This is a genomic window from Streptomyces sp. NPDC002324 (genome assembly GCF_053593335.1).
Map to the genome: position 1 here is coordinate 112,563 of NZ_JBSFCF010000012.1, position 56,545 is coordinate 169,107.

The 56,545-nt window shown below is 71.3% G+C and carries 49 protein-coding genes, 1 tRNA gene and 1 pseudogene (2 of these 51 only partly in view); 24 read left to right on the top strand and 27 right to left on the bottom strand.

Annotation, left to right across the window (positions count from 1 at the left end; translation table 11 throughout):
* Window positions 1-1,509, bottom strand: the 5' portion of a protein-coding gene (locus ACWCRJ_RS18415) for an FUSC family protein (RefSeq protein ID WP_450940240.1). 564 nt of this gene lie to the left of the window's left edge; the window shows 1,509 of its 2,073 coding nt (coding positions 1-1,509); its start codon is at window positions 1,507-1,509; the stop codon falls past the left edge of the window.
* 671 nt (window positions 1,510-2,180) lie between these two features.
* The gene (locus ACWCRJ_RS18420; RefSeq protein ID WP_450940241.1) at window positions 2,181-2,912 is read right to left on the bottom strand and encodes a DUF7873 family protein; all 732 of its coding nucleotides are present in this window, start codon (window positions 2,910-2,912) and stop codon (window positions 2,181-2,183) included.
* Window positions 2,913-3,304: 392 nt separating this feature from the next.
* Between ACWCRJ_RS18420 and ACWCRJ_RS18425 the strand changes: the two genes are divergently transcribed.
* A complete protein-coding gene (locus tag ACWCRJ_RS18425; RefSeq protein WP_450940242.1) occupies window positions 3,305-3,718 on the top strand; it encodes a RidA family protein in 414 nt (137 codons plus the stop codon).
* Between the two features lie 37 nt (window positions 3,719-3,755).
* On the opposite strand, the gene ACWCRJ_RS18430 is transcribed toward ACWCRJ_RS18425, so the two are convergent.
* Together ACWCRJ_RS18430 and ACWCRJ_RS18435 are read right to left on the bottom strand one after the other, a co-directional pair.
* A complete protein-coding gene (locus ACWCRJ_RS18430) occupies window positions 3,756-4,493 on the bottom strand; it encodes an aspartate/glutamate racemase family protein (protein ID WP_450940243.1) in 738 nt (245 codons plus the stop codon).
* A 2-nt stretch (window positions 4,494-4,495) separates the two neighbouring features.
* The gene (locus tag ACWCRJ_RS18435; protein ID WP_450940244.1) at window positions 4,496-5,974 is read right to left on the bottom strand and encodes an NCS1 family nucleobase:cation symporter-1; all 1,479 of its coding nucleotides are present in this window, start codon (window positions 5,972-5,974) and stop codon (window positions 4,496-4,498) included.
* 193 nt (window positions 5,975-6,167) lie between these two features.
* Between ACWCRJ_RS18435 and ACWCRJ_RS18440 the strand changes: the two genes are divergently transcribed.
* Window positions 6,168-6,884 carry a GntR family transcriptional regulator gene (locus ACWCRJ_RS18440; protein WP_450940245.1) on the top strand — a complete coding sequence of 239 codons (717 nt, stop codon included), beginning with the start codon at window positions 6,168-6,170 and terminating at the stop codon, window positions 6,882-6,884.
* Window positions 6,885-6,893: 9 nt separating this feature from the next.
* Here ACWCRJ_RS18440 and pip read toward each other — a convergent pair whose 3' ends face one another.
* Both pip and ACWCRJ_RS18450 read right to left on the bottom strand, forming a co-directional pair.
* On the bottom strand, window positions 6,894-7,853 hold the full coding sequence (pip, locus tag ACWCRJ_RS18445) for a prolyl aminopeptidase (RefSeq protein ID WP_450940246.1): 960 nt from the start codon (window positions 7,851-7,853) through the stop codon (window positions 6,894-6,896).
* Window positions 7,854-7,919: 66 nt separating this feature from the next.
* Complete coding sequence (locus ACWCRJ_RS18450; protein ID WP_450940247.1) at window positions 7,920-8,663, bottom strand: uracil-DNA glycosylase; 744 nt, start codon at window positions 8,661-8,663, stop codon at window positions 7,920-7,922.
* Window positions 8,664-8,739: 76 nt separating this feature from the next.
* On the opposite strand from ACWCRJ_RS18450, the gene ACWCRJ_RS18455 reads away from it, so the two are divergent.
* The gene (locus ACWCRJ_RS18455; protein ID WP_450940248.1) at window positions 8,740-9,264 is read left to right on the top strand and encodes an RNA-binding S4 domain-containing protein; all 525 of its coding nucleotides are present in this window, start codon (window positions 8,740-8,742) and stop codon (window positions 9,262-9,264) included.
* Window positions 9,265-9,482: 218 nt separating this feature from the next.
* Here the strand turns inward: ACWCRJ_RS18455 and ACWCRJ_RS18460 are convergent, their stop codons facing one another.
* From ACWCRJ_RS18460 to ACWCRJ_RS18470, 3 genes are all read right to left on the bottom strand, one after another.
* Window positions 9,483-9,923 carry a DoxX family protein gene (locus ACWCRJ_RS18460; RefSeq protein WP_450940249.1) on the bottom strand — a complete coding sequence of 147 codons (441 nt, stop codon included), beginning with the start codon at window positions 9,921-9,923 and terminating at the stop codon, window positions 9,483-9,485.
* 109 nt (window positions 9,924-10,032) lie between these two features.
* Complete coding sequence (locus tag ACWCRJ_RS18465; RefSeq protein WP_450940250.1) at window positions 10,033-10,722, bottom strand: class I SAM-dependent methyltransferase; 690 nt, start codon at window positions 10,720-10,722, stop codon at window positions 10,033-10,035.
* Window positions 10,723-10,842: 120 nt separating this feature from the next.
* Window positions 10,843-11,832: an acyltransferase domain-containing protein gene (locus ACWCRJ_RS18470; protein ID WP_450940251.1), complete on the bottom strand. Its 990-nt coding sequence runs from the start codon at window positions 11,830-11,832 to the stop codon at window positions 10,843-10,845.
* 110 nt (window positions 11,833-11,942) lie between these two features.
* Between ACWCRJ_RS18470 and ACWCRJ_RS18475 the strand changes: the two genes are divergently transcribed.
* Complete coding sequence (locus ACWCRJ_RS18475; RefSeq protein ID WP_450940252.1) at window positions 11,943-12,209, top strand: DUF6343 family protein; 267 nt, start codon at window positions 11,943-11,945, stop codon at window positions 12,207-12,209.
* A 46-nt stretch (window positions 12,210-12,255) separates the two neighbouring features.
* Here ACWCRJ_RS18475 and ACWCRJ_RS18480 read toward each other — a convergent pair whose 3' ends face one another.
* The 4 genes from ACWCRJ_RS18480 to rpsA all read right to left on the bottom strand — a co-directional run bounded on the left by ACWCRJ_RS18480 (window position 12,256) and on the right by rpsA (window position 16,134).
* Window positions 12,256-12,636 (bottom strand): tetratricopeptide repeat protein, encoded by a 381-nt coding sequence (locus tag ACWCRJ_RS18480; RefSeq protein WP_450940253.1) that lies wholly within the window; start codon window positions 12,634-12,636, stop codon window positions 12,256-12,258.
* 49 nt (window positions 12,637-12,685) lie between these two features.
* Window positions 12,686-13,315 (bottom strand): dephospho-CoA kinase, encoded by a 630-nt coding sequence (gene coaE, locus ACWCRJ_RS18485; RefSeq protein ID WP_450940254.1) that lies wholly within the window; start codon window positions 13,313-13,315, stop codon window positions 12,686-12,688.
* Window positions 13,316-13,360: 45 nt separating this feature from the next.
* Complete coding sequence (locus tag ACWCRJ_RS18490; RefSeq protein WP_450940255.1) at window positions 13,361-14,299, bottom strand: PAC2 family protein; 939 nt, start codon at window positions 14,297-14,299, stop codon at window positions 13,361-13,363.
* A 335-nt stretch (window positions 14,300-14,634) separates the two neighbouring features.
* Entirely contained in the window at window positions 14,635-16,134 is a 1,500-nt protein-coding gene (gene rpsA / locus ACWCRJ_RS18495) for a 30S ribosomal protein S1 (RefSeq protein ID WP_450940256.1), read from the bottom strand.
* Window positions 16,135-16,448: 314 nt separating this feature from the next.
* On the opposite strand from rpsA, the gene ACWCRJ_RS18500 reads away from it, so the two are divergent.
* Together ACWCRJ_RS18500 and hrpB are read left to right on the top strand one after the other, a co-directional pair.
* Complete coding sequence (locus ACWCRJ_RS18500; protein WP_450940257.1) at window positions 16,449-17,375, top strand: class I SAM-dependent methyltransferase; 927 nt, start codon at window positions 16,449-16,451, stop codon at window positions 17,373-17,375.
* A 106-nt stretch (window positions 17,376-17,481) separates the two neighbouring features.
* A complete protein-coding gene (gene hrpB, locus ACWCRJ_RS18505; protein WP_450940258.1) occupies window positions 17,482-20,010 on the top strand; it encodes an ATP-dependent helicase HrpB in 2,529 nt (842 codons plus the stop codon).
* Here the strand turns inward: hrpB and ACWCRJ_RS18510 are convergent.
* From ACWCRJ_RS18510 to ACWCRJ_RS18520, 3 genes are all read right to left on the bottom strand, one after another.
* Window positions 20,000-20,992: a DUF3068 domain-containing protein gene (locus ACWCRJ_RS18510; RefSeq protein WP_450940259.1), complete on the bottom strand. Its 993-nt coding sequence runs from the start codon at window positions 20,990-20,992 to the stop codon at window positions 20,000-20,002. The genes hrpB and ACWCRJ_RS18510 overlap by 11 nt on opposite strands.
* 54 nt (window positions 20,993-21,046) lie before the next feature.
* Entirely contained in the window at window positions 21,047-21,181 is a 135-nt protein-coding gene (locus ACWCRJ_RS18515; RefSeq protein WP_005478043.1) for an SPW_0924 family protein, read from the bottom strand.
* Between the two features lie 162 nt (window positions 21,182-21,343).
* The gene (locus ACWCRJ_RS18520; protein WP_450940260.1) at window positions 21,344-23,122 is read right to left on the bottom strand and encodes a lytic transglycosylase domain-containing protein; all 1,779 of its coding nucleotides are present in this window, start codon (window positions 23,120-23,122) and stop codon (window positions 21,344-21,346) included.
* 398 nt (window positions 23,123-23,520) lie between these two features.
* On the opposite strand from ACWCRJ_RS18520, the gene ACWCRJ_RS18525 reads away from it, so the two are divergent.
* Window positions 23,521-24,372: a DUF4184 family protein gene (locus tag ACWCRJ_RS18525; RefSeq protein ID WP_450940261.1), complete on the top strand. Its 852-nt coding sequence runs from the start codon at window positions 23,521-23,523 to the stop codon at window positions 24,370-24,372.
* 584 nt (window positions 24,373-24,956) lie between these two features.
* Here ACWCRJ_RS18525 and polA read toward each other — a convergent pair.
* The gene (gene polA, locus ACWCRJ_RS18530; RefSeq protein ID WP_450940262.1) at window positions 24,957-27,683 is read right to left on the bottom strand and encodes a DNA polymerase I; all 2,727 of its coding nucleotides are present in this window, start codon (window positions 27,681-27,683) and stop codon (window positions 24,957-24,959) included.
* Window positions 27,684-28,045: 362 nt separating this feature from the next.
* On the opposite strand from polA, the gene ACWCRJ_RS18535 reads away from it, so the two are divergent.
* The 9 genes from ACWCRJ_RS18535 (at window position 28,046) to ACWCRJ_RS18575 (ending at window position 38,041) form a co-directional block, all read left to right on the top strand.
* Entirely contained in the window at window positions 28,046-30,349 is a 2,304-nt protein-coding gene (locus ACWCRJ_RS18535) for an FdhF/YdeP family oxidoreductase (protein ID WP_450940263.1), read from the top strand.
* Between the two features lie 65 nt (window positions 30,350-30,414).
* Window positions 30,415-30,903: a PaaI family thioesterase gene (locus ACWCRJ_RS18540; protein ID WP_450940264.1), complete on the top strand. Its 489-nt coding sequence runs from the start codon at window positions 30,415-30,417 to the stop codon at window positions 30,901-30,903.
* Between the two features lie 81 nt (window positions 30,904-30,984).
* The gene (locus ACWCRJ_RS18545; RefSeq protein ID WP_450940265.1) at window positions 30,985-31,389 is read left to right on the top strand and encodes a hypothetical protein; all 405 of its coding nucleotides are present in this window, start codon (window positions 30,985-30,987) and stop codon (window positions 31,387-31,389) included.
* Complete coding sequence (locus tag ACWCRJ_RS18550; RefSeq protein ID WP_450940266.1) at window positions 31,386-32,021, top strand: Tat pathway signal sequence domain protein; 636 nt, start codon at window positions 31,386-31,388, stop codon at window positions 32,019-32,021. The genes ACWCRJ_RS18545 and ACWCRJ_RS18550 overlap by 4 nt, the downstream gene beginning before the upstream one ends.
* A 280-nt stretch (window positions 32,022-32,301) precedes the next feature.
* Entirely contained in the window at window positions 32,302-33,531 is a 1,230-nt protein-coding gene (locus tag ACWCRJ_RS18555; protein ID WP_450940267.1) for a branched-chain amino acid ABC transporter substrate-binding protein, read from the top strand.
* Window positions 33,532-33,643: 112 nt separating this feature from the next.
* Window positions 33,644-34,576 carry a branched-chain amino acid ABC transporter permease gene (locus tag ACWCRJ_RS18560; protein WP_450940268.1) on the top strand — a complete coding sequence of 311 codons (933 nt, stop codon included), beginning with the start codon at window positions 33,644-33,646 and terminating at the stop codon, window positions 34,574-34,576.
* Between the two features lie 5 nt (window positions 34,577-34,581).
* A complete protein-coding gene (locus ACWCRJ_RS18565; protein WP_450940269.1) occupies window positions 34,582-36,411 on the top strand; it encodes a branched-chain amino acid ABC transporter permease in 1,830 nt (609 codons plus the stop codon).
* Window positions 36,412-36,416: 5 nt separating this feature from the next.
* Window positions 36,417-37,328 carry an ABC transporter ATP-binding protein gene (locus tag ACWCRJ_RS18570; RefSeq protein WP_005478064.1) on the top strand — a complete coding sequence of 304 codons (912 nt, stop codon included), beginning with the start codon at window positions 36,417-36,419 and terminating at the stop codon, window positions 37,326-37,328.
* Window positions 37,325-38,041, top strand: coding sequence for an ABC transporter ATP-binding protein (locus tag ACWCRJ_RS18575; RefSeq protein WP_450940270.1), 717 nt, complete (start codon window positions 37,325-37,327; stop codon window positions 38,039-38,041). The genes ACWCRJ_RS18570 and ACWCRJ_RS18575 overlap by 4 nt, the downstream gene beginning before the upstream one ends.
* Window positions 38,042-38,122: 81 nt before the next feature.
* Here the strand turns inward: ACWCRJ_RS18575 and ACWCRJ_RS18580 are convergent, their stop codons facing one another.
* Window positions 38,123-38,776 (bottom strand): ANTAR domain-containing response regulator, encoded by a 654-nt coding sequence (locus ACWCRJ_RS18580; RefSeq protein WP_450940271.1) that lies wholly within the window; start codon window positions 38,774-38,776, stop codon window positions 38,123-38,125.
* A 102-nt stretch (window positions 38,777-38,878) separates the two neighbouring features.
* Here ACWCRJ_RS18580 and ACWCRJ_RS18585 point away from each other — a divergent pair.
* Together ACWCRJ_RS18585 and ACWCRJ_RS18590 are read left to right on the top strand one after the other, a co-directional pair.
* Window positions 38,879-38,951 (top strand) — tRNA-Leu (locus ACWCRJ_RS18585).
* Between the two features lie 104 nt (window positions 38,952-39,055).
* On the top strand, window positions 39,056-39,802 hold the full coding sequence (locus ACWCRJ_RS18590; protein WP_450940272.1) for a helix-turn-helix domain-containing protein: 747 nt from the start codon (window positions 39,056-39,058) through the stop codon (window positions 39,800-39,802).
* A gap of 6 nt (window positions 39,803-39,808) precedes the next feature.
* Here the strand turns inward: ACWCRJ_RS18590 and pyk are convergent, their stop codons facing one another.
* Window positions 39,809-41,245, bottom strand: a complete 1,437-nt coding sequence (gene pyk / locus ACWCRJ_RS18595; RefSeq protein WP_450940273.1) for a pyruvate kinase — start codon at window positions 41,243-41,245, stop codon at window positions 39,809-39,811.
* 146 nt (window positions 41,246-41,391) lie between these two features.
* On the bottom strand, window positions 41,392-42,111 hold the full coding sequence (locus tag ACWCRJ_RS18600) for an SIMPL domain-containing protein (RefSeq protein WP_450940274.1): 720 nt from the start codon (window positions 42,109-42,111) through the stop codon (window positions 41,392-41,394).
* 188 nt (window positions 42,112-42,299) lie between these two features.
* On the opposite strand from ACWCRJ_RS18600, the gene ACWCRJ_RS18605 reads away from it, so the two are divergent.
* Window positions 42,300-44,111 carry a 5'-nucleotidase C-terminal domain-containing protein gene (locus ACWCRJ_RS18605; protein ID WP_450940275.1) on the top strand — a complete coding sequence of 604 codons (1,812 nt, stop codon included), beginning with the start codon at window positions 42,300-42,302 and terminating at the stop codon, window positions 44,109-44,111.
* Between the two features lie 115 nt (window positions 44,112-44,226).
* Here the strand turns inward: ACWCRJ_RS18605 and ACWCRJ_RS18610 are convergent, their stop codons facing one another.
* The 5 genes from ACWCRJ_RS18610 to ACWCRJ_RS18630 all read right to left on the bottom strand — a co-directional run bounded on the left by ACWCRJ_RS18610 (window position 44,227) and on the right by ACWCRJ_RS18630 (window position 50,945).
* The gene (locus ACWCRJ_RS18610) at window positions 44,227-45,663 is read right to left on the bottom strand and encodes a lysine N(6)-hydroxylase/L-ornithine N(5)-oxygenase family protein (protein WP_450940276.1); all 1,437 of its coding nucleotides are present in this window, start codon (window positions 45,661-45,663) and stop codon (window positions 44,227-44,229) included.
* On the bottom strand, window positions 45,660-47,114 hold the full coding sequence (locus tag ACWCRJ_RS18615; protein WP_450940277.1) for a pyridoxal phosphate-dependent decarboxylase family protein: 1,455 nt from the start codon (window positions 47,112-47,114) through the stop codon (window positions 45,660-45,662). The genes ACWCRJ_RS18610 and ACWCRJ_RS18615 overlap by 4 nt, the downstream gene beginning before the upstream one ends.
* A gap of 207 nt (window positions 47,115-47,321) precedes the next feature.
* Window positions 47,322-49,826, bottom strand: coding sequence for an aminopeptidase N (gene pepN / locus ACWCRJ_RS18620; RefSeq protein ID WP_450940278.1), 2,505 nt, complete (start codon window positions 49,824-49,826; stop codon window positions 47,322-47,324).
* A gap of 90 nt (window positions 49,827-49,916) precedes the next feature.
* Entirely contained in the window at window positions 49,917-50,438 is a 522-nt protein-coding gene (locus ACWCRJ_RS18625) for a response regulator (protein ID WP_450940279.1), read from the bottom strand.
* 72 nt (window positions 50,439-50,510) lie between these two features.
* Complete coding sequence (locus tag ACWCRJ_RS18630; protein ID WP_450940280.1) at window positions 50,511-50,945, bottom strand: chorismate mutase; 435 nt, start codon at window positions 50,943-50,945, stop codon at window positions 50,511-50,513.
* Between the two features lie 81 nt (window positions 50,946-51,026).
* On the opposite strand from ACWCRJ_RS18630, the gene ACWCRJ_RS18635 reads away from it, so the two are divergent.
* Window positions 51,027-51,923, top strand: a complete 897-nt coding sequence (locus tag ACWCRJ_RS18635) for a hypothetical protein (RefSeq protein ID WP_450940281.1) — start codon at window positions 51,027-51,029, stop codon at window positions 51,921-51,923.
* A 35-nt stretch (window positions 51,924-51,958) separates the two neighbouring features.
* On the opposite strand, the gene ACWCRJ_RS18640 is transcribed toward ACWCRJ_RS18635, so the two are convergent.
* Window positions 51,959-52,885: an SDR family oxidoreductase gene (locus ACWCRJ_RS18640; protein WP_450940282.1), complete on the bottom strand. Its 927-nt coding sequence runs from the start codon at window positions 52,883-52,885 to the stop codon at window positions 51,959-51,961.
* On the bottom strand, window positions 52,885-53,712 hold the full coding sequence (locus ACWCRJ_RS18645; RefSeq protein ID WP_450940283.1) for an SDR family oxidoreductase: 828 nt from the start codon (window positions 53,710-53,712) through the stop codon (window positions 52,885-52,887). Before ACWCRJ_RS18645 ends, ACWCRJ_RS18640 begins: the two co-directional genes overlap by 1 nt.
* 66 nt (window positions 53,713-53,778) lie before the next feature.
* Here ACWCRJ_RS18645 and ACWCRJ_RS18650 point away from each other — a divergent pair.
* From ACWCRJ_RS18650 to ACWCRJ_RS18665, 4 genes and pseudogenes are all read left to right on the top strand, one after another.
* Window positions 53,779-54,516, top strand: a pseudogene (locus tag ACWCRJ_RS18650) (enoyl-CoA hydratase family protein); the annotation flags it as partial.
* 187 nt (window positions 54,517-54,703) lie between these two features.
* Window positions 54,704-55,552 (top strand): CoA transferase subunit A, encoded by an 849-nt coding sequence (locus ACWCRJ_RS18655; RefSeq protein ID WP_450940284.1) that lies wholly within the window; start codon window positions 54,704-54,706, stop codon window positions 55,550-55,552.
* Entirely contained in the window at window positions 55,549-56,295 is a 747-nt protein-coding gene (locus tag ACWCRJ_RS18660; RefSeq protein ID WP_450940285.1) for a CoA-transferase subunit beta, read from the top strand. The genes ACWCRJ_RS18655 and ACWCRJ_RS18660 overlap by 4 nt, the downstream gene beginning before the upstream one ends.
* Window positions 56,295-56,545, top strand: the 5' portion of a protein-coding gene (locus tag ACWCRJ_RS18665) for an NAD(P)H-dependent flavin oxidoreductase (RefSeq protein ID WP_450940286.1). Its footprint extends 811 nt past the window's final position; the window shows 251 of its 1,062 coding nt (coding positions 1-251); its start codon is at window positions 56,295-56,297; its stop codon lies off the right edge, out of view. Before ACWCRJ_RS18660 ends, ACWCRJ_RS18665 begins: the two co-directional genes overlap by 1 nt.

Here is a 56,545-nt window from a genome sequence, read left to right on the forward strand (position 1 = left end):
TACGCCGCCGCCCCGCTGCCCCCTCGGCATCGGCAGGTGGCCGACGATCAGGACGATGGCGCAGGCCAGCAGTGTTTCGCCGATACGGCTCCAGGAGGCCTGGGGGTCGCCGCCGACCATGACGAGCGCGAGGACGAGGACGGTGACGACGGCTGTCTGGGCGGCGAAGTGCCGGGTGGCCACGGGTATCAGCGCCCCGCTGACCGCGACGAGCGCGATGAGCCCTTCCGGCCTCGGCAGTACCGCGGCGAAGGCGGCGAAGAGCACCGCGCCGAGCACGGTCCCCGCGGCCCGGCACAGCACACGGGACACCAGCGGCCCCAGGTCGGGCTTGACCAGGAAGACGGCGGTCGCGGGCAGCCAGTACCAGTGCTCGTGGTGCAGCGCCTGGGCGACGGCCGCGGCGGCCCCGAAGGACAGCGCGACCCGCAGCCCGTACTCGCGTCCGCCGGACCCGAGGCCGAGCCGGAGGAGGGAGCCGAGGGTACGGCGGCGGGTGTGCAGGGCGCGGGCGTCGCCGCCCCGGTCGAAGGTCTCGGCGGCGCGCAGGAGCGCGTCGTCGAGGGCACGCAGCGCGGGCGCGAAGGCGGCGCCCGCCGACGGGCGATGCCGGGCACCGGGGAGGACGGGCGCGGGCAGCGGCCCGGTCGCGGTGTTGCCGCGCACGGCCGCGGCGAGCCGCCGGGGCCCTTCGGAAGCCCGCCCGACGACGGCGTCCCCGTCCCAGGCCAGCGCGGTCGCCGCCTCCGCCAGGGGCAGCGCGGCGGCGTACTGGGCGTGCAGCCGCCGCTCGGCCGACGAGCTGGCGTACCGCCGCAGCCGGGGTCCGGCGAGCGCGTCCTGGGCGTGGTCGAGGGCGGCGGTCAGCGCGGAGCGCCGGGCGAGCGCGTCGGGGGTGCCGACGGCGTCCAGCAGCCCGGCGATCGCGTCGTAGACGGCGGCGACGGCGTCCCGTTCCCCGTCGAAGCGGTAGTCACCGGCGGTGAGGACCGCGGGCGTGGGCAGGGCGAGGCGCAGGACGAGCAGCCACCCGGCACCGGCCAGGTAGGCGAGCGCCCGCTCCCAGCCCGGTTCGGGCAGGGGCATGCCGGCTCCGATGGCGGCCGCGACCAGCAGCTGCGTGCCCGCTCCGGACGCCACGAGTCCGACCGCGCTCATCCCGCCGGCGAGGAGTCCGAGCGCGGTGAGCAGCAGGGTGAGGACGACCGCGCCGGCGTACTGCCCGGCATAGGTGCCGACGAGCAGCCCCACGGCTCCCGCGAGCGCGGGCACGCCGAGCCGCTGCACGGCCACGCGCCGGCTTCCGGGGCGGTCGTTGATCCCGGCGAGCATGGCGCCGAGCGCGGCGAGGACCCCGACGGAGGGCCGCCCCAGCCAGACGGCCAGCAGGAGCAACGGCCCACCGGCCAGCGCCCCGCGCACCACGGCGTTCCAGGGCACCGGTCCCCTCTGGGCGCGCAGGGCATGGGCGAGCCAGGGCGGCAGGGTCAGGGCGGCGGGGCGGGACACGGGGCTCCTGTCGTCGGGTGAGGGCGGGGTGTGCCTTCGGGCGACGGTGGCCGGGGCGTGGGTGGTCCGGCGGCGACAGGTGATGCGTCGCCGAGGGCTTCGGTGCTCGTGCTCTCCACCGTAAGTGCCCGGCCTGGAGGATATGGAACGCTCGTATTACCGCGATGTGACGATCCCTATAGATGCCATGTTCTTTATGAACGCAATCAGGGCGTGCACGCGTACGCCGAGGCGAAAGAGGCGTGAGCCGAGGCGGAAAGGGGTGTGAGTCGAGCGGAACGGTGACGCGGGTCATGACGGCGAAAAGATGGGCCCGAGGGCGTAGCCGGCCCCCGGGCCCTGTGATGCCGCCCATAGGGCACGCCGCCACGGTAGAGAACCCAGGTCAGTCGTCATGTCGCCGCGTCCTGCCTTTGGACCACCACGCATCGAGCTGCGCGGGCTGGACTTGAACCAGCATTTCGACGTCCCGGGGCCTGGGCCCGGTCGTTGCGACGATCGGCGGCGAATACTGAGTCTGGAGCAATAGTCTGAGATTGATGACGGCCCGTCCCTGAACTCTTCGGCGGGTACGGACCGCTCCTTCACGACAAGCCTCAGCTTCAGCTTGCGCTCCTCGCGCACCCCGTCCGGCCTCGGGGCCGGTCGGGGAATCCATGAGGCTACCCGAACTATCCGAACAGGTAGCCGAACACGGCATCACCGACGCGCTGGTCGACGACGTCCACGCCGTTCGCTTCCTCCCGTGCGAACTTCACGGCCTGCTGCAGCTTCTCGACGCGGTCGAGGATCTCGTTCACGCGCCGGGCGGGCAGGGCTCCGGAGAACTTCACGGTGGTCCAGTAACCGACCGGGATGTCCTCGTAGTACACCTCCACCTGAGCGGGGTGCTTGTCGGTCGCCTCGGCCTTCACATGGTTGCGCGGGACCTTCTTCGTCCGCACCGTGCGTACGGCCTCGGTCTTCCAGTCGTCGGTCGACGGATCCTGTGCCCACGCCTCGGAGGCGTCGAGCACGGGCAGCTTCCGCACCAGCGTGTTGATCTCCCCGAGCTGCTTTTCGAGAAAGAGCAGATAGGCCACGGGTACGTCGGCGACGAGCACACGCCCCTCGACCTTCACGTCCGCCCGTGCCGTGCAGTTGGCCCAGTCCTTGGTGGCGGTCACATCGAACAGCCGCGTGAGGATTCCCGCGGTCTCCCGCAGCACGGCCTCGGCCCGCACCTGCACCCGGGTCGACTCGGGCGGCAACTGCTCGCCCTCCTCGTCCTTCGGCTGATAGGTGCGCGCGATACCGGCGAGCAGGGCCGGCTTCTGCAGCCCATGGTGAGCGGCCGTCAGGTCCTGATGGGACTTCGACTTGACGCCCTTCTCCACTGCGATGATCTGATTGAGTTTCGCCACGCGAGAGACGGTAACAGCGGGAACGCGTTCCCTTCGAAGGATTATTCGCGGGCAGGAGTCCGCACGGCACGGGGAGGCGGGGGAGCGAATGCGGACCGCGGGGGAATGCGGCCCGCGGGGCATTTCCAGGGGACCGGCCCGCCGGCGGACGCCCGACGCGGAAGAAGGCCCGGCGGGCGAACGGGGCCACGGTTCGACGGCACCACAGCACCACAGCACCACAGCAGGGGGTACCGGCGCCGGGCGGACGGCGGGGTGGCTGCGCCCCGTTCACCGCGCTGGGGACGCACGGCGCGCGTCCGCCGAAATGGGGATGCGTCAGCGGCGAGGCGTCCGCATCATCGTCGGGTTGTCCACCACACCGACCCGGTTGACCACCACGAGGAGCCTTCATGATCCGGCGCACCACCGTCCCCGGCCTCTTCGCACCGCCCAGGTACGCGCACGCGTCCGTCGTCGAGGCCGGGACGAAGCTCGCCTTCCTCGCCGGTTCCGTTCCGTTGGACGCCGACGGGCAGCTGGTCGGGGAGGGTGACCCGGTACGGCAGGCCGAGCGGGTGCTGGCCAACCTGGGGGAGCAACTGCGGGCGGTGGGCAGCGACTTCGAGCACGTCGCCTACACCGACGTGTACGTGGTGAGCAACGAGCCCGCCGTCCTGTCCGCCGTCTGGGACGTCGTGGAGGCCTCCGGCCTCAGCACCGGCCCCCACTCGTCGACCCTCCTCGGCGTGGCCTGCCTCGGCTACACGGGCCAGCTGGTGGAGATCACGGCGACGGCGGTGGTCCCGGAGCCCCCGGCCGAGTGAGGGCTCCGGACGCATGAGGAGGCACGCCGCCGCGCCCTCACCCCCCGCTCTCCGACGCGGCCGGTCCGGCGGCCCCCCAGCTCCTCCTCTTCGGCAGCGGCTTCGCGTACCCGCCCACTCGGCTGGTGGTCAGCCCCAGCGCCACCAGCGACTCGGCGAGCTTGACGGCCGCGCCCACCCCGTCGACGACCGGCACCCCCAGCTTCTCCCCCACCGTCCGCTGCAGTCCGGTCATCCCGGCGCACCCGAGGACCAGCACCTCGGCCCCGGCGTCCCGGGCCCGCTGCCCGGCCGCGAGGAAGGCCCGGGTGGTGCGGTCGGCGTCGGCGAGGTCGAGGACGCCCAGCCCGGTGCCGACGATCGCCGCGCAGTTGCGGCCCACGCCGGCGGCGTCGAGGCTGTCCTCGATCTGCCCGCGGGAGCGTTCGAGCGTGGTGACGACGCCGTAGCGACGGCCGAGCAGACAGGCGAGGTGGGCGGCGGCCTCGGTGATGTCGACGACGGGGACGTCCACCAGTTCACGGGCGCCCTCGCGCCCGTGCTCCCCGAACCCGGCCATCACGACGGCGTCGTACGGCTCCTCGTAGGTGCGCAGGGTGTCGAGGACGGCGGCGGCGGAGAGGTAGCTGTCGAGCCAGCCCTCCGCGGACTCGGTACCCCAGGCGGGGGTCAGTCCGGTCACGGTGGTGCCCGGGCCTGCGGCGGCCCGGGCACCTCGCACGATCTCCTCGGTCATCCCCTGCGTGGTGTTGCAGTTCGTGACGACGATGCGCACGCTCAGCCCTCCACGGCTGCCGGTTCGGCGATGGCCGGCTCCGAGGCCCGCTCGTCCCGGCACAGCACCGCGTACAGGCCCGCGGCCAGCGCCGTGCCGATGAACCAGGAGTACGGGGCGACCTCGCCGAAGGTCGGCACCAGGGCGAGGACCGCGGAGACGGCCGCGGCCGGCAGGAACGCCCACAGGGCCTTGGGGTTGACGCCCTTGCGGTAGTAGTAGCGGGAACCGGGCTCGGCGTCGAAGAGTGCGTCGACGTCGATGCGGCCGCGCTTGACCCAGAAGTAGTCGAGCATGATCACGCCGAACAGCGGGCCGAGGAAGGCGCCCAGGCCGCCGAGGAAGTACTGGACGACGGTGGGGTTGGAGAAGAGGTTCCACGGGGTCACGACCAGTGCCGCGACCGTGCTGATCATGCCGCCGACCTTGAAGGTGATCTTCTGCGGCCAGACGTTGGCGAGGTCGTACGCCGGTGAGACGAAGTTGGCGACGATGTTGACGCCCATGGTGGCGACGGCGAAGGTCAGGGCGCCCAGCACGAGGACCCAGGTGTTGCCGACCTTGGCGACGAGTTCCGCCGGGTCGGTGATGGCCTCGCCGAACACCTCCAGCGAGCCGGCGGTGACGATGACCGACACGACCACGAAGGCGGTCGAGTTGATGGGCAGGCCCCAGAAGTTGCCCCGCTTGACCGTCCGGTAGTCGGGCGCGAAGCGGGAGAAGTCGCAGAAGTTGAGCATCAGCGTGCCGTAGGTGGCGAGGACCAGCCCGATCGCGCCGAACCACTGCCGCCACTGCTCGCCCACGGAGACCGGGTGGGGGGTAGAGGTCAGCGAGATGGTCCAGCCGGCCTTGGCGAGGACCCACACCGCCAGCGCGATCATGACGAGCCAGATGGCGGGCCCGCAGAAGTCCTGGAACTTGCGGACCGACTCCATGCCCTGGCTGATGATCAGCGCCTGGATGAGCCAGAGGGCGACGAAGGTGCACCAGCCGAGCTGGTGCAGGCCGAGGAAGGAGTTGTGGGTCCAGGACTCCAGGCCCGGCCAGGCGGCCATCAGCATGATGTTGACCGCGACGGAGGCGAGGTAGGTCTGGATGCCGTACCACATGATGGCGATCACGGCCCGGATGAGGGCCGGGATGTTGGCGCCCCAGACGCCGAAGCTGATGCGGCTCACCACGGGGAAGGGCACGCCGTGGCGCTGCCCGATCCTCCCCATCCAGTTCATCCCGATGTAGATGATCACGAAGCCGACGAGCAGCGAGGTGAACACCTGCCAGACGTTCATGCCGAGGACCAGCAGGCCCGCGGCGAACGTGTAGTTGCCGAGGTTGTGGACGTCGGACATCCACAGGGCGAAGAGGTCGAAGACCTTCCAGTTCCGCTTCCCGGCGGGTGCGAGGTCTTCGTTGGTGAGGCGGGGGTCGGGGACGAACGCGGTGGTGCCGGTGACTTCGGCACGGTCGGCGAGGGACACGGGGCCTCCAGGAGCGAGAGGAGACGGGGTCGGGTGGTGGGGACGGGCGCGGCACCGGCGTGGGGGACCAGGGAGCACCTCGCGCTGTTTGGTATACCAAACTGCGCTCATCGTCCTCCCGTCAACAGTTCTGACCGATGTCGTTGTCGTTAACGGTCGGTAAAAGACCCCCGGAGTCGGCGAAGATTGCCCCATGAGCTCCCTGGCTCCGGAAGGAGCGAAGATCGAACCCCTGGGCGCGGTACGGGAACGTGTCCTCGGCACCCTGCGGCAGGACATCATCGCCGGACGCCTCCGTCCGGGCGACCGGCTCGTCGAGCGCGAGCTGGCCGACCGCTTCGGGGTCTCGCGGGTCCCCGTCCGGGAGGCGATCCGCGCGCTGGTCGCCGAGGGCTTCGTCCACTTCGAGACCCCGCGCCGCACGGTCGTCCGCCGCCTCACCCCGGCGGACGTGACGGAACTCTTCGAACTGCGCGAAGCGCTGGAGGTCTACGCCGCAGGGCTCGCCGCCTCCCGCGCCACCCCGGAGTCCCTCGCGGAGCTGTCGGCGCTGCTCGACCGGGCCGCGGAGGCGACCCGCGCCGACGACGCCGAGACGATCACCGACATCAACACCCGCTTCCACGACCGCGTCCTCGCCATGGCCGGCAACAGCCTGCTCATCTCCGTGATGGAGCCGGTCGACGGCCGCCTGCGCTGGCTGACCAGCCAGAACACCGAGTGGCCCCAACTCCTCACCGAGCACCGGGAGCTGTACGACGCCATCGCCTCCGGCGACCCCGCCCGCGCCCGCGCCCACGCCCTCACCCACGTGCGGACCAACTACCGGTCGACGGTGCGGCATCTGTTCGGCGACGACGGCGACGGCGACGGCGACGAGGTGTGCGGCGGCCCGCACGGCAGACCCTGAACGCGAGGCTCAGCCCTTGGCGTACCTGTCCGTCGCCGCCACCAGCGCCTCGGCCACGTCCGGGGCGCCCGCGTCGTGCCCCACGTCGTCGACGAGCACCAGCTCGCTGCCGGGCCAGGCGTGGTGGAGGCGCCAGACGATACCGAGCAGGTTGCCGGGGTCCAGGCTGCCCTGGACGAGGGTGCCGGGGATGCCCTTGAGCTGCGGCGCGTCCCGCAGGACCACACCGTCGCCGCTGCCGTCGAGGAAGTGGCCGTTGCCCCAGTAGTGGGTGACGGTACGGGCGAAGGCGTAGCGGAAGACCGGGTCCTCGTAGCGCGGCACGGAGCGGGGCGGCAGCGCGGCGATGGCCGTCTCCCAGTCGGTCCAGGCCCGCGCCGCCCGCGCCCGCACCGCCTCGTCGGACGACTCGAGCAGCCGGTTGTACGCGGCCGCCAGGTTCCCGTCCCGCTCGTCCTCGGGCAGCTCGGCCAGGAACCGTTCGAAGGCCTCCGGGAAGAACTGTCCGAGTCCCCGGGTCAGCAGGGCGACTTCGGCGTCCGACCCCGTGGCGACCCCCGTGAGGACCAGCTCGGTCACGGCCCCCGGATGCGTCTGCGCGTACCGCAGGCCGAGCGCCGACCCCCACGACACGCCCCACACCAGCCACCGCCCGATCCCCAGATGCCGCCGCAGCAGCTCCAGGTCGGCGATCAGATGATCCGTCGTGTTGACGCTCATGTCGGTCTCGTACGCGCTCGCCGGCGGCGTAGAACGCCCGCAGCCGCGCTGGTCCAGCAGCACGATCCGGTACGCCTCGGGGTCGAAGAGCCGCGGGAACCAGGCGTTGGCCCGGGATCCCGGGCCGCCGTGCAACACGACCGCGGGCCTGCCGCGCGGATTCCCGCAGACCTCCCAGTACACGCGGTTGCCGTCGCCGACATCGAGCAGGCCGTGGTCGTACGGTGCGATCTCAGGGTAGAGGGGCATCGCGCGACCGTACCCGGCCCGGGGCGCGGTCGGCAGCCGGTTGTGTCCCGGCCCCCGGCACCGCCGCTACGCGGTGACGGCCAGCCCCGCGGACCTCGCCCCCGTACGCAGGACCTCGCGCAGCATCGCCGGGGTCAGCCGGCCGGTGAAGGTGTTGCGCCGGCTCACGTGGAAGCAGCCGTGGAGGTCGAGCCCGTCGAGCGGTACGTGGGTGCCGTGCCCGAAGACGGGTCGCGGCCGGGGTATGTCCCAGCCGGCCTCGGCGAGCGCGGGCAGCGCGGCCTGCCAGCCGAACGCCCCGAGGACGACCACGGCCCGCAGCGTCGGCCGCAGCAGCTCCAACTCCCGCACCAGCCACGGCCGGCACGTGTTCCGCTCCTCGGGCGTCGGCTTGTTCGCGGGCGGCGCGCAGTGCACGGGCGAGGTGATCCGTACGCCGTACAGCTCCAGACCGTCGTCCGCGCCGACCGCCGTACCGCGCGAGGCGAGGCCGAGGTCGTGCAGGGCCGCGTACAGCACGTCGCCCGAGCGGTCGCCGGTGAACATCCGCCCCGTCCGGTTGGCCCCGTGCGCGGCGGGGGCGAGTCCGACGATCAGCAGCGCGGCGTCGGGCGGACCGAAGCCCGGCACCGGCCGCCCCCAGTACTCCTGGTCGGCGAACGCGGCCCGCTTGGTACGCGCCACCTCCTCCCGCCACTCGACCAGCCGGGGACAGGCCCGGCACCCGCTGATCCGTGAGTCCAGCGCGGCCAGCCCCGCCGCCCCGCCACCGCCGCTACTGCCACCGCCACTGCCACTGCCGCCGCCCATGTCTCCACGGTACGTCCGGTGATCGCCTCCGCTGTGCGGCCTGATCCGGGGAGCCACGGGGAGCTAAGGTCGAGGCATGGCTGGTGAAGGTACGCAGGAGCGGACGAGCGGTCCGGACACCGCGGACAGGGGTTCCCACACGTCGGCGGCAGCGTCACCGGCGGTCGAGGCCGCCGAGGCCGCTCGTCCGGCGAGCGGTGAGACCGTACGCGTGGACAGCTGGATCTGGTCCGTCCGCCTGGTCAAGACCCGCTCGATGGGCGCCACCGCCTGCCGGGGCGGGCACGTCCGTGTCAACGGCGAACGCGTCAAGCCCGCCCATGCGCTGCGCGTCGGCGACGAGGTGCGGCTGCGCCAGGCCGGGGGCCACGAGCGGATCGTCGTCGTCAAGCGGCTGATCCGCAAGCGGGTCGGGGCGCCCGTCGCCGCCGAGTGCTACGTCGACAACTCCCCGCCGCCCCCGCCCCGCGAGGCCACCGCTCCGGCGGGCATCCGCGACCGAGGCACCGGCCGCCCCACCAAACGCGACCGCCGTGACCTGGAACGCCTCCGGGGCCTGGCCGAGGCCGCGAACGCCGAGCGCCACCGCCGCCCCACGTGAGCGCGGCCCGGGCTCCCCGCGAGCAGCCGTGCGCGCGAGCGCACCGACAGCCACAGCGACACCGGCACCGGCACCGGCACCAGCACCAGCACCAGCACCAGCAGCCCACGTCATGATGCCCCGGCGCCCCACCCCGGCCGTGGGCATCGCCGAGGGGCTTCCCGGTGGTCGTCGGGAAGCCCCTCGGCGATGCCCGCCGCGCAAGCGGGCCGCGACGCTCAAGCCTCCCGTCGCACCCGGCGCACCCACTGCGCCGGCCCGGCCACGTCCTGGCGGCGCGTCCAGGCGATCAGGGCGAGCGGGACCATCAGGATGAGCGGGGTCGCCGCGTACTCCCCGTCGAAGGCGGTGATCTGCGTGATGAACGCTCCCACCATCAGCGCGCCCAGCGACACCGCCGCGACCGAGGCCAACCCGGGGATCAACAGCCCGATGGCGCCCGCCAGTTCGAGCGCGCCAATGGTGTACATCCCCACGCTGCCCCAGCCGAGCGTGTCGAAGGACTCGACGGCCGACGGGTGCGCGATCAGCTTGGGCAGGGCGCTGGCGAACGCGTAGAACAGCGCGAGCACGATCTGCAGGGCGCGCAGCGAGATCCGTGCGCCCTTGCTGCGTGCGGTGCTGGTCGTGCGGATGACGGAAGCGGTGCTCTCGGACATGGGATCTCCTGTGTGAAGCGGTGCCGATCGCTGTCACAGAGGTAGACCGGGCCGCTCCCCCGAACTCATCGCCGTCCGCCGGACTCGCCCGCCTCAATTCCCGCCCGCCTCATCCCGCGGGCACGGCCGGCACCGCCTTCACCCACATCCGGTCCTCCGTCAGGTACCGGTCGACCGCGAGCCCCGCCTCCCCCAGCGCCTCCTCGAACTGCTCCCTGGTCAGTGGTCGCGCCCGGAACGTCTGGGTCCACTCACCGTCCGGGAAGAGATACTCCACGAACACCGAGTCGACGCCGTCCCCGACCGGTTCGGCCGAGACCACGCGGACGGTGAAGCCCCGGGGGTCGACCCGCTCCCGGGGCACGTTCGTGTGGTAGTCCTCCCCTTCGCGCTGGATCAGCACGAAGCCGTCGTCCGCGACATGCCGCAGACAGGTCCTGAGGATCCCGCGCCGCACCTCGGGGTCGCCGGTGTGGACGAGGAACGACGCGAGCAGCACGACGTCGAACCTCTCCCCCAGGTCGAGTTCCTCGATCGGGCCGCATATGGTGCGGGCCCCGCGCACCCGCTCCAGCATCGCCGCCGACTCGTCGACGGCCGTGACGGTGAACCCCCGCTCGATCAGGGGGTGGGTCATGCGGCCCACACCGCTGCCCAGTTCGAGAATGCGCCCGCCCGCGGGCGCGACCCCCGCGATCACCTCCGGCTCGTCGCCCACCGGCAGGCGCGTGTACAGCTCGACCGCGCAGCCGTCCGGGGTGATCGCGCCGGGACCGGTCCCCTCGTGTCCTTCACGCATCCGAATGCTCATGACCGTCCAACGGCCGGGCGGACACGGGCCGTTCCGGTCACTTGTCACCCGATGGGGTGAACGTGGGTGCCCCGCGCGGGTCGTCGTGCCCGTCCCGCCGGTCGGGCCTCACCACGCGAACCAGCCGTGCCCGCTGTACCAGTGCCCGCCCGCGCGCAGGTGATCGGCCACGGCCCGTTCGAGGCGCGTTCGGCGGGGCAGTGTCTCCACCGGCAGGTCCGGGTCCCCGAAGACGAAGCGGACCGGCAGGTCGTCCTCGGGTTCGCCGGTGCCGCAGGAGACCCGGAACCGCTCCTGGAAGCGGACGATGTTGGCGTCCGCCGGCAGGTACCGCTTCAGCTGGGGGTCCAGCAGCCAGGAGTGGCAGCAGCCCGCCGTATAGCGCTCCTGGGGGAAGTGCCGGGCGAAGAAGTCGCGGGCGGACGCCAGCGAGCGGTCGCACGCCTGGGGTGTCAGGGGTCCCGCGTAGTCGGGTATGTGCAGGTCGAGGCAGGGCTCCCCGGGCCCCAGCGGCAGGCCCGCCGCCGCCAGGGCGACACCCTCCCGTCCGCTCACGCGGGAGCGCTGGAACTGCAGCCGGCCGAGCTGGAACAGCTCCCCGTGGAAGTGCAGCGAGTACCAGCCCGGCGCGCCGAGCCCGCCCACGCCGTACCGCCGGCGGTGCAGCACCAGCCCGCGGCCGAGGTCCGCGAGGGTGCGCCGGGAGATGTCGTCGGGGATGCCGCGCTCGCGGTGGTGGGCGCGCACGTACGGCAGGGCCGCGACGAAGACGTAGACGTGGAAGTAGCGGCCGAGCGGGCCCGACTCCAGGGGCAGCGGCAGGAGTCTCGGGCCCTTGCCGATCTTCCCCATGTCGCGCACGAGACCGTCGGCACACCGTTCGAACAGCCAGGTCGCCCCCTCGTCGGCGGCCAGTGCGCCGCGGAGCGCGACGAGGTCGTTGATGTCCTCGTAGGGCACGGCGAGGTCCACCAGCACGTCCGGCAGCTCGTCGGCCTCCGGCAGCCGGGGCCGTGTCGCCGGGGGGCTCCCGTCCGCCTCCAGGTCCTTCAGCCAGTCGGCGAGCCTTGCGTCCGCCCGCACCGCGTCCAGCAACACCGTCGTCTCCCCCGTCGCACCGCATCGGTCTCCTGGAGAACGTACGGGGCGGGGAGTACGTTTCCGAGTAGGACGAGGCAGGAGACGACAGGGAACGGAGCGGCGATCCGATGCGTACCGGCAGTGAACCGACGACCGCGCGCAGTCCCCTGCGGATCCGGCTCTGGCTGAGCGTGTGGGGGCTGATCTGGGCGATCGCCGGGACGACGGCCTTCGCTCTGGCCGGCCGTCCCGGCTGGGCAGCCGCCTGCGGGGTGTTGTGGCTGATCGTCACCGTCGACCTGACCATGGTCCTGCGCCACATCCGCCAGGGCCCGCACTACCAGCCGGGCCGGGACGTCCCGCCGTACGAACCACCGCGCACGCCTCGCCCGTAGGCATGCGCCCCGGAGGGCACGGGGACGCGCGCGGGGCTTGCGGCCGTCAGGAGTCGAAGCGTGCCGCTTCCAGGTACTGCGGGTTGGGGTCGAGGGCCGCGGCGAGCCGGAAGTGACGCTTGGCCTCGTCGTCGCGCGACTGGCGCTGATAGGTGCGGGCGAGGGCGAAGTGCGCGAACGCGTTGTCCGGCTCGCGCTCCAGGACGATGGTGAACTCCAGCTCGGCGGGCCGCAGTTGGGCCGCCGCGAAGAAGGCGCGGGCGCGCAGCAGCCGGGCCGCCGTGTTCTCGGGATGCTCGGCTATGACTTTGTCGAGCAGCTTGACCGCACCCCGCGGATCGCGCGCGGCGAGCAGGTGTTCGGCGGCGCGGAAGTCGATGACGTGCGTCTCCGGGGTACGTCCGGTGGAACCGCTGGTCTCGGGCACGGCTGAGTCCTTCCCTTGCTGCACCGGTCCAACGCGCCCGCGGACCCGGCTATTCCAGTGTGCGTTCGGATCGTTGCCGGGCCGCGTGGGCCCGCCGGGTGAGATCCGCCCAGACCTCCCGCACCCGCTGCCGGAGGTCCTCCAGCGGTACGTCGTTGTCGATGACGATGTCCGCGATCTCCAGACGCTTCTCGCGGGCCGCCTGGGCGGCCATGCGCGCGCGTGCGTCCTCCTCCGTCATGCCGCGCAGGCGCAGCAGACGGTCGAGCTGGGTCTCGGGGGCCACGTCCACGACGACGACCAGGTCGTACAGCGGGGCGAGGCCGTTCTCGGTGAGCAGGGGGACGTCGTGGACGACGACGGAGTCCTCGGCGGCGGACTCCTCCAGCTCTCTGGAGCGGGCGCCGACCAGGGGGTGCACGATCGCGTTCAGCGCGGCGAGCTTCTCGGGGTCGGCGAAGACGAGGGAGCCCAGCCTGGGCCGGTCCAGGCCGCCGTCCGGCGCGAGCACGCCCTCGCCGAAGGTCTCGACGACCGCCGCGAGCCCGGCAGTGCCCGGGGCGACGACCTCGCGCGCGATGCGGTCCGCGTCGATCAGCACGGCGCCGTGCTCCACGAGCAGCCGCGACACCTCGCTCTTGCCGGCGCCGATACCGCCGGTGAGACCCACTTTCAGCATGCCCGGCAGCTTAGGCCCTGCCGCGGCGGGCGGGCGGGGCGGGGCTCAGCCCTCGCCCTCCCGCTCGGCCAGGAACTTCTCGAACTCGCGCCCGATCTCGTCGGCGGAGGGGATGTCGACGGGCTCGGCGAGCATGTTGCCCCGTGTCTCGGCGCCCGCGGCCGCGTCGTACTGGTGCTCCAGGCCCTGGACGAGGGCGACCAGTTCCTCGTCACCCTCCCGGATCTGCCGGTCGATCTCCGTCTGCGTGCGGTGGGCCTCCGTGCGCAGGGCGTGCGCGACCGAGGGCAGCACCAGGCCGGTGGCGGCCGTGACGGCCTCCAGGACGGTCAGGGCCGCGTCCGGGTAGGGCGAGCGGGCGATGTAGTGCGGTACGTGCGCGGCGACACCCAGCACGTCGTGTCCGGCCTCCATGAGGCGGTACTCGACGAGGGCCTCGGCGCTGCCGGGCACCTGGGCCTCCTCGAAGGGGCTGCGGTGGCCGGGGACCAGCTCCGCCCGGTTGCCGTGCGGCGTGAGGCCGACCGGGCGGGTGTGCGGCACGCCCATGGGGATGCCGTGGAAGTTCACCGAGAGGCGTACGCCGAGGCGCTCCACGATCTGCTGGACGGCGGCCGCGAAACGTTCCCACTCCACGTCCGGCTCGGGGCCGGACAGCAGCAGGAAGGGGGCACCGGTGGCATCCTGGACGAGCCGTACCTCCAGGGCCGGCTCCTCGTACTCGGTCCAGCGGTCGCGCTTGAACGTCAGCAGCGGGCGGCGGGCCCGGTAGTCCACGAGCCGGTCGTGGTCGAAGCGCGCCACGACCTGGTGGGGAGCCGAGCCGAGGAGCCGTTCGACGATCTGGTCGCCCGTCTCACCCGCGTCGATATATCCGTCGAAGTGGTAGAGCATGACAAGTCCCGCCGATTCCTGGGCGAGTGCCATGTCGACGACGGCCAGGCCCTTCGGCTCCCATGCGTACAAACCCTGCGGATCAAGCACTGTGACCGCTCCTCCTCGTGTTCCTACTGCACAACGCGGACCGGGGGCGGGGCATTCCCGTCGACCGTTCCACGTGTGCGGGCGCGCCGCTACGGCCGTGGCACGCGCGCGTGGAGCACGGTCGCGCCTGCGCCGCGGAGTTGAGCACCCGCGCAGGCCGCGGCCCCCGGTGCGCGCGCCCCGGCGTCGACTCCGCGTCCCGGCCGCCCGTCGCGGTGCCCCGGCGGGCAACTCCCGGACGGGGCGGTGCACATACACCCCCGGACGCACTTCGGGCCCGCATCCTGGTGGATGCGGGCCCGAGGTGTTATCGGCTAGTGCTCAGCCGTCTGCGTTCAGCTCTGGCCTCCGGCCAGCTTCTCGCGCAGGGCGGCCAGGGCCTCGTCCGAAGCGAGGGCACCGGAGGTGTCCGCACCCTCGGAGGAGTACGACGAGCCACCACCCGCGGCCGGAGCCGCACCCGCGGCGTCGCCGCCCTCGGCGGCAGCGGCCTCGTCGGCCTCGCGGGACTTGATGACCTGGGCCTGGTGCTGCTCGAAGCGCTGCTGCGCCTCGGCGTACTGGCCCTCCCACACCTCACGCTGGGACTCGAAGCCCTCGAGCCAGTCGTTGGTCTCGGGGTCGAAGCCCTCGGGGTAGATGTAGTTGCCCTGGTCGTCGTAGGACGCGGCCATGCCGTACAGGGTCGGGTCGAACTCGACCGAGGCCGGGTCGGCACCGAAGGACTCGTTGGCCTGCTTCAGCGAGAGGCTGATGCGACGGCGCTCGAGGTCGATGTCGATGACCTTGACGAAGATCTCGTCGTTGACCTGGACGACCTGCTCCGGGATCTCCACGTGGCGCTCGGCCAGCTCGGAGATGTGGACCAGACCCTCGATGCCCTCGTCCACGCGGACGAACGCACCGAACGGAACCAGCTTCGTGACCTTGCCGGGCACGACCTGGCCGATCTGGTGGGTCCGGGCGAACTGCTGCCACGGGTCTTCCTGGGTCGCCTTCAGCGACAGGGAGACGCGCTCGCGGTCCATGTCGACGTCGAGGACCTCGACCGTGACCTCCTGGCCGACCTCGACGACCTCGGAGGGGTGGTCGATGTGCTTCCAGGACAGCTCGGAGACGTGGACCAGACCGTCGACGCCACCCAGGTCCACGAAGGCACCGAAGTTGACGATCGAGGAGACCACGCCGGAGCGGACCTGACCCTTCTGGAGGGTCGTGAGGAACGTCTGACGGACCTCGGACTGGGTCTGCTCCAGCCAGGCACGGCGGGACAGGACCACGTTGTTGCGGTTCTTGTCCAGCTCGATGATCTTCGCCTCGAGCTCCTTGCCCACGTAGGGCTGGAGGTCGCGGACACGGCGCATCTCGACGAGGGAGGCCGGCAGGAAGCCACGGAGGCCGATGTCGAGGATGAGACCACCCTTGACGACCTCGATGACGGTACCGGTGACGATGCCGTCCTCTTCCTTGATCTTCTCGATGGTGCCCCAGGCGCGCTCGTACTGGGCGCGCTTCTTCGAGAGGATCAGGCGGCCTTCCTTGTCCTCCTTCTGGAGAACAAGGGCTTCGATCTCGTCGCCGACCTTGACGACCTCGTTGGGGTCGACGTCGTGCTTGATCGAGAGCTCGCGGCTCGGGATGACACCTTCGGTCTTGTAACCGATGTCGAGCAGGACCTCGTCCCGGTCGACCTTCACGATGACGCCGTCGACGATGTCGCCGTCGTTGAAGTACTTGATCGTCTCGTCGATCGCGGCGAGGAAGGCTTCCTCGTTACCGATGTCGTTGACCGCTACCTGCGGGGTGGTAGAGGTGGTCTCGGTGCTGCTCGTCATGTGGGAAAGGGCTCCGGTACGGACAGTGAGTCGTAGGTACTGCTACGCCGGGAGCCCGTATCGCTCTGAAGAAGCCGGACAGCCTAGGAAGCGCCACTTGCGAAATCCGGTGGCGCCTCGACAACCGAGGGGACATACGACAGATGCGAGCGCAGCCTGCTACGTCTGAGGTGCGCAGGCCCGCAGCGCAACTTGTAGCATACGGGGGCAGCCAGGCAGGGTCAATGCGCGAAGGCGCACACCCGGGGCGGAACGCCGCATACCCGGCACAAAACCTGTCCCGTGAGGCCACGCAGGCCTGGGAGACCCCATTCGTGACACCACCGGAGCGGGTCGCGCCACGCAGGTTACGGAAGAGTACGACGAGGGAGCCGATCATCCAAGAGCCTGAAGTCCACGAGCCCGCCGAGGTACGCGGGGCACCCGGGGCCCCCGGCGCACCGGAGGCCGACGAAGCGGAGGCCACCCGGCGCGAGGCCGGTGTGACGGAGAGTTCCCGGGCCAACCGGGGCTGGTGGGACCGCAACGCCGACGAGTACCAGATCGAGCACGGCACCTTCCTCGGCGACGACCGCTTCGTGTGGGGCCCGGAGGGGCTCGACGAGGTGGAGGCGGAGCTGCTGGGGCCGTCCGAGGAGCTGAAGGGCAAGGACGTCCTGGAGATCGGGGCCGGCGCCGCGCAGTGCGCGCGCTGGCTGGCCGCCCAGGGCGCCCGTCCGGTGGCCCTGGACCTCTCCCACCGCCAGCTCCAGCACGCCCTGCGCATCGGCGGATCGTTCCCGCTGGTGTGCGCCGACGCCGGCGACCTGCCCTTCGCGGACGGCTCCTTCGACCTGGCGTGCTCGGCGTACGGGGCGCTGCCCTTCGTCGCCGACCCGGTGCGGGTGCTGCGGGAGGTCCGTCGTGTCCTGCGTCCCGGGGGCCGTTTCGTCTTCTCGGTGACCCATCCGATCCGCTGGGCGTTCCCCGACGAGCCCGGCCCGGAGGGCCTGTCCGTCTCCGGCTCCTACTTCGACCGCACTCCGTACGTGGAGCAGGACGAGGAGGGCCGGGCGGTGTACGTCGAGCACCACCGCACGATCGGCGACCGCGTCCGGGACGTCGTGGCGGCGGACTTCCGGCTGGTGGACCTGGTCGAGCCGGAGTGGCCCGCCTGGAACACCTCCGAGTGGGGCGGCTGGTCGCCGCTGCGCGGCAACCTGATCCCGGGGTCGGCGATCTTCGTGTGCGAGCGGGACTGAGCGGGAGCGGGTCCGGCGGGTTCCGCGTACCTCTTCCCGCGCGTGCGAGCGGGAAAGAGGCACGCGCGCGTGGAGGACGTTTCCGGGGGCGTACGACACTGGGGGCGTGATCCGTTACGACGCCCTGGACGCACTGCCCGTGCGCACCGCCCTGCCCGCGCTGGACGACGCCCTGGAGGGGCACGGCGCGGCCGTCCTCGTCGCGCCGCCCGGGACCGGCAAGACGACGCTGGTGCCCCTGGCGCTGGCGGGGCTGCTGGACGGCGGCCCGGTGCGGCGGGTGGTCGTCGCCGAGCCGCGGCGGATCGCGGCGCGGGCAGCGGCGCGGCGGATGGCGTGGCTGCTGGGCGAGAAGGTCGGCGCGAGCGTCGGCTACACCGTGCGCGGCGAGCGGGTCGTCGGGCCACGCGCGCGCGTGGAGGTCGTCACGACGGGTGTCCTGCTGCAACGGCTGCAGCGGGACCAGGAGCTGCCGGGCGTCGACGTCGTGGTGCTCGACGAGTGCCATGAGCGGCATCTGGACGCGGACACGGCGGCGGCGTTCCTGCTCGACGTCCGCGAGGCGCTGCGGCCCGGGCTGCGGCTGGTGGCGGCGTCGGCGACGACCGACGCGCAGGGCTGGGCACGGCTGCTGGGCGGGGCGCCGGTGGTCGCGGCGCAGGGCGTCTCGTACCCGGTCGAGGTGGTGTGGGCGCCGCCGCCGCGTCCGGTACGGCCCCCGCACGGGATGCGGGTGGACCCGGCGGCGCTGACGCATGTGGCGTCGGTGGTGCGGCGGGCGCTGGCCGAGCGGGCGGGGGACGTGCTCTGTTTCCTGCCCGGGGTGGGTGAGATCGCGCGGGTGGCCGGACAGTTGGCGGGTCTCGCAGACGTGGAGGTGCTCCAGGTGCACGGGCGGGCACCGGCGGCCGTGCAGGACGCGGTGCTGACGGGCGGGGAGGGGCGCCGGGTGGTCCTGGCGACCTCGGTGGCCGAGTCCTCGCTGACGGTGCCCGGGGTGCGGGTGGTCGTCGACTCCGGGCTCGCGCGGGAGCCGCGTGTCGACCACGCGCGCGGGATCGGCACGCTGACGACGGTGCGGGCCTCGCGGGCGGCCGGACGGCAGCGGGCCGGACGGGCCGGACGTGAGGCGCCCGGCGCGGTCTACCGGTGCTGGGCCGAGGCCGAGGACGGCCGCCTGCCGGGTTTCCCTTCGCCGGAGATCAAGGTGGCCGACCTGACCGCGTTCGCCCTCCAGGCGGCCTGCTGGGGCGATCCGGACGCCTCCGGGCTCGCGCTTCTGGACCCGCCTCCGAGCGGGGCGATGGCGGCGGCCCGCGACGTCCTCTCCGCGATCGGCGCGGTCTCCCCCACCGGGCACGCCACGGACCGGGGCGCACGCATGGCCCGGCTCGGCCTGCACCCCCGGCTGGCGCGTGCGCTCCTGGACGCGACGCCGTTGGTGGGGGCGGAGCGGGCCGCCGAGGTCGTCGCGCTGCTGAGCGAGGAGCCCCCGCGGGAGTACGGCGACGATCTCACCGCCGCGCTGCGGACCGCCCGGCGCGGGGGTGACGCCTATGCGGCTCGCTGGCGCACGGAGGTACGGCGGCTTCGGGCCGCGTCGCAGCCCGCGTCGGAGCCCTCGTCGAAGCGGGCGTCCGCGACGCGGGACGCCGGCGCCGGAGATGAGCGGGGGGTGGGGGTCGTGGCGGCGCTGGCGTTTCCGGAGCGGGTGGCGCGGGAGGACAGGGGCGGCTATCTGATGGTCTCCGGGACCCGGGCCGAGGTGGGCGAGGGGTCCGGGTTGCGCGGGGCGCCCTGGATCGCCGTGGCCGTCGCCGACCGGGCGGTGGGTGCGGGGCACGCGCGCGTGCGGCTCGGGGCGGCCGTCGACGAGGGGATCGCCCGGGAGGCGGCCGGGAGTCTGTACGGCCGGGGCGAGGAGGTGGCGTGGCGGGACGGGGACGTCGTGGCCCGGCGGGTGGAGCGGCTGGGGGCCGTGGAGCTGGCGGTGCGGCCGTTGCGGGAGGCGGCCTTGGGGCTCGTACGGGAGGCGTTGCTGGAGGGGCTGCGGGCCGAGGGGTTCGGGCTGCTGCGGTGGTCGCAGGACGGCACCCGGCTGCGGGAGCGGCTGGCCTTTCTGCACGGGCGGCTCGGCGCGCCCTGGCCGGATGTCTCCGACGACGCTCTGCACGCGCGCGTGGAGGAGTGGCTGGAGCCCGAGCTGGGGCGGGCCCGGCGGCGGGCGGACCTCGGGCGGATCGACGCCGGGGAGGCGCTGAAGCGGTTGCTGCCGTGGGCCACGGGGGACGCGGTACGGCTGGAGGAACTGGCGCCCGAACGGATCGAGGTGCCGAGCGGGTCCCGGATCCGGGTCGACTACGCGCGGCCCGAGCAGCCGGTGCTGGCGGTGAAGCTGCAGGAGATGTTCGGGCTGCGGGAGTCGCCCGTCCTGGCCGGGGTGCCGGTGCTGGTGCATCTGCTGTCCCCCGCCGGGCGGCCCGCCGCCGTCACCGCCGATCTCGCCTCCTTCTGGAAGGACGGGTACCGGGCCGTACGGGCGGAGTTGCGGGGCCGCTACCCCAGGCATCCGTGGCCGGAGGACCCGGCGACGGCCGAGCCCACCCGGTACACCAACGCGCGGCTCAGGCGTTGACCGGCTCGGGCGCCGGAGGCCTGCTGGACGCGGCCGCGCCGGGCCGTCGGCCGCGGGCCTCGACCCAGAGGGAGAGGGCGAGGAGCCCGATACCGAGGGCGAGGAAGCCCCAGGGCAGGTAGGACGTCATGAGCAGGACGAGCAGGCGCTGGGATTTCACCAGGCCGACCGTGTGCTCGATGTAGTCCTCGCGCATCTTCACGTGCCCGGCGAAGGCGGTCACCTTCTCGCGGTCGCCCAGGAGGGTGCCGCCGCGGAGTTCCTCCTTGTGGATCTCCTCGCCGTAGACGGGGGCGCCGGTCACGGGTTCCACCCAGAACTTGCGGACCGTGGTGTACCAGCGGGTCGTGCCCGTCCCGGCGACCGTCTCGCGGGTGATGCCCTTCACGGGCATGACCCGCGGGAAGGACACCTCGGTCCAGGGGATGGTCTGCTCGAAGTAGTAGACCTCGACGCCCCGGAAGTCCTGGGTGCCCTTGTAGTGGATGGGGGCGGTGATCCGGGCCTGGGCATCGAAGTACTCGTAGTCCCTCTTCTCCGTGAGGAAGGGCCATTTGAATTCCAGACCCTCCCGTTTCACGGGGTCGCCGTCGACCATCTCGCCCTTGGCGTGCACGGGTTCCTGGGTGTGGGCGTCGAAGATGTAGCGCTCGGGGATCCGGGAGACCATTTCCCCGTCCGGGCCCTGGACGTAGGACAGGCCGTCCCAGACGACGACGTCCCGGTCGGTGTCCTTCTCGATGGCCTCGGACGCCTCCACGTCGCCCTTGAGGGTCTGCACGATGGTGACCTTCGGGACCGTGCGGGCGGTCATCGTGGCGTAGTCGAGGAGGGTGGCGTCCTTCGCCTCCAGGACCATGTCCTGGTACTGGTTCGCCGGGATCTTGGCCAGGTGCGGGAAGGCGTACCAGCGCACCAGTGGGGACAGGGCGGTGAAGAACACGGCGAGCGCGAGCAGGATCAGGCCGGCCCTACGGCGCATCTCGGCCTCCCTCCCGGACGGTTGTGGGCGTGCGGCCGCCCTCGGCTGGTGCGGCTACGGATGTGCGGGGACCGTCGTCAGCAACGGCTTCGGTGAGGTCTCGCCCGTCGGTGAGCCGAGCACCGTGATCGTGAACACCAGGGCGAAGGCGAGGGCCAGACCGGTCGCGGCGGCGATCAGGGCGCGCATACGGACCTCCCGACTACGGGACTCACGACGGAAACTGATAGTTCGTCAGATCCGGCACGGTAGCAACGGCCGGGCGAGATGAGAACACGTCGCACACACAACGGCGTCGGCGGCGCCCCTCGGGAGAGGGACGCCGCCATGGCCGTACGCGGTGGGTGCGGGTCAGGACGCGCCGGGGCTCGGCGTCGCGGGCTCGTCCGATCCGGTCGGCCCGTCCGATCCGGTCGGCTCGGCCGTGTCGGCGGGCGCCTCCACCTTCAGTTCGAGGGTGAGGGTCGCACCGCCCTCGGTCTGGATGCGGAGCAGGAACGTGCCGGTGGCGTCGTCCGCGGACAGCTTCGGGAGCGTGAGGACACCGCCCGCGTCGCTCTCCAGGGCGAAGGTGCGCACGGGCTTGCCGTCCGCGTCCTCGAAGTAGGGGCCCTTGTCGTTCTCGGTGGCGTCGAGGAGCGAGGTGACGAGGGTCGCCGTGGCCGCGACCTTGTCCGCGATCTCGCCCCGATAGGTGGCCTTCACCTCGATCCGCTCCGCGAACTCGCCGCCCGGGACGCAGGTCAGCGCGGTGGTGCCGACGCGGGCGAGGGCGTCGGCCCGGCGGGCGGTGACGGTGGCCTTGTGGTCCAGGGCGGCCACGGTGCGGCCCACGACGGTGGTGCGGATCGTGAGGTCGCCGGTCTTCTCACCGGCCACGAGCGCGGGCGCGGTGGCCTTGCCCGTGCTGTCGGTAAGGACGGTCGCGACCTTCTCGCCGCCGGTGAAGGTGGTGTCCGTGGCGCCGACGACGGTGAAGCGGACCCGCACCTTCGCCACGGCCTTGCCCGCCTTGGTCTCCGTGCGGGCGGCGAGCTTGCCGGTGAAGGTGTCGCCGGCCGTCGCGGTGAGGCTCGCCGCGCCCGCGTTCTCCAGGTGGTGCACCGAGTCGGTGGGCGTCCCCGGCGGCGTGGGCGGGTTGGTGGTCGGCGGCGGCGGGGTGGGGCCGCTGCCCGGAGCGCTCGGGGTCTCCTTGGGCGGCTTCGGCGGTGTGGGCTTGGGGCTCGGCGTGGAGCCACCGTTGCCGTTGCCGTTGCCGTTGCCGTTGTTGCCGCCGGTGCCGGTGTTGTTGCCGGGGCCGCTCGGCGTCTGGGGCAGGGAGCCGGTGCCGTCCGGGATCTCGTGGGTGCCCTTGCGGTAGTGCGCCAGCCACGACATGACGGTGTTGTAGTACTCCGTCGAGTTGTTGTAGCTGAGGATCGCGCTGCGCAGGTTCGCGTCGTTCGACAGGTCCCAGTCGAAGCGGCACAGGTAGTGGCCGGCCGCGAGGGCGGCGTCGTAGACGTTGTTGGGGTCCTTGGCGCCGTCGCCGTTGCCGTCGCGGCCCGCCCACTCCCAGGTGGAGGGGATGAACTGCATGGGGCCGACCGCGCGGTCGTGCGTGCTGTCGTCGTCGTACGCGCCGTTGTCGGTGTCGCTGATGTTGGCGAAGCCGTTGCCGTTGAGCGGGGGGCCGAGGATCTTCTTGCCGATCGTGGTGCCCTCGGCGTCGACACGGCCGCCACCGGCCTGACCGGACTCCACCTTGCCGATGGCGGCGAGGAGTTCCCAGGGCAGGTTGCAGCCGGGCTTGGACTCGCGCAGGGAGGCCTCGGCCTTCTTGTACGCGTCGAGGACGGTCGCGGGTATGCCGCTCTCGGAGGCGCCGGTCGTGCCCGGGGCGCCGCCCGGACCCGTGGTCGGGGTGGGGCTGTCGAGGGGCGGCAGGTCCGTGTAGTACCGCGAGTTGCCCGAAGCGGTCTCGTCGGCCTGGGTGCTCATCTCCGGCGAGGGCGAGCCCGCGGTCTGTCTGCCCGCACCGTCGGTGGTCACGCCCGGGGCCTGGGAGGCGGCGAGCGCCGCCACCGTGGCCGCGGCCAGGGCGGTCGTGGCCGCCCCCTTGCGGAGCCTCAAACCGAACTGCGCCGCCATTGAGCGAACCCCTCCCCGGTGGTCGAACGCGTCAACGTTCATTCCGCTTACTGCCGTGTATTACCGCTTCTTGACGTCTCGGGCGTTTTTCCGGTTTCGGCGAACCGGCTTTCCCGCACAGGTACACCGACTCCGGAGTTCCGGTCTTGGTTGCCCTGTCCCGGCATTCCTTTTCCAGAACTCCGGCGGCCAACCCACCGACCGGGGCGACGACCCAGGCGACCCTACGACAACTCGCGTCGCCCGGACACCCGTTCGCGCCCGATATTCACCGATTGGCCATATCGATTCACTGTCGCGCGGGCGCCCTTCGGACGCGCGGGGACAGGTCACGCATACTGGCCACCGGTCATCGCCGGGCCGACACGTCCGGCCAAAGTCCGTCACAGGGGGACGACTTGCCCTTCACGCTCAGCCACGCGGCCGCCGTGCTGCCCGCCCTGCGGGCGAACGGGACCGGGCGCGGGCCCCTGGTGCCGTCGGTCCTCGTCGCCGGTTCGCTCGCGCCGGACATGACCTACTACGTGGCGAGCGTGCTGCCACAGGCCATGGAGTTCGGGGACGTCACGCACTCCTTCGCCGGGGTGTTCACCGTCGACGTCCTCGTCACCTGGGCGCTGGCCGGGCTGTGGCTGTTGCTCCGGGAGCCGCTGGTCGCCCTGCTGCCGAGGGGGCGGCAGGGGCGGGTGGCCGCACTGGTGCGCTGCGGGGCGGGAACGCGGCCGTTCAGCCTCTCGCTGGCCCTGTGGTGGTACGTCTGCGCCGCCTTCGGCTCGCTGACCCATGTCGTATGGGACGCGTTCACGCATCTCGACCGGTGGGGGATGCGGCTGCTGCCCGTCCTCGGCGAGGAGATCGCGGGCTCGCCGCTCTACTGGTACCTCCAGTACGGCGGCTCCGCCGTCGCGGCGGTCGTGATCGCCGTCTTCGTCGTGGTGGCCCTGCGCCGGCAGCCCGCGGTCGAACCCGTGGGCGTGCCCGTGCTCTCCGCGGCCGACCGGTGGGTGGCGGGCGCCGTCATCGGGGGCTGCGCGCTGGTCGCGGCCGTGCAGCGGGTGGCCCGCTGGTGGGCGCACTGGGGGTCGGTCGCCAAGCCGTACGAGGTGATCCCGACCGTGTGCTTCGGGGCGGGCGCCGGGCTCGTGGCCGGCGTGCTCCTCTACGGCGTCGGCGTCAGGGCGCGGCGCCCGGCTCCCGCCGCTGCGGCGCCCGCGGTGGACGCGGAGGCGGACAGCTCGGTCCGCCGCTGACCGCCGGGCGGCGGCGGGCCGGGGCGCCGCTGGGGAAGCGGGGCCTGGCGGCGCGGGCCGCGTACGGGGGGACGTGTCCGAGGAGGGCCGCCAGGGGGTGGGTCAGCGGCCAGGGGTAGAGGCTGTGCGGCCGCCGGACGCGTGGGCGGGCCCAGGGGGCCCGGGTGAGGCGGGTTCGCACCCCTGACAGGCGGGTGGCAGCTGTCGCTGTACGGCGGCGGAGCGTGCGTATGCCCATGCGGGCATCCTTACGGCTGGGCGCTGCCGGGGGCGTCCTGGTGTGGGCCGGACGGGTGATCACCAGGGCGGTTCTTGGGTGCGGGTTCCGTCGGCGGGTGCGGGCCTGCCGGTGCGGGTTCCGACGAGGAGTGCGGGCCCGCCGGTGCGGGTTCCGACGAGGAGTGCGGGCCCGCCGGTGCGGGTTCCGTCGGCGGGTGCAGGCCCAGTGGGGGCTGGTTCCGTCGGCGGGTGCAGGCCCGGTGGGGGCTGGTCGCGCAGTTTCCCGCGCCGCTGGAAGGCAGGGGCTGGGGCCCCGCGCCTTCCATCGGCGCGGGGCCCCGCCTCCGAAGCCCGGCCGTGGTCGGTCAGTGGGCCGCCGACTCCCAGTCCGGGCCGTGGCCCACCGAGACGTCCAGCGGGGCCCTCAGGTGGACCGCGTCGGCCATCTCGTGGCGCAGGAGCTGCTCGACGCGGTCGCGTTCGCCGGGGGCGATCTCCAGGACGATTTCGTCGTGTACCTGCAGGAGCATGCGGGAGGCGAGACCGGCCTCGTCCAGGGCGCGGCCGACGTTCAGCATGGCGATCTTGACGATGTCGGCGGCGGTGCCCTGGATCGGCGCGTTGAGGGCCATCCGCTCGGCGGCCTCGCGACGCTGGCGGTTGTCGCTGTTGAGGTCGGGCAGATACCGCCGGCGCCCGAACAGCGTCGCCGTGTACCCCGTCGCCCGCGCCTCGTCCACGACCCGGCGCAGATAGTCCCGTACGCCGCCGAAGCGCTCGAAGTACGCGTCGATCAGGGCGCGCGCCTCACCCGCCTCGATGTTCAGCTGCTGGGAGAGGCCGAACGCGGACAGGCCGTAGGCCAGGCCGTACGACATCGCCTTGATCTTGCGGCGCATCTCCGCGTCCACCGCCGACTGCTCCACCCCGAAGACGCGCGCGGCCGCCGTGGTGTGCAGGTCCTCGCCGGAGGTGAACGCCTCGATCAGGCCCTCGTCCTCGGAGAGATGCGCCATCACCCGCAGTTCGATCTGGCTGTAGTCCGCCGTCATCAGCGACTCGTAGCCCTCGCCGACGACGAAGCCGCGACGGATGGCACGGCCCTCGTCGGTGCGGACCGGGACGTTCTGGAGGTTGGGGTCCGTGGAGGACAGGCGGCCCGTGGCGGCGACCGTCTGGCTGAAGCTCGTGTGGATCCGGCCGTCCGCGGCGATCGTCTTGATCAGGCCCTCGACCGTGACGCGCAGCTTCGCCTGCTCGCGGTGGCGGAGCATGATGACCGGCAGCTCGTTGTCCGTCTGGCCGGCGAGCCAGGCCAGGGCGTCCGCGTCCGTGGTGTAGCCCGTCTTCGTCCGCTTGGTCTTGGGCAGGCCCAGCTCGCCGAAGAGGACTTCCTGGAGCTGCTTGGGCGAGCCCAGGTTGAACTCGTGCCCCGCCGCCGCGTGCGCCTCCTTCACCGCCTGCTGCACAGCGCCCGCGAACATCTGCTCCATGGCCTCCAGGTGGGCCCGGTCCGCCGCGATGCCGTGGCGTTCCATCCGGGCCAGGAGCGCGGAGGTGGGCAGCTCCACGTCCCGCAGGAGGTCGACCGCGCCGACCTCCTCCAGACGCTCGCCGAACGCCACGCCGAGGTCGAGGATCGCGCGGGCCTGCACCATCAGCGCGTCGGCCTCGGCGCCCTCGTCCGCCCCGAAGGCCAGCTGGCCGTCGGCCGTGGCGGCCGGGGCCAGCTCGCGGCCCAGGTACTCCAAAGTGAGCGCGTCCAGGTCGAAGGAACGGCGGCCCGGCTTGACGAGGTACGCGGCGAGGGCGGTGTCCATGCCGACGCCCTCGACGGTCCAGCCGTGCTCGGCGAAGACCCGCATCGCGGCCTTGGCGTTGTGGAACACCTTCGGCTTCGCGGTGTCGGCCAGCCAGGCCGCCCACGCGGTCTCGTCCGCCTCGTCCAGTTCGGTCGGGTCGAACCAGGCGGCCGCTCCCCCGGCCGCGGCGAGCGCGATCTCGGCCACCGAGCCCGCGCCGAGCGCCCAGGTGTCGACCGTGGCGACGCCGAGGATCTCCGTGCCGTGCTCGGCGAGCCAGGGGGCCACCTCGCCGGAGCCGAGGACCGTGCCGTCCACCTCGACGCCGGGGGCGGCCGGCTGACCGGCCTCCGCCTCCTCGGCGCCCGGGTCGACGGCCAGCAGACGCTCGCGCAGCGACGGGTTGCGGATCTCCAGGGTGTCCAGGACCATCGCGACGGCCTTGCGGTCGTACGCGGCGCGCTCCAGGTCGGCGACGCCCTTGGGCAGTTCGACGGTGCGCACCATCTCGGTGAGGCGGCGGTTGAGCTTGACGGCCTCCAGGTGGTCGCGGAGGTTCTGCCCGGCCTTGCCCTTGACCTCCTCGACGCGCTCGACGAGATCCGCGAACGAACCGAACTGGTTGATCCACTTCGCGGCGGTCTTCTCGCCGACGCCGGGGATGCCGGGGAGGTTGTCGGACGGGTCGCCGCGCAGGGCCGCGAAGTCCGGGTACTGGGCCGGGGTGAGGCCGTACTTCTCGAACACCTTCTCCGGGGTGAACCGGGTCAGCTCCGAGACACCCTTCGTCGGGTAGAGCACGGTGGTGTGGTCGCTGACGAGCTGGAACGAGTCACGGTCACCGGTGACGATGAGGACCTCGAAGCCCTCCGCCTCGGCCTGGGTGGCGAGGGTGGCGATGATGTCGTCCGCCTCGAAGCCGTCGACGGCGAAGCGGACGGCGTGCATCGCGTCGAGCAGCTCACCGAGCAGTTCGACCTGGCCCTTGAACTCGTCCGGCGTCTTCGAGCGGTTCGCCTTGTACTCGGTGAACTCCTCGGAGCGCCAGGTCTTGCGGGAGACGTCGAACGCGACCGCGAAGTGGGTGGGGGCCTCGTCGCGCAGCGTGTTCGCCAGCATCGACGCGAAGCCGTAGATCGCGTTGGTCGGCTGGCCCGTCGCCGTCGTGAAGTTCTCCGCGGGCAGCGCGAAGAACGCGCGATAGGCCAGCGAGTGCCCGTCCATGAGCATGAGCCGCGGACGGCTGCCGCCGGGGGTGCTGTCGGTCTTCTTCGATCCAGTCTCTGCCACGGACCCGATCCTGCCACGTGCCACTGACAGCCGGACCCCAGGGACGTGACGGGGGGCCGCTCCGGGCGAGGACGACCGGTTCGGCGCGGGGGATGTGGCCGGTTGCGCACTGCGGGCCGGCGGCCGACCCCCGCCCTCGGCACCGCGGAGGAAGGGGCGGGACGACCCCGTGCGCCGCGTACTCGCAGCCGTACGCCCACACGCGCTTACACCCCTTCCCCGGCCGACCTCGGCCCCTCCCGGTCTCTCACACCGGCCGGCCCCGACCACCCCACCGCCCCGTTCACCGGCGCTTACACGTGCGAGGATCGGAGGCGTAGCCTCACGCCCGAACAGCACGCGCATGCGAATGGGGAGCAGCCATGGCCGGCAAGGCGCCGAAGAGTGATCCGGTTCAGGACGCGCCGCAGGTCGCGGAGCCCAAGCATGCCGCGGCGGGCCTGCCGGCGATCGGGCACACGTTGCGGATCGCGCAACAGCAGATGGGTGTGAAGCGGACCGCGCTGACGCTGCTGCGGGTCAACCAGAAGGACGGCTTCGACTGCCCGGGCTGCGCCTGGCCGGAGCCGGACCACCGGCACGCCGCGGAGTTCTGCGAGAACGGCGCCAAGGCCGTCGCCGAGGAGGCGACGCTGCGCCGGGTCACGCCCGAGTTCTTCGCGGCCCACACCGTGGCCGACCTCGCCACGCGCAGTGGTTACTGGCTCGGCCAGCAGGGGCGGCTCACCCACCCCATGTACCTGCCCGAGGGCGGCGACCGGTACGAGCCGGTGTCCTGGGAGCGCGCCTTCGACATCGTCGCCGAGGAACTGAAGGCCCTCGCCTCTCCCGACGAGGCCCTCTTCTACACCTCGGGCCGCACGAGCAACGAGGCCGCGTTCCTGTATCAGCTCTTCGCCCGCGAGTTCGGCACGAACAACCTGCCGGACTGCTCCAACATGTGCCACGAGTCGTCGGGCTCCGCGCTGTCCGAGACCATCGGCGTCGGCAAGGGCAGCGTCCTGCTGGAGGACCTCTACAAGGCCGATCTGATCATCGTGGCCGGGCAGAACCCGGGGACGAACCACCCCCGGATGCTCTCCGCGCTGGAGAAGGCCAAGGCCAACGGCGCGAAGATCATCACCGTCAACCCGCTGCCCGAGGCCGGTCTGGAGCGGTTCAAGAACCCGCAGACCCCCCAGGGCATGCTCAAGGGCGCCGCCCTCACCGACCTGTTCCTGCAGATCCGCATCGGCGGCGACCAGGCCCTGTTCCGCCTCCTCAACAAGCTGATCCTGGCTGAGCACGACAGTGCCTCCGGCACGGGCTCGGGCGCGGTCGACGAGGAGTTCGTCGCCGGGCACACCCACGGCTTCGAGGAGTTCGCCGAGGCCGCCCGCGCCGCCGACTGGGACGAGACGCTCACCGCGACCGGCCTGTCGCGCGAGAAGATCGACGAGGCGCTGCGCATGGTCCTCGCCTCGAAGCGGACCATCGTCTGCTGGGCCATGGGCCTCACCCAGCACAAGCACTCGGTGCCGACCATCCGCGAGGTGGTCAACTTCCTTCTGCTGCGCGGCAACATCGGCCGCCCCGGCGCGGGCGTCTGCCCGGTGCGCGGCCACTCCAACGTGCAGGGCGACCGCACGATGGGCATCTTCGAACGGCCCGCCCCGGCCTTCCTGGACGCCCTGGAGAGGGAGTTCGGCTTCGCCCCGCCCCGCGAGCACGGCTACGACGTCGTACGGGCCATCAGGGCCATGCGCGACGACAAGGCGAAGGTCTTCTTCGCCATGGGCGGCAACTTCGTCTCGGCCTCCCCCGACACCGAGGTCACGGAGGCGGCCATGCGCCGCGCCCGGCTCACCGTGCACGTGTCGACGAAGCTGAACCGCTCGCACGCGGTCACGGGCGCGCGGGCCCTGATCCTGCCCACCCTCGGCCGCACCGAGCGCGATCTCCAGGGCGGCGGCGAGCAGTTCGTGACCGTCGAGGACTCCATGGGCATGGTGCACGCCTCGCGCGGCCGGCTGGAGCCCGCGAGCGGGCAGCTGCTGTCCGAGACGGCCATCGTCTGCCGGCTGGCCCGCCGGGTGCTCGGCGAGGACAGCCGTACGCCGTGGGAGGAGTTCGAGAAGGACTACGCGACGATCCGCGACCGCATCGCGCGCGTGGTGCCCGGTTTCGAAAACTTCAACGCGCGCGTGGCCGACCCCGCCGGCTTCGCCCTCCCGCACGCCCCGCGCGACGAGCGGCGCTTCCCCACCGCCACCGGCAAGGCCAACTTCACGGCCGCGCCCGTGGAGTACCCGCGGCTGCCGGAGGGCCGCCTCCTGCTGCAGACGCTGCGCTCGCACGACCAGTACAACACCACGATCTACGGCCTGGACGACCGCTACCGGGGGATCAGGAACGGCCGCCGGGTCGTGCTGGTCAACCCCGAGGACGCGCGGGCGCTGAAGCTCGCGGACGGCTCGTACGTGGATCTGGTGAGCGAGTGGCGGGACGGCGTGGAGCGTCGGGCCGACGGCTTCCGGGTGGTGCACTATCCGACGGCCCGCGGCTGCGCGGCCGCCTACTACCCGGAGACCAACGTCCTGGTTCCGCTGGACGCCACCGCCGACACCAGCAACACCCCGGCCAGCAAGTCCGTCGTGATCCGTCTGGAACAATCGTCGACCGACTGAGCGTTTGCTCAGGTGCCGGCACCCGACCGCCGGCGGCACTTTCGATCGAGGACGGACGGAGCCCCATGGGCGAGCAGCACCACGCGAAGTTCCCGCAAGAGGTCATCGACGAGTACGCGGCCCTCGGCATCGACCTGGTGGCGATGTTCTCCGCGGGACATCTGGGCACGCGGATGGGCGTGCGGATCGTGGAGGCCTCCGCGGACCGGGTCGTCGGCACGATGCCCGTGGAGGGCAACACCCAGCCGTACGGCCTGCTGCACGGCGGCGCGTCCGCCGTGCTGGCGGAGACGCTCGGATCGGTCGGCTCCATGCTGCACGCCGGCAGCTCCAAGATCGCCGTGGGCGTCGACCTGAACTGCACCCACCACCGGGGCGTGCGGTCCGGGCTGGTGACCGGCGTCGCCACCCCGCTGCACCGGGGGCGCTCGACGGCCACGTACGAGATCGTCGTCAGCGACGAGGCCGGCAAGCGGGTCTGCACGGCCCGCCTGACCTGCCTGCTGCGTGACGCCCCGGCGGCCCCGGGCGAGCGGGCGGGGACGTCCGGCTGATGCGTGCGGACGGGGGCCGGGCCGGGGCGGGAGCCTTATCGCCTCTGGTCCCGCACGGCGCTCAGGCCCTAGCGTCGGGGCATGGCAACGGCAAGAGCACCCTGGCCGCGCGTGGCGCTCGGGCTCGCAGTGCTGACCGGCGTCCTGGCCACCGGGTGCGCGGCGCCGGACACCACGGGCGGACCGGCGTCCGCGCGGGGCGGCGGCTCGCCCTCCCCGTCGGCCACCCCGCGCGAGGAGCTGTGCGCGAAGATCGTGTCGTACTGGTCGCGGCAGGTGCTCGACAGCGGCACCTACGGGGACTACCAGTCCATGGGGCTCTCGAACGGGCAGTACGAGATCCTGCGGGGGGTCGTGGACGCGGCACGGGCCGAGCAGCGGCGCACGGGCCCGAGGGCCGCCGACCGGCTGATCGACCGGCGGGCCCGGACGGACTGCGAGACCTGGTACCGCTCGGGCGGGCCCGGCGAGGGACCCTGGCGGTGAGCGGGGTCGGCCCCGTGGAGCCGGGCGAGGGCACCTGGGACGGCTCCGAGGCGGACATCGCGCGCGTGCCCGATCCTCCCCGCGGACGGTACGCGCAGGCGTACGCCCGTCATCGACGTGCCGTGCTCACGGTGGCGACGGTCCTCGCCGTGCTCACGGGCGGCGGCTACCTGTACGCCACCCGCCCCGAGCCCGCACCGCCGCCCGAGCCCGCGGCCCCGCCCTACCCCTCCCAGGCGGTCGGCGTCAGCTATCTGGGCCGGGTGACCCCGCCCGCCGGATCCCCGCGCACGAGCTTCCGCTTCGAGGTGGAGCTGCGCGTGCTGTCCGGCCCCCCGGTCACCGTCGAGCGGATGACCCAGCCCTACGCGGGGCTCTCCCTGCGAACGGATCCGCGCACTCCGGTACGGATCGGGACGGACCGGTCCCGAAGCATCGCCGTCACCATGCGCGTCACCGAATGCCGGAAAGCGCCCGAGAACCCCGGGCTTCCTTTCCTGGACGTAACTCTACGTAATACGCGCGCAATAGAAGCGCACAGTTTCATGCTGGGCGAGCGCTACGCACGGGACCTCTCCGACGCCCTCCAGGTCGCCTGTGGCAACGATTCCGCGTCAGCACCAAAAACTTGAACACTCCTGAACCTACCCGCGTCGACCCTGCATGTTCTCACCATGTGGACAGGGCGAATCGGCCTGAATTCCGCACTTCCACCCACTGAGTACCGCTCTGCATTACCTCGTGTCATAACAAGAGCGTCACAGCCTTGGTCAGACTCTCCTACACATTCCCTACACCCGCTTAGAGTCACGGCCAGTCACCGCGCCACCGGAATCGAAGTCACGTCTTCGGCCCAGCGCTCGACTCGGCCCCTTTCAAACAGGAAGGGCCGTGCCAGGGAAAGGACTGATCGTGCGTCAACGTTCGCTCATAGCCATCACCGCCGCGCTGGCGGCGGGAGCACTCACTCTCACCGCCTGCGGTTCGCGCGACGACGGCAAAAGCGGCTCGGACACCGGCAGTGGCACCACTGTCGTCATCGGCGTCGACGCCCCGCTGACCGGTGACCTGTCCGCGCTGGGTCTCGGCATCAAGAACTCCGTGGACCTGGCCGCCAAGACGGCCAACAAGGACAAGTACGTCGAGGGCGTCACCTTCAAGATCGAGGCCCTCGACGACCAGGCGCAGCCCTCCTCGGGCCAGCAGAACGCCACCAAGCTCGTCGCCGACAAGAACGTCCTCGGTGTCGTCGGCCCGCTGAACTCGTCCGTCGCCGAGTCCATGCAGAAGGTCTTCGACGACGCCAAGCTCGTCGAGGTCTCCCCGGCCAACACCAACCCGGCCCTGACCCAGGGCCCGGACTGGCAGAAGAGCAAGGTCCGCCCGTACAAGTCGTACTTCCGCACCGCGACCACGGACGCCATCCAGGGCCCGTTCGCCGCGCAGTACGTCTTCAAGGACGCGAAGAAGAAGAAGGTCTTCGTCATCGACGACAAGAAGACCTACGGCGCCGGCCTGGCCGCCACCTTCTCCGCGGAGTTCAAGAAGCTCGGCGGCAAGGTCGTCGGCACCGAGCACATCGACCCCGAGACCAAGGACTTCTCCGCGGTCGCCACCAAGGTCAAGTCCTCCGGCGCCGACGTCGTCTACTACGGCGGCGAGTACCCCCAGGCCGGCCCGCTCAGCAAGCAGATCAAGGCCGCGGGCGCCAAGGTCCCCGTCGTCGGCGGTGACGGCATCTACAGCGCCGACTTCATCAAGCTGGCCGGCGCCAGCGGCACCGGCGACCTCGCCACCTCCGTCGGCGCCCCCGTCGAGGAACTCGCCTCCGCCAAGGAGTTCGTCGCCAACTACAAGACCGCCGGATACAAGGAGGCCTACGAGGCCTACGGCGGCTACTCCTACGACTCGGCCTGGGCCATCATCGAGGCCGTCAAGAAGGTCGTCGAGGACAACAACGGCAAGCTCCCGGACGACGCCCGCGCCAAGGTCACCGAGGCCGTGCAGAACGTCTCCTTCGACGGCGTGACCGGCAAGGTCTCCTTCGACGAGTACGGCGACGCCACCAACAAGCAGCTCACCGTGTACTCCGTCGAGGGCGGCGAGTGGAAGGCCGTCAAGTCCGGCACCTACTCCGGCTGACCCTCACCCACACCCATCCCTGAGCCGCGCGGGGCGCCGCACCACTGGCGCCCCGCGCGGACTCGCATCCGGTCACATCCCTCGATATATCCGAAGTCTCGGAGGACATGCGGTGAACGAACTGCCGCAGCAGCTGGTCAACGGCCTGCTACTGGGATCCATGTACGGGCTGGTCGCCATCGGCTACACGATGGTCTATGGCATCGTCCAGCTCATCAACTTCGCCCACGGTGAGATCTTCATGGTGGGCGGATTCGGCGCCCTCACCATGTACCTGTACGTGCTGCCCGACGGCACGTCCATGTGGGTGGCACTGCCCCTCATGCTCATAGGCGGCGTACTCGTCGCCGTGCTCGTCGCGGTCGGCGCCGAACGATTCGCCTACCGCCCCCTGCGCACAGCACCACGCCTCGCGCCCCTCATCACCGCCATCGGCCTCTCCCTCGCCCTCCAGCAGGCGGTATGGGCCTGGTACCCCAACGCCCGGTCCGCGATCACCTTCCCCCAGATCGAGGGCGGCCCCTTCCAGATCGGCAGCGTCACCATCCAGACCGGTGACATCTTCCTGCTGCTCGCCGCCCCCATCAGCATGGCGATCCTCGCCTACTTCGTCATGAAGACCCGCACCGGCCGCGGCATGCAGGCCACCGCGCAGGACCCCGACACCGCCAAGCTCATGGGCATCAACACCGACCGCATCATCGTGGTCGCCTTCGCCCTCGGCGCCGCCTTCGCCGCCGTCGGCTCCGTCGCCTACGGCCTCAAGTACGGCGAAGTCCAGTTCCGCATGGGCTTCATCCTCGGCCTCAAGGCGTTCACCGCGGCCGTCCTCGGCGGCATCGGCAACATCTACGGCGCCATGCTCGGCGGCCTGGTCCTCGGCGTCGCCGAAGCCCTCTCCACCGCCTACATCTCCGACATCCCCGGGATGGACCAGTTCGGCAGCCAGTCCTGGGCCAACGTCTGGGCGTTCGTACTCCTCATCCTCGTCCTCCTCGTCAGGCCACAGGGCCTGCTCGGCGAGCGCGTGTCGGACAGGGCGTGACACCGATGACCACACAGACCACAGCACCGCGCACCACCGGCAACACCACCGCCGCCGGCACCCCGACCAGCCTCGTGGGCATCCCCCCGCACCTCGGCCGCGCCCTCGCCACCGGCGGCGGAGCCCTCGCCATCGTCTCCACCTTCATGGCATGGACCTGGACCTCCGCCTTCCCCGGTGACCTCACCGTCTACGGCTACCCCGGCGGCCTCCAGGTCCTCGTCCTCATCGGCGGCGCCCTCACCACCCTCCTCGGCCTGTCCTCCTACGGCATCAAGGGCCTGCGCTGGCTGACCCCCGCAGGCGCCGACAGCGCCCTCAAACTGGCCGCACTCGGCACCTTCACCACCGCCTGGTACACGATCATCGCGATCAGCGCCAAGCTCGGCGGCGTCGTCAACCTGGAACCCGGCGGCTGGATCGCGGGCATCGCGACCCTCGTGGCCCTGCTCGGCGCCCTCTCCCTGCCCTACGCACGACCGGAGACCGAACCCGGCGACCCCGACGACACCGGCTGGGACCAGTTCCGCCACAAGGCCCGCCAACAGCGGACCGTCGTCAAGGGAGCCTTCGCCTCCGGCACCGCCACCCCCGCGCGCCAACTGCCCGCGTACGCCGAAATCCTGATCATCGTCGCCGCACTCGCCCTCGGCCTCACCGTCTTCACCTACGGCATCGGCACCGAGTACGACGAACTGTTCATCGGCTTCCTCATCACCGCCGGCTTCGGCTTCGGCGCAGCCGCCAAGGCCGGCCTCGTGGGCCGGATCTCGGCGCTCACCGCCAAGCACCGCAACGTGACGATGATCGGCGCGTTCGTCGCGGCCGCCGCCTTCCCCTTCACCCAGTCCGACGACCAGTACGCGACCATCGGCGTCTACATCCTGATCTTCGCCACCGTCGCCCTCGGCCTCAACATCGTCGTCGGCCTCGCCGGCCTCCTCGACCTCGGATACGTCGCCTTCCTCGGCGTCGGCGCCTACACCGCGGCCATGGTCTCCGGCTCCCCCTCCTCCCCCTTCGACATCCACCTGCCGTTCTGGGCCTCCGCCATCCTCGGCGCCGCCGTCGCCATGATCTTCGGCGTCATCATCGGCGCCCCCACCCTGCGCCTGCGCGGCGACTACCTCGCCATCGTGACGCTCGGCTTCGGTGAGATCTTCCGGATCACCGTCCTCAACATGGACGGCACCTCCGGCCCCGACATCACCAACGGCTCCAACGGCATCTCCTCGATCCCGAACCTCAACATCCTCGGGTTCGACTTCGGCCAGGAACACACCATCCTGGGCTTCACCATCGCCCGCTTCGCCAACTACTTCCTGCTGATGCTCCTCATCACGCTGGTCGTCGTCATCGTCTTCCGGCGCAGCAGCGACTCCCGCATCGGCCGCGCCTGGATCGCCATCCGCGAGGACGAGACCGCCGCCCTCGCCATGGGCATCAACGGCTTCCGCGTCAAGCTCATCGCCTTCGCCCTCGGCGCCGCCCTCGCCGGCCTCGCCGGCACGGTCCAGGCCCACGTCACCTACACCGTGACACCCGAGCAGTACCAGTTCGCCGCAGTCGTCCCGCCCAACTCGGCCTTCCTCCTCGCAGCGGTCGTCCTCGGCGGCATGGGCACCATCAGCGGCCCGCTCGTCGGCGCCGCACTGCTCTACCTCATCCCGTCCAAGCTCCAGTTCCTGGACGACTACCAGCTCTTCGCCTTCGGACTCGCGCTCGTCCTCCTGATGCGCTTCCGCCCGGAGGGCCTCATCCCCAACCGGCGCCGCCAGCTCGAATTCCACGAAGAGGCCGAAGCGCCCGCAGTGCTCAGCAAGGCAGGGGCCTGACCACCATGACTACCGACACCACCACCAAGGACACCGCCCCCGGCTCCAGCGCCGCCGGCGAGACCGTCCTCGACGCCCGCGGCGTCACCATGCGCTTCGGCGGCCTCACCGCCGTACGCAACGTCAACCTCACCGTCAACAGCGGCGAGATCGTCGGACTGATCGGCCCCAACGGCGCCGGCAAGACGACCTTCTTCAACTGCCTCACCGGCCTCTACATCCCCACCGAGGGCGAAGTCCGCTACAAGGGCCAGGTCCTGCCGCCCAAATCCTTCAAGGTCACCGCGGCCGGCATCGCCCGCACCTTCCAGAACATCCGCCTGTTCGCCAACATGACGGTCCTGGAGAACGTCCTCGTAGGACGCCACACCCGCACCAAGGAAGGCCTCTGGTCCGCCCTCCTGCGCGGCCCCGGCTTCCACAAGGCCGAAAAGGCCTCCCGCGAACGCGCCATGGAACTCCTGGAGTTCGTCGGCCTCGACGCCAAGGCCGAACACCTCGCCCGCAACCTCCCCTACGGCGAACAGCGCAAGCTCGAAATCGCGCGCGCCCTCGCCAGCGAGCCCGGCCTGCTCCTCCTCGACGAGCCCACCGCCGGCATGAACCCCCAGGAGACGCGAACCACCGAAGAACTGGTGTTCGCCATCCGCGACCAGGGCATCGCCGTCCTCGTCATCGAGCACGACATGCGGTTCATCTTCAACCTCTGCGACCGCGTCGCCGTCCTCGTCCAGGGCGAAAAACTCGTCGAAGGCGACAGCGCCACCGTCCAGGGCGACGAACGCGTCGTCGCCGCCTACCTCGGCGAACCCTTCGAAGACGCACCCGGCCAGGACGAGGTCGCCGAGGTCGAAGCCGCCGAAGCGAACGCCGAGCCCACCACGGACACCGTGCCCGGCAAGGAGAACGACCGATGACCCCACTGCTCGAAGTAGAGGACCTCCGGGTCGCCTACGGCAAGATCGAAGCCGTCAAGGGCATCTCCTTCAAGGTCAACGCCGGCGAAGTCGTCACCCTCATCGGCACCAACGGCGCCGGCAAGACCACCACCCTGCGCACCCTCTCCGGCCTCCTCAAGCCCGTCGGCGGCCAGATCAAGTTCAACGGCAAATCGCTCAAGAAGGTCCCCGCGCACGACATCGTCGCGCTCGGACTCGCCCACTCCCCCGAGGGGCGGCACATCTTCCCGCGCATGACCATCGAGGACAACCTCCGCCTCGGCGCCTTCCTGCGCAGCGACAAGCCCGGCATCGAGAAGGACATCCAGCGCGCCTACGACCTCTTCCCCATCCTGGGAGAGCGCCGCAAGCAGGCCGCCGGAACCCTCTCCGGCGGCGAGCAGCAGATGCTGGCCATGGGCCGCGCGCTCATGTCCCAGCCCAAGCTGCTCATGCTCGACGAGCCCTCCATGGGCCTCTCGCCGATCATGATGCAGAAGATCATGGCGACAATCGCCGAGCTGAAGTCCCAGGGCACCACGATCCTGCTCGTCGAACAGAACGCGCAGGCCGCGCTCTCCCTCGCCGACCAGGGCCACGTCATGGAGATCGGCAAGGTCGTCCTCTCCGGCACCGGCTCCGACCTGCTCCACGACGAGTCCGTCCGCAAGGCGTACCTCGGCGAGGACTAGCCCGCCCCCGCACGACGACGAGGCCCGCACCCCCTTCCAGATAGGGGGTGCGGGCCTCGACGTACGTGTGTACCGGGTCGGTCAGCCCTTCGCAGCCTTCTTCTCGTCCGCGTCCTGGATGACCGCCTCCGCGACCTGCTGCATCGACATCCGACGGTCCATCGACGTCTTCTGGATCCAACGGAACGCCGCCGGCTCCGTCAACCCGTACTCCGTCTGCAGAATCGACTTCGCCCGGTCCACCAGCTTCCGCGTCTCCAGCCGGAGCGTGAGGTCGGCGACCTCGTTCTCCAGCTCCTTCAGCTCCGTGAACCGCGACACCGCCATCTCGATCGCCGGCACCACGTCACTCTTGCTGAACGGCTTCACCAGATACGCCATCGCCCCCGCGTCCCGGGCCCGCTCCACCAGGTCGCGCTGCGAGAACGCGGTCAGCATCAGCACCGGCGCGATACGCTCCTCGGCGATCTTCTCCGCCGCCGAGATCCCGTCCATCTTCGGCATCTTCACATCGAGGATCACGAGATCCGGCCGGTGCTCCCGGGCCAGCTCGACGGCCTGCTCCCCGTCACCGGCCTCGCCCACGACGGAGTAGCCCTCCTCTTCGAGCATCTCCTTGAGATCGAGACGGATCAGGGCCTCGTCCTCGGCGATGACGACACGGGTCGTCAGCGGAGGCACGTGCGACTTGTCATCGTCGTCGGCGACGGGCTGGGGCGACTCGGGGGCGGTCACGGGGGCTCCTTGTTCGGGGCAGGGGTACTGCTGACATGAGGGTACCTAGCTGCGGTAAAGTGGGGGCACGGCGGGTGACCGCCAGCCTTTGTTTTAGAGGAAGCCCCGGTAGTCCAGCGGTAGAGACACGGTGCTCAAACCACCGACAGCGTCGGTTCGAATCCGACTCGGGGCACTTTTCCTTGGATTCCAAGGTCGATACTTAAGCGGATGTCCACGTTCTCGTGAACATCCGCTTTTTGCTGCACACGGTCGCGAGCAGTCACACAGAGTGGCCGCATGTACGACGTCAGCACACGCAAACGAGCACTCGCGTTGGTTGCTCAAGGGCGCAGCCTGAACTCCGTAAGCCGGGAAACCGGCGTCTCTCGCGCCGCTATCCGCGCTTGGCAGGACCGACTTGAGCCCCTGCCTCGCATGGCACCCCCTCCTCCAGGACCACCTGCCGACGAACGCGCGTACTCCTACCTGCTCGGCCTCTATCTCGGCGACGGCTGCATCAGCGCCCACACCCGCGGCACCGGCTACTACCTCCGGATCGCGTGCGCTGATGCCTGGCCTGGGCTGCTTCAACAGTGCCGCGAGGCAATCGCGAAGGTACGGCCTGGCATCGGTGTCTACGCGCTTCAACAACAGGGCTACTCCATGGTGACCAGCTACTTCCGGCACTGGCCCGCCCTGTTCCCTCAGCACGGGCCCGGCAAGAAACATGAGCGCCGAATCATCCTCGAACCCTGGCAGCAAGACATCGTCGACGCCCACCCCTGGGAGTTCATCCGCGGCCTCTTCCACTCCGACGGCTGCCGCATCACCAACTGGACGACCCGCATGGTCGGTGGCGAACGCAAGCGTTACGAGTACCCCCGGTACTTCTTCACCAATGTGTCGGCCGACATCATCCGGCTCTTCACGGACACGCTGGACCAAGTAGACGTCGAATGGAAACTCGCCAACGCCCGCAACGTCTCCATCGCCCGCAAGGCCTCCGTCGCCCTCATGGACACCCACGTGGGCCCCAAGTACTGACCCGCCCTACCGCGAACCCCCACCCTCCCCGATGCGATGCACCCGCACCATGTTCGTCGTGCCCGCCACCCCCGGCGGTGAGCCCGCCGTGATCACGACCACGTCGCCCTTCTTGCAGCGGCCGTACCTGAGCAGCAGTTCGTCCACCTGGTCGACCATCGCGTCCGTGGAGTCCACCCGGGGTCCGAGGAAGGTCTCCACGCCCCACGTCACGCTCAGCTGCGAGCGCGTCGCCGGGTCCGGGGTGAAGGCCAGGAGCGGGATCGGGGAGCGGTAGCGGGAGAGGCGGCGGGCCGTGTCGCCGGACTGGCTGAAGGCGACCAGGAACCTGGCGTCGAGGAAGTCGCCGAGTTCGGCGGCCGCGCGGGCCATGGCGCCGCCCTGGGTGCGGGGTTTGTTGTGCTCGGTGAGGGGCGGGAGGCCCTTCGCCAGGAGTTCCGACTCGGCGGCCTCGGCGATGCGGCTCATCGTGCGGACCGTCTCGACCGCGTACTTGCCCACGCTCGTCTCGCCGGACAGCATCACCGCGTCCGTGCCGTCGAGGACGGCGTTGGCGACGTCGCTGACCTCGGCGCGGGTGGGCCGGGAGTGGTGGATCATCGAGTCGAGCATCTGGGTGGCGACGATGACCGGCTTGGCGTTGCGCTTCGCCAGTTTGATCACGCGTTTCTGGACCAGCGGGACCTGTTCCAGGGGCATTTCGACGCCCAGATCACCGCGGGCGATCATGATGCCGTCGAAGGCGGCGACGATCTCGTCGATGGTGTCGACGGCCTGGGGTTTCTCGATCTTGGCGAGGACGGGGAGGCGGCGGCCCTCCTCGTCCATGATCTGGTGGACGCGTTCGATGTCGCGGCCGGAGCGGACGAAGGACAGGGCGATGATGTCGAAGCCGGTGCGCAGGGCCCGGCGGAGGTCTTCCTCGTCCTTGTCCGACAGGGCGGGGACGGTGACGGCGACGCCGGGCAGGTTGAGGCCCTTGTGGTCGGAGACGATTCCGCCTTCGACGACCCGGGTGTGGACGCGGGGGCCGTCGACCGCCGTGACTTCGAGGGGGACCTTGCCGTCGTCGACGAGGATGTGGTCGCCGGGGGTGACGTCGGCGGCGAGGCCGCCGTACGTCGTGCCGCAGCCTTCGCTGTCGCCTGCCGCGCCGTCCTCGACGCTGATGGTGAAGGTGTCGCCGCGTTCAAGGAGTACGGGGCCTTCGGTGAAGCGGCCGAGGCGGATCTTCGGGCCTTGAAGGTCGGCGAGGGTGCCGACGCTGCGGCCGGTCTCGTCGGCGGCCTTGCGGACGTGCTGGTAGCGCTCGTCGTGTTCGGCGTGGTCGCCGTGGCTGAGGTTGAAGCGGGCGATGTCCATGCCGGCCTGGACCAGTGCCTTGATCTGGTCGTACGAGTCGGTGGCGGGCCCGAGGGTGCAGACGATCTTTGCTCGGCGCATGTCCTCGACCCTAGGGCTTACCGGCGGGTAGTGATGTGGTGGGGGGTGACTACTCAACGGCTTGTGGGTGAAGGGTATTTGACAAGTAGTCACCAGAACCTGAAGGGGTCCCGGCCGGGTGGGGCCGGGGTGTCCCGGGTGTCAGGTCACAGTCGTGGGGGCTGCATGGTGAAGCGTGCGTTGACCTGTGCGTAGACGTGTTGGCGTTGGGGTTCGAGGTCGAGGGGTGGGGCGTCGGTGTCGTCGGCTCCTTTGGCTCGGGCGGAGCGCATGAGGCCGCCGGGGGCTGCGGGGCGGAGGGGTTGGGGGGCTTCGGCGCCGATGTCGGCGAGTTCGACGAGGGCGGCGAGGGTGGTGCCGAGGGCTTCGGCGTATTCGCGGGCGCGTTGGACGGCTTCTTTGACGGCTTGTTGTCTGGCTTGGCGGTGGGCGGGTGAGTCGGGGCGGAGGGACCACCAGGGGCCGTCGACGCGGGTGAGGTCGAGGTCGGCGAGGCGGGTGGTGAGTTCGCCGAGGGCGGTGAAGTCGGTGAGGTCGGCGGTGATGTGGACGCGGCCGTGGTAGGCCTGGATGCGTTCGCCTCGGCCTTTTTCCTTGAGTTCGGGGGTGAGGGAGAAGGCGCCGGTCTCCAGTCGTTCGACGGCTTGGCCGTAGGTTTTGACGAGGTCGAGGACGGTGGTGTTGCGGCGGGTGAGGTCGTCGAGGGCGGCGCGCCGATCCTTGCCGCGGGCGAGGACGGTGACGGTGATGCGGGCTATCTCGGGGTCGACTTCGAGGCGGGCTTCGCCGCGGACGGCGATGCGGGGTGCGTCGGGGGTGCCGTAGGGGACGGCTGTGGGTGGGGTGTCCTCTGCGCTGGTGGTCATACGTCCCACTCTGTCACCGATGGCCTGGTGGGAGGTGTGCGCAGGTCACCAGATCGCAACCTGTGGGGGCTGTTGCGTGGGGGGGGGTGCGGGTCAGAATCTACGCGCGTCGTCACCTTTGGCCTGTGTTTGGTCGCCCATGGTCTACGCGCGTTGAGATCCGCCCGTTCCTCCGAGGAGTACCCGAGATGCCCTTGAACCGCCGGAAGTTTCTGAAGAAGTCGGCCGTGACCGGTGCGGGCGTGGCCATCGCCGGTTCGGCCATGGCTCCGAGCGCGCAGGCGGCGGAGGCGCAGGCCACCGGCCGGAAGAAGGACACGGACCGGTACAGCTTCACCGTGATGGGGACGACCGACCTGCACGGCAACGTCTTCAACTGGGACTACTTCACGGACAAGGAGTTCGACGACAAGGCGCACAACGACGTCGGTCTGGCGAAGATCTCCACGCTGGTGAACCGGATCCGGGGGGAGAAGGGCCGTCGGAACACGCTGCTCATCGACGCGGGCGACACCATCCAGGGCACGCAGCTGTCGTACTACTACGCGAAGGTGGACCCGATCACCGCCAAGGGTGGTCCGGTGCATCCGATGGCGCAGGCGATGAACGCGATGGACTACGACGCGGCGGCGCTGGGCAACCACGAGTTCAACTACGGCATTCCGGTGCTGCGGAAGTTCCAGAAGCAGTGTCGTTTCCCGCTGCTGGGTGCGAACGCGCTGGACGCCAAGACGCTGCTGCCGGCGTTCCCGCCGTACAGCATGCACCGGATGCGTACGCCGCACGGGCCGGATGTGAAGGTGGCGGTGCTGGGGCTGACGAACCCGGGTATCGCGATCTGGGACAAGGCCAATGTGCAGGGGAAGATGACGTTCCCGGGTCTGGAGGAGCAGGCGGCGAAGTGGGTGCCGAAGCTGCGGTCGATGGGTGCGGACGTCGTCATCGTGTCGGCGCACAGCGGGTCGTCGGGGACGTCCTCGTACGGTGACCAGCTGCCGTACATCGAGAACGCGGCCGGGCTGGTGGCCGAGCAGGTGCCGGGGATCGACGCGATTCTGGTGGGGCACGCGCACACGGAGATCCCGGAGTACTTCGTCACCAACAAGGAGACCGGCAAGCGGGTCGTGCTGTCGGAGCCGTTGAAGTGGGGGCAGCGGCTGACGCTGTTCGACTTCGAGATGGTGTGGAGCAAGGGCTCCTGGAAGCTGGAGAAGGTCGGCGCGCAGGTTCTCAACTCCAACACGGTGGAGGAGGACCCGAAGATCGTGTCGATGCTCGTGGACGAGCACAAGAAGGTCGTGGCGTACGTCAACCAGATCATCGGGACGAACGCGGCGGAGATGACGTCGGTGGAGGCGCCGTACAAGGATGTGGCGATCATCGATCTGATCAACCACATCCAGGCGGACACGGTGAAGCAGGCGCTCGCCTCGACCGAGTACGCGTCGCTGCCGGTGCTGTCGCAGGCGGCGGCGTTCTCGCGGAGTGCGGTGATTCCGGCGGGGAACGTCACGATCCGGGATGTGGCGGGTCTGTACGTCTTCGAGAACACGCTGGAGGCGCGTCTGATGACGGGTGCGCAGATGAAGGCGTATCTGGAGTTCTCGGCGAGCTACTTCGTGCAGACGGCGGCGGACGCGGTGATCGATCCGGCGAAGCTGACGAACGCGAACGGGACGCCGGACTACAACTATGACGCGGTGAGCGGTCTGTCGTACGAAATCGACATCGCGAAGCCGGCGGGGTCGCGTGTGTCGAACGTGCGGTTCGAGGGTGCGGCGCTGGCGGACGACCGGCAGTTCGTGTTCGCGGTGAACAACTACCGGGCCAACGGTGGCGGCAACTTCCCGCATGTCGCCGCGGCGAAGATGGTGTGGTCGAACTCGGACGAGATCCGTAACACGATGATCGCGTGGGTGAAGGCGAAGGGGTCGATCGACCCGGCGGCGTTCGCGTCGGTGGACTGGAAGCTGACGCGGAACGGTACGCCGGTCTTCTAGTACGGGAAGTACGGGATGGTGGTTGTCGCCGTCGTCGAGGTCGTCGCGGATGCGGATGCGGGGTGGGTGGTCCGGGTCCGCGACGGCTGTGGCGGCGGCGATTCCTCGTTGTCGGCTAGCGCACGTCGACGAGCGGGGTCAGTGGGGTGTGGGTGGTCGCCTGCCGGGCGGCCGGGATCCGGGGCCCGGGTTCGAGGCCGAAGGTGGTGAAGGCGGTGCGGCTCGGCAGGGGGTAGGGCTCCTTGCCGGTGAGGGTGTTGAGGATGGTGGCGCTGCGCCAGGCGGCGAGGCCGAGGTCGGGGGCGCCGACGCCGTGGGTGTGCAGTTCGGCGTTCTGGACGTAGACGTGGCGGTCGGCGGCGGTGACGGACGGGTCGAGAATCATCCGGAAGTTCTCGTCGACGCGGGAGCGTTCGCGGCTGTCGCGTCGCATGTAGGGGTCGAGGCCGGCGAGGACGCGGTCGAGGGGGCGTTCGCGGTAGCCGGTGGCGAGGACGACGGCGTCGGTGGTGAGGCGGGAGCGGGTGCCCTGTTCGCCGTGTTCGAGGTGGAGTTCGACCTTGGTGGTGGCGAGTCGGCCGGCTGTGCGGACGTGTACGCCGGGGGTGAGGACGGCGTCGGGCCAGCCGCCGTCGAGGGTGCGGCGGTACAGCTCGTCGTGGATGGCGGCGATGGTGTCGGCGCCGATGCCCTTGTGGAGCTGCCACTGGGCGGCGACGAGCCGGTCCCGGGTGGGTTCGGTGAGGGCGTGGAAGTAGCGGGTGTAGTCGGGTGTGAAGTGTTCCAGGCCCAGTTTGGAGTACTCCATGGGGGCGAACGCCTCGGTGCGGCCTAGCCAGTGGAGCCGTTCCCGGCCGGGGGGCCGGTGGCGCAGGAGGTCGAGGAAGACCTCTGCTCCGGACTGTCCCGCGCCGATGACGGTGATGTGTCCGGCGGTGAGGAGGCGGTCGCGTTCGTCCAGGTAGTCGGCGGCGTGGATGACGGGCACGCCGGCCGCTTCGACGAGTGGTTTGAGGGGTTCGGGGACGTGGGGTTCGGTGCCGACGCCGAGGACGATGTTGCGGGCGTAGGTGCGGCCGAGTGCTGCGGTCTGTCCGTCGGTGTCCAGTCGGGTGTGGTCGACCTCGAACAGGTCGCGTTCGGGGTTCCAGCGCACCGAGTCGACCTGGTGTCCGAACCGTAGTCCGGGCAGGTTCTCGGCGACCCAGCGGCAGTAGGCGTCGTATTCGGCGCGTGGGATGTGGAAGCGCTCGGCGAAGTAGAACGGGAAGAGCCGTTCGCGGGTTCTGAGGTAGTTCAGGAACGACCAGGGGCTCTGGGGGTCGGCGAGGGTGACCAGGTCGGCCAGGAAGGGGACCTGGACCGTGGCGCCTTCGATGAGCAGTCCGGGGTGCCAGTCGAAGCCGGGGCGCTGTTCGTAGAAGACGGCGTCGAGTTCGGTGAGGGGGTGGGCGAGGGCGGCGAGGGAGAGGTTGGCGGGGCCGATGCCGATGCCGACGAGGTCGCGGGGCGCTTCGGGGTCGGGCTGGTCGTGGGGTGGGGGCGTGCTCATGCGGGGGTGTGTCCTTCGGGGAGGTCTGCGCGGGTCGCGGGTGTCGCCGGCGTTTTGGGTGCCGTAGGGGTCGTGGGTGCCGTGGGGGTCGTGGCTTCGGTGGCCGTGGCGGCTTCCACGAGTTTCAGCAGGGTGGTGAGGTCGTCCGGCCGGGTGTGGGGGTTGAGCAGGGTGACCTTGAGCCAGAGGCGGCCGTCGAGTACGGCGCGGCCTATGACGGCCCGGCCGTCGTGGAGGAGTCGGCGGCGTAGGGCGGCCACGGCGTCGTCGCGGGCGCCGGCGGGCCGGAAGAGGACCGTGCTGATGGTGGGCCGGTCGTGGAGTTCGAAGGCGGGGTGGGCCTCGACGGTGGTGGCGAAGTCCTGGGCGAGTGCGCAGACCTGGTCGACGAGCCGGCCGATGCCGTGGCGGCCCAGGGTCTTGAGGGTGACGGCGATCTTGAGGATGTCGGGGCGTCGGGTGGTGCGCAGGGACCGGCCGAGGAGGTCGGGCAGTCCGGCCTCGGTGTCGTCGTCGGCGTTGAGGTAGTCGGCCCGGTGTCCGAGGGCGGCGAGGTCGGGTGCGTCGCGTACGGCGAGGAGTCCGGCGGCGACGGGCTGCCAGCCGAGTTTGTGCAGGTCGAGGGTGACGGTGTGGGCGCGGGTGAGGCCGTCGAGGAGGGGGCGGTGCCGGTCGCTGAGGAGGAGGCCGCCGCCGTAGGCCGCGTCGACGTGGAGCCGGGCGCCGTGGGCGGCGCAGAGGTCGGCGATCTCGGGGAGCGGGTCGATGAGTCCGGCGTCGGTGGTGCCCGCGGTGGCGGCGACGAGGAGGGGGCCCGGGAGGTGGGTGAGGGCGTCGTCCAGGGTGGTGGGGTCCAGGGTGCCGGCCGGGGTGGGCAGGACGACGGGCTCGGGGAGGCCGAGGAGCCAGGCGGCGCGGGGCAGGGAGTGGTGGGCGCCCGCCGCGGTGACGAGCCGTACTCCCGGGTGGGCTTCGCGGGCCAGCAGGACGGCGAGGTGGTTGGACTCGGTGCCGCCGGTGGTGACCAGGGCGTCGGCGGCGCCGATCTCCTGGGCGAGTGCCCGGGTGACCAGCGCTTCGAGCGCGGAGGCGGCCGGGGCCTGGTCCCAGGAGTCGAGGGAGGGGTTCAGCACGGTGGCGGCGAGGTCCGCGGCGGCGGCCACGGCCAGGGGTGGTGTGTGGAGGTGGGCCGCGCACAGGGGGTCGGCCGGGTCGGCGCTGCCTGCCGCGAGGGCCCGGACCAGCCGGTGGAGGGCGTCCGGCTCGCCCTCGGCGGGCAGCGGCTCGCCGAGGGCCTCCCGCATCCGCGCGGCGACCGCTTCCGGGCCGCCGGCGGGGAGGGGACCGCCGCGCGCCTGGGTCCCTTCCCGCAGCGCGTCGAGCACGGTGTCGAGCAACGGCCGGAGCGCGTCGGGACCTTGGGGTCCCGAGGCGAGGGGCGCAGCGGTCATGGATTCCTCCGAGCACGGGGAATCCCATCTTGTACGCCGATCGGGTGCCGGGACCGAAAAGGCCGTTCATTACAGCCGAAAGAGGGTATGCGAGGACACCCTTCACGGCAGCGCGCCCTGAAGGGGCGCGGGGAACTGCGCGACCAGCCACGCACAACCGCAAGCCCGCAGAATCCCCGAGCCCCCACGCCGTACCCCGGTGAGGACCTACGCTTCGCGCGCCCGCAGGGCTCGCGCGAGGTCGTCGAGTTGATCCACCAGCTTCCGTCGGAGCGCCGGGGTCACCTCCCCGTCCTGCAGACAGCGCTCCCCCAGTTCCAGCGTCCCCGGATCCACCGCGTACACGGGGAACGCCCACCGTCCCGCGGCCTCCGCGATCGCCGGTCCGCGCCGAGCGGCCAGCGACACCGCGTCGGCCCAGTACCGCTCGACGTACTCCGTCAGCAGGTCCGCCTGTTCGGGTTGCCAGAACCCCTGGGCGGTGGCGGTGAACAGGTAGTTGGAGAGGTCGTCGCCGGTGAACATCTCCTCCCATGCGGCCTGTTTGGCCTCGGGTTCGGGCAGCGCGGCCCGGCAGCGGGCGGCGCCTTCCCGGCCGCTGGCGCTGGGGTCGCGTTCCAGTTCTTCCGCGATGGTGGCGGTGTCGACCGCGCCGAGGGCGGCGAGGCGGCCGAGGACGCGCCAGCGCAGTTCGGGGTCGAGTTCGGGTCCGCCGGGGACGGTGCCGTCGGCGAGCCAGGCGGCGATGGTCTCGGGGTGGGCGGCGACGTCGATGAAGTGGCGTACGGCGGTGAGGCGCAGGCCGGGGTTGTCGCCGTCCTCGGTGCGGCGGATGAGGTCGCGGCACAGGGAGCCGAGGGTGGACAGGCCGGCGGCGCGCTGTTCGGGGGCGAGGTAGCGGTCGGTGACCTGGGTGGTGGCGAAGGAGAGGACGCCCTGGACGATGGCGAGGTCGGTCTCGCGCGGGAGGTGGGTGCGGGCGGCCTCCAGGTAGGCGGTGGGCGGGAGTTCGGCGTCGCGTACGGCGTCGCGCAGGGCGTTCCAGACGACGGCGCGGGTGAGCGGGTCGGGGAGGCCGCTGAGGTGGCCGGTGACGGCGGTGAAGGATTCGGGGTCGAAGCGGATCTTGGCGTAGGTGAGGTCGCCGTCGTTGAGGAGGAGGAGTGCGGGCCGCTTGCCGATGGGCTGGTCGGCGGTCTGGGGGAGGTCGAGTGCGACGCGGTCGCGGAGGGTGAGGTGGCCGTGGTCGTCGCCGGGGTCCCGGTCGTAGACGCCGACGGCGATGTGGTGGGGGCGGCTGCCGGCGCGGTCGACGGTGAGGGTGTGGGTGCCGTCGGCGGCACGGGTGATCTTCGGGGTGAGGGTGTCGACGCCGGTGGTGCGGAGCCAGGCGTCGGCCCAGGCATGGACGTCGCGTTCGGTGGCGCCGGCGAGGTTGTCGATGAAGTCGGCGAGGGTGGCGTTGCCGAAGCGGTGGCGGGTGAAGTGGGCGTTGATGCCGGCGAGGAAGTCCTTCTCGCCCAGCCAGGCGACGAGTTGGCGCAGGGCGGAGGCGCCCTTGGCGTAGGAGATGCCGTCGAAGTTGAGGAGGGCGGCGGCGGTGTCGTCGACGGCCTCGGGGGCGACGGGGTGGGTGGAGGGGCGCTGGTCGGCGTCGTAGCCCCAGGCCTTGCGGGCGACGCCGAAGTCGACCCAGGTGTCGGCGAAGCGGCTGGCTTCGGTGAGGGTCTGGTAGCCCATGTACTCGGCGAAGGACTCGTTGAGCCAGATGTCGTCCCACCAGCGGAGGGTGACGAGGTCGCCGAACCACATGTGGGCCATCTCGTGGGCGATGACCATGGCGCGGGTCTGGCGTTCGGTGTCGGTGACGGCGGAGCGGTAGATGAACTCGTCGCGGAAGGTGACGAGGCCGGGGTTCTCCATGGCGCCGGCGTTGAACTCGGGGACGAAGGCCTGGTCGTAGGAGTCGAAGGGGTACGGCTCCTCGAACTTCTCGTGGTAGCGGTCGTAGAGGGCGCGGGTGATGTCGAGGATCTCGTCGGCGTCGGTGTCGAGGTGGGGGGCGAGGGAGCGTCGGCAGTGGATGCCGAAGGGCAGGCCGCGGTGTTCGGTGCGTACGGAGTGCCAGGGGCCGGCGGCGACGGCGACGAGGTAGGTGGAGATGGGCGGGGTGGTCGCGGCCCGGTGACTGCCGTCGTCCTGTCGTTCGGTGATGCCGTTGGCGAGGACGGTCCAGGCCTCGGGGGCGGTGACGGTGAGGTCGAAGACGGCCTTGAGGTCGGGTTGGTCGAAGGCGGCGAAGACGCGCTGCACGTCGTCCATGAAGAGCTGGGTGTAGACGTAGGTCTCGCCGTCGGTGGGGTCGGTGAAGCGGTGCATGCCCTCGCCGGTGCGGGAGTAGCGCATGGCGGCGTCGACGCGCAGTTCGTGGTTGCCCGGGGTGAGGCCCTTGAGGGGGAGGCGGTTGCCGTCGAGGGTCCCTGGGTCGAGAGGTTCTCCGTCGAGGGTGACCGAGCGCAGTTCGGCGGGCTTCAGCTCGACGAAGGTGTCCGCGGCCTTTTTCTTCCCCCGCACGGTGAAGTGGATGACGGTACGGGAGTCGAAGGTCTCGTCGCCACGCGTGAGGTCGAGTGCGATCTCGTAGCGGTGGACGTCGAGGAGCCGAGCACGGGCTTGCGCTTCGTCGCGCGTCAGTACGGACATGAGGGACATGCTGCCTGATGCCTCAGGCCCAGGACAGGGGCGGGCCTGGTACGCGACCTATGTCCGGTCGTGTGCGCCGTGCGTCCGGTCGTTTGCGGCCTATGCCCGGTCGTTCGCGCCGTCGTGCTGTGCGGGGACGCGCCCCCGTTCGCGGTGGTGGTCGGCGGCGGCCTTCGGGTTCTCGTGTTCCTTGAGGCGGGCGCGGAGGTCGCGGACCTCGCGTTCCAGGGTGTGGGAGCGGGCGTGGGCGTCGTAGAGGTAGCGGACCTTGGTGCGCAGGGCCCAGGGGTCGACGGGTTTCATGACGAGGTCGGCGACGCCGAGGCGGAAGGCGGCGGCGGTGAGGTCGGCGTCGGGGCCGAAGCCGGTGAGGAGGATGACGGGGATGTGCTGGGTCTGTTCGACGCCGCGCATGTAGTGGACGACGTCGAGGCCGCTGACGCCGGGCATGCGGACGTCGAGGAGGAGCAGGCCGACCTGGCCGCGGAGGACTTCCTTGAGTGCCGCGTCGCCGCTGGTGGCGCGTGTGAGGCGGTGGCCCAGCGGGGCGAGGGCGCTCTCCAGGGCGTACAGCGTGTCCTCGTGGTCGTCGACGATGAGGATCCTGGCTTCGGACGGCATGACCTCTCACCGCGTGTAGTCGTTCCCTGACAAGGAGTGCTCACGCAGGATGCCCCGTCGGCGGGCCGGTTGTCACTCCCGCGTGTCCGGCGCTGTGCCGGTGGTGTCCGTCGTGCTTGCTGTTTCCGCTGTGCCGCTCGTGTCCGCGGTGCCGCCGTTCAGGGCGTTGTCCGCGATGCTTTCGTGGTGCCGGATGACCTCGGCGATGATGAAGTTCAGCAGCTTCTCCGCGAACGCCGGGTCCAGCTTGGCACTTGTCGCGAGTCCGCGCAGCCGGTTGATCTGTTGTGCCTCGCGGCCGGGGTCGGCGGGCGGCAGGTGGTGCGCGGCCTTGAGATGGCCGACCCGTTGGGTGCACTTGAAGCGCTCGGCGAGCATGTGGACGACGGCGGCGTCGATGTTGTCGATGCTGTCGCGCAGCCGGGTGAGTTCCGCCCGGACGTCCGCGTCGACCTCGGCGGCCGGCGCGGTCGCGGTCTTCGCGTCATCGGTGTGGCTGGTGGTCATGGTCGTCACCCTACGACGCCGTGGTGCGGCGCTCGCACCGGCTTAGAGTGGAATGTATCGAGCGTCTTTGGGGGTACGGACGTGGCGGACGGCGGACCTGTCGAGCACGGCTACCCGCATCTGGACACCGTGCGGGCGTCGATCACCGCGCTGTACAGGCGTCTTTCCTACGACACGATCCAGCAGTTCGCCACCAGTGTGGCCCCGGTCGACGTGGCGTTCTGCGACAGCGACGATCTTCATCTCGGTGCGCAGCGGGTGGCGCGGGAGCTGGTGCGGCACTATCGGCTGCCGGAGGCCCGGATGGTCGTCGGCTTTCGGGAGATGACGCATGCGGCGAGTGTCGAGCTGGCGGCGGGGCCCGAGTACTTCGTCGAACTCAACGACCGTTTCCGGACGCATCGGCGGGACATCGGGGCGGCTCTCGCGCACGAGGTGATGCATGTCTATCTGCACCGGCTGGGGCTGTCCTTCCCCGGCACCCGGGAGAACGAGATCCTCACGGACACGGCGGCGACGTATCTGGGGGCGGGGTGGCTGCTGCTGGACGCGTACCGGGAGGATGCCGCGTCGTCGCAGAAGCTGGGGTATCTGACGCCGGAGGAGTTCGGGTACGTGCTGGCCAAGCGGGCGCAGGTGTTCGGGGAGGACCCTTCGGTGTGGTTCACCAGCGCGCAGGCGTACTCCGCGTTCGCGCAGGGCCGGGTGCGGGCTCGCCGGGACGGGCAGCAGCCGCCGCTGACGGCGGCGGGGTGGGCGGGACGGCGGCGGTACGCGCGCGACCGGCGCCATGCGCAGGACCTGCCGTCGGGTTCGCCGGGGCCGGGTGTGCCGTACGTGTTCACGCCCGACGGGCGGGGGCCGTTGCGGGTGTCGTTCCCCTGCCCGACCTGTCATCAGCGGATTCGGGTGCCGGTGCGGGGGCGGGTGCGGGCGCGGTGCGGGTTGTGCCGGACGGTTCTGGAGTGCGACACGTAGGGTTTCGGTGCGCGCGCCAGGGGTGGGGCCCTGGATCAGCCGGTCCCGTACACCGGCCCGGGAGTCCGCGCCCGCGCCAGGAGCTTTCGTACGGTCTCCCCCGCCTCCCGCGGGGTCCAGCGGGCCTCCTTGTCCGTGGTGGGGCCCGGGTGCCAGCCCTCCATGACGGTGATGCGGCCGCCTTCCGTCTCGAAGACCCGGCCGGTGACGCCCTCGCTCGCGGCGGAACCGAGCCACACCACCAGCGGGGAGACGTTCTCCGGGGCCATGGCGTCGAAGGCGGTGCCGGGGGCGGGGGCGGCCATGGCTTCGGCGAAGGCGCCCTCGGTCATCCTGGTGCGGGCGGCGGGGGCGATGGCGTTGGCCTGGACGCCGTAGCGGGCGAGTTCGGCGGCGGCGACGAGGGTGAGGCCGACGATGCCGGCCTTCGCGGCGCTGTAGTTGCCCTGGCCGAGTGAGCCCAGCAGGCCCGCGCCGCTGCTGGTGTTGATGATCCTGGCGGTGGGTGTGCGGCCGGCTCTGGCCTCGGCGCGCCAGTGGGCGGCGGCGTGCTTCAGGGGGAGGAAGTGGCCCTTGAGGTGGACGCGGAGTACGGCGTCCCAGTCGTCCTCGTCGAGGTTGACGAGCATGCGGTCGCGCAGGAAGCCGGCGTTGTTGACGAGGGTGTCGAGGCGCCCGAAGGTGTCCAGGGCGGTACGGACGAGACCGGCGGCGCCGTCGGTGGTGGCGATGTCCCCGCCGTGCGCGACCGCCTCCCCTCCCTGCTCCCGGATCTCCGCGACGACCCGGGCGGCCGGGCTGTCGGGGTCCGGCGTGCCGTCGAGTCCGACCCCGAGGTCGTTGACGACCACCCGGGCGCCCTCGGCGGCGTACGCGAGCGCGTGCGCCCGCCCGAGCCCCCGTCCGGCGCCGGTCACGACCACGACGCGCTCTTCGCAGAGCCGGTGCGCGCTGTTGCTCATCACGGGTTTCCTCTCTCTGGGGCCTGGTCCTCTGGGTCCTGGTCCGCCGGGTCCTGAGCGGCTGTCGGGTGTCCCGGGTGGGCGGACGGTCGTCCCCGGTCGGCCGTCGACGCGTCCAGGAAGGCCGGGCGTTCGCCGCCGCCGTGGACGTGGAGGGAGGCTCCGGTGATGTAGGCGGCCGCGTCGGAGGCGAGGAAGACCGCCGCGTCGCCGATGTCGGAGGGGGCGGCGAGGCGGCCGAGCGGGACCGTGCCGGCCACGGTGGCGATGCCCTGCCCGTCGCCGTAGTGGAGGTGGGAGAGTTCCGTGCGGACCATGCCGAGGACGAGGGTGTTGACGCGTATCTCCGGGGCCCACTCCACCGCCATGGAGCGGGCCAGGTGTGCCAGGCCGGCCTTGGCCGCGCCGTAGGCCGCCGAGCCGGGCGAGGGGCGGTCGCCGCTCACGCTGCCGATCATGACGATGGTGCCGCGGGCCCGTCGGAGGTGTCCGTGGGCGGCGAGGGAGACGGTCAGCGGGGCGACGAGGTTGAGTTCGACGACGCGCGCGTGGCGGCGGGCGTCGGCCTCGGCGAGCGGTCGGTAGGGGGTGCCGCCGGCGTTGTTGACGAGGACGTCCACGCGGGGCAGCTCGGCGAAGAAGCGGTGCACCGCGTCGGGGTCCCGGACGTCCAGGGGCATGAACTCGGCTCCCTTGAGCGGCACTTCGGGCGGGCGTCGGGCGCAGGTCACGACCTCGGCGCCGGCTTCGGCGAAGGCTCGGGCGATGCCGGCGCCGACACCGCGCGTGCCTCCGGTGACGACCGCGAGCTTCCCGCTGAGCCGCATCCGCTGCTACCTTCCACTCAAGAGACGTACCTAACAAACGTTAGGTGGAAGGTAGCTGATGCGCCGATGAGTGTCTCCACCTCGTCCCCGGAAAAGGGGATTTCCGTCGTCACGGTCGACTACCCGCCGGTGAACGCGCTGCCGGTACGAGGCTGGTACGCACTGGCCGACGCCGTGCGCGGCGCGGGCCGCGATCCCGGGGTCCGGTGCGTGGTGCTGGCGGCGGAGGGGCGCGGGTTCAACGCCGGGGTCGACATCAAGGAGATCCAGGCAGCGGGCCCGGACGCGTTGATCGGCGCCAATCACGGCTGCGCGGAGGCCTTCGCCGCCGTGTACGAGTGCGAGGTGCCGGTGGTCGCGGCCGTGCAGGGCTTCTGCCTGGGTGGGGGAATCGGGCTGGTGGGCAACGCGGACGCGATCGTGGCCAGCGAGGACGCCACCTTCGGGCTGCCCGAGCTGGACCGGGGCGCGCTGGGCGCGGCGACGCATCTGGCCCGGCTGGTGCCCCGGCATCTGATGCGCGCGCTGTACTACACCTCGCGCACGGCGACGGCCGCCGAGCTTCGGGCGCACGGGTCTGTGTGGCGGGTCGTCCCCCGCCCCGAACTGCTCGCCGAAGCGATGGAGTTGGCGCGGGAGATCGCCGCGAAGGACGGCCGGCTGCTCCGGCTGGCCAAGGCCGCCATCAACGGCATCGACCCGGTCGACGTCCGCCGCAGCTACCGCTTCGAGCAGGGCTTCACCTTCGAGGCGAACCTCAGCGGGGTGGCCGACGAGGTCCGTGACACGTTCGGGAGGGCGGGAAGGGGCGGGAGCGACGGGAGGGGCGGGAGGGGCGCGGGTTGGAGAGCCGGGGCGGCGGGGGCGGCGGGGGCGGCCGAGAATGCCGGACCGGCAGGGGCGGCAGGGGCGGCAGGGGCGGCCGAGAATGCCGGGGCGGCCGGGGCGCGTGGGCAGGTCGTGGGGAGTGCGGACGCGGAGGAGGAGCCGGGTGAGTGACAAGACGATGACCGCCGACGAGGCCGTCTCGCGGCTGGCGAGCGGAATGACCCTCGGCATCGGCGGCTGGGGGTCGCGCCGCAAGCCGATGGCCCTGGTGAGAGCACTGCTCCGGTCCGAGATCACCGATCTCACGGTCGTCTCGTACGGCGGACCGGACGTCGGCATGCTCGCCGCCGCCGGACGTGTCCGGAAACTGGTCGCCGCCTTCGCCACCCTCGACTCCATCCCCCTCGAACCGCACTTCCGCGCGGCGCGCGAGCGGGGCGCGTTCGAGCTGATGGAGGTCGACGAGGCGATGTTCATGTGGGGGCTGCGGGCCGCCGCGCACCGGCTGCCCTTCCTGCCGGTGCGGGCGGGCATCGGCTCGGACGTGATGCGGGTCAACCCCGGTCTGAAGACGGTCACGTCGCCGTACGACGACGGGGAGACCTTCGCCGCCATGCCCGCGCTGCGCCTCGACGCCGCGTTCGTGCACGTCAACCGGGCCGACCGGCAGGGCAACGGCCAGTACCTGGGCCCGGACCCCTACTTCGACGACCTCTTCTGCGAGGCCGCCGACACGGCGTACGTCTCCTGCGAACGGATCGTGGACACGGCCGAGTTGACGAAGGACGCCCCACCCCAGTCGCTGCTGGTCGGCCGCCATGTGGTGACCGGCGTGATCGAGGCTCCGGGCGGCGCCCACTTCACGTCCTGCGCCCCCGACTACGGCCGGGACGAGGCCTTCCAGCAGGCGTACGCGAGCACACCGTGGGCGGACTTCGCCGAGCGGTTCCTGACAGGGGACGAGCCCGCCTACCGGTCGGCCGTGCGGGCGTGGCACCAGGAGGACTCATGAGCAGGGCAGCCGTCGACGGTGTCACCCGCGCCGAGTACTGCGTGATCGCCTGTGCCGAGGCCTGGCGCGGCGCCGGGGAGATCCTCGCCAGTCCCATGGGGCTCGTTCCGTCCCTGGGCGCGCGCCTGGCCAAGCGGACGTTCTCGCCGGATCTGCTGCTGACCGACGGTGAGGCGCTGCTCGTCGGACTCGACGGCTCCGTCGAGGGATGGCTGCCCTACCGGCGGCACCTGGCCCTGGTCACCGGCGGCCGCCGGCACGTGATGATGGGCGCGAGCCAGATCGACCGGTACGGCAATCAGAACATCTCGTGCGTGGGCGACTGGGCACAGCCGAGGCGGCAGCTCCTCGGGGTGCGGGGCGCGCCGGTCAACACCCTGAACAACCCGACCAGTTACTGGATCCCGAAACACTCCCGGCGGGTCTTCGTGGAGAAGGTCGACATGGTGTGCGGGGTCGGCTACGACCGCGTGGCCGAGCATCCGGCGGCCGCGCGCTACCACCACCTCCCGAGGGTCGTGTCCGACCTCGGAGTCTTCGACTTCGCGACCCCCGACCACGCGATGCGGCTGGTCTCGCTGCATCCGGGCGTCACGGTCGAGCAGGTCGAGGAGGCGACGGGCTTCGCGCTCGCCGTCCCGGACGAGGTGCCGTACACCCGTGCACCGACCGAGGCCGAGCTGAGGCTGATCCGTGAGGTGATCGACCCGGAGAACACGCGTGCGCGGGAGGTGAACGGCTGATGGAGACGCCTCTGACCAGGCTTGTCGGCGTCCGCCACCCGATCGTGCAGACCGGCATGGGCTGGGTGGCCGGCCCCCGTCTGGTCTCCGCGTCGGCGAACGCGGGAGCCCTCGGCATCCTGGCCTCGGCCACGATGACGCCCCCGCAACTCCGGTCCGCCGTACGGGAGGTGAAGTCCCGTACGGACGGCGCGCCCTTCGGGGTGAATCTGCGGGCCGACGCGGGGGACGCGCGGGAGCGGGTGCGGAT

Excerpts from the sequence above, each read along its gene's own strand:
- ACWCRJ_RS18425 (WP_450940242.1), top strand. The coding sequence starts at position 3,305 with ATGATCCGGCGCACCACCGTCCCCGGCCTCTTCGCACCGCCCAGGTAC.
- ACWCRJ_RS18440 (WP_450940245.1), top strand. The coding sequence starts at position 6,168 with ATGAGCTCCCTGGCTCCGGAAGGAGCGAAGATCGAACCCCTGGGCGCG.
- pip (WP_450940246.1), bottom strand. The coding sequence starts at position 7,853 with ATGCCCCTCTACCCTGAGATCGCACCGTACGACCACGGCCTGCTCGAT.
- ACWCRJ_RS18450 (WP_450940247.1), bottom strand. The coding sequence starts at position 8,663 with ATGGGCGGCGGCAGTGGCAGTGGCGGTGGCAGTAGCGGCGGTGGCGGG.
- ACWCRJ_RS18455 (WP_450940248.1), top strand. The coding sequence starts at position 8,740 with ATGGCTGGTGAAGGTACGCAGGAGCGGACGAGCGGTCCGGACACCGCG.
- ACWCRJ_RS18460 (WP_450940249.1), bottom strand. The coding sequence starts at position 9,923 with ATGTCCGAGAGCACCGCTTCCGTCATCCGCACGACCAGCACCGCACGC.
- ACWCRJ_RS18465 (WP_450940250.1), bottom strand. The coding sequence starts at position 10,722 with ATGCGTGAAGGACACGAGGGGACCGGTCCCGGCGCGATCACCCCGGAC.
- ACWCRJ_RS18475 (WP_450940252.1), top strand. The coding sequence starts at position 11,943 with ATGCGTACCGGCAGTGAACCGACGACCGCGCGCAGTCCCCTGCGGATC.
- coaE (WP_450940254.1), bottom strand. The coding sequence starts at position 13,315 with ATGCTGAAAGTGGGTCTCACCGGCGGTATCGGCGCCGGCAAGAGCGAG.
- rpsA (WP_450940256.1), bottom strand. The coding sequence starts at position 16,134 with ATGACGAGCAGCACCGAGACCACCTCTACCACCCCGCAGGTAGCGGTC.
- ACWCRJ_RS18510 (WP_450940259.1), bottom strand. The coding sequence starts at position 20,992 with ATGCGCCGTAGGGCCGGCCTGATCCTGCTCGCGCTCGCCGTGTTCTTC.
- ACWCRJ_RS18515 (WP_005478043.1), bottom strand. The coding sequence starts at position 21,181 with ATGCGCGCCCTGATCGCCGCCGCGACCGGTCTGGCCCTCGCCTTCGCC.
- ACWCRJ_RS18520 (WP_450940260.1), bottom strand. The coding sequence starts at position 23,122 with ATGGCGGCGCAGTTCGGTTTGAGGCTCCGCAAGGGGGCGGCCACGACC.
- ACWCRJ_RS18535 (WP_450940263.1), top strand. The coding sequence starts at position 28,046 with ATGGCCGGCAAGGCGCCGAAGAGTGATCCGGTTCAGGACGCGCCGCAG.
- ACWCRJ_RS18540 (WP_450940264.1), top strand. The coding sequence starts at position 30,415 with ATGGGCGAGCAGCACCACGCGAAGTTCCCGCAAGAGGTCATCGACGAG.
- ACWCRJ_RS18545 (WP_450940265.1), top strand. The coding sequence starts at position 30,985 with ATGGCAACGGCAAGAGCACCCTGGCCGCGCGTGGCGCTCGGGCTCGCA.
- ACWCRJ_RS18565 (WP_450940269.1), top strand. The coding sequence starts at position 34,582 with ATGACCACACAGACCACAGCACCGCGCACCACCGGCAACACCACCGCC.
- ACWCRJ_RS18570 (WP_005478064.1), top strand. The coding sequence starts at position 36,417 with ATGACTACCGACACCACCACCAAGGACACCGCCCCCGGCTCCAGCGCC.
- ACWCRJ_RS18575 (WP_450940270.1), top strand. The coding sequence starts at position 37,325 with ATGACCCCACTGCTCGAAGTAGAGGACCTCCGGGTCGCCTACGGCAAG.
- ACWCRJ_RS18590 (WP_450940272.1), top strand. The coding sequence starts at position 39,056 with ATGTACGACGTCAGCACACGCAAACGAGCACTCGCGTTGGTTGCTCAA.
- pyk (WP_450940273.1), bottom strand. The coding sequence starts at position 41,245 with ATGCGCCGAGCAAAGATCGTCTGCACCCTCGGGCCCGCCACCGACTCG.
- ACWCRJ_RS18600 (WP_450940274.1), bottom strand. The coding sequence starts at position 42,111 with ATGACCACCAGCGCAGAGGACACCCCACCCACAGCCGTCCCCTACGGC.
- ACWCRJ_RS18605 (WP_450940275.1), top strand. The coding sequence starts at position 42,300 with ATGCCCTTGAACCGCCGGAAGTTTCTGAAGAAGTCGGCCGTGACCGGT.
- ACWCRJ_RS18610 (WP_450940276.1), bottom strand. The coding sequence starts at position 45,663 with ATGAGCACGCCCCCACCCCACGACCAGCCCGACCCCGAAGCGCCCCGC.
- ACWCRJ_RS18615 (WP_450940277.1), bottom strand. The coding sequence starts at position 47,114 with ATGACCGCTGCGCCCCTCGCCTCGGGACCCCAAGGTCCCGACGCGCTC.
- pepN (WP_450940278.1), bottom strand. The coding sequence starts at position 49,826 with ATGTCCCTCATGTCCGTACTGACGCGCGACGAAGCGCAAGCCCGTGCT.
- ACWCRJ_RS18625 (WP_450940279.1), bottom strand. The coding sequence starts at position 50,438 with ATGCCGTCCGAAGCCAGGATCCTCATCGTCGACGACCACGAGGACACG.
- ACWCRJ_RS18630 (WP_450940280.1), bottom strand. The coding sequence starts at position 50,945 with ATGACCACCAGCCACACCGATGACGCGAAGACCGCGACCGCGCCGGCC.
- ACWCRJ_RS18640 (WP_450940282.1), bottom strand. The coding sequence starts at position 52,885 with ATGAGCAACAGCGCGCACCGGCTCTGCGAAGAGCGCGTCGTGGTCGTG.
- ACWCRJ_RS18645 (WP_450940283.1), bottom strand. The coding sequence starts at position 53,712 with ATGCGGCTCAGCGGGAAGCTCGCGGTCGTCACCGGAGGCACGCGCGGT.
- ACWCRJ_RS18660 (WP_450940285.1), top strand. The coding sequence starts at position 55,549 with ATGAGCAGGGCAGCCGTCGACGGTGTCACCCGCGCCGAGTACTGCGTG.